At 61.8% G+C, this 55729-nt stretch carries 55 protein-coding genes, 1 tRNA gene and 1 riboswitch (1 of these 57 cut by a window edge); of the genes, 27 read left to right on the forward strand and 29 right to left on the reverse strand.

Annotation, left to right across the window (positions count from 1 at the left end):
* The coding region (locus ACODTY_RS15305) for a hypothetical protein (RefSeq protein WP_488995074.1) at window positions 1–428 on the forward strand (428 nt) is incomplete at its 5' end.
* Window positions 429–843: 415 nt separating this feature from the next.
* Here the strand turns inward: ACODTY_RS15305 and ACODTY_RS15310 are convergent.
* A complete protein-coding gene (locus ACODTY_RS15310) occupies window positions 844–1056 on the reverse strand; it encodes a cold-shock protein (protein ID WP_056105757.1) in 213 nt (70 codons plus the stop codon).
* A gap of 295 nt (window positions 1057–1351) precedes the next feature.
* Between ACODTY_RS15310 and ACODTY_RS15315 the strand changes: the two genes are divergently transcribed.
* Window positions 1352–1675 (forward strand): hypothetical protein, encoded by a 324-nt coding sequence (locus ACODTY_RS15315; protein WP_488995075.1) that lies wholly within the window; start codon window positions 1352–1354, stop codon window positions 1673–1675.
* Between the two features lie 10 nt (window positions 1676–1685).
* On the opposite strand, the gene ACODTY_RS15320 is transcribed toward ACODTY_RS15315, so the two are convergent.
* The gene (locus ACODTY_RS15320; protein ID WP_488995076.1) at window positions 1686–2264 is read right to left on the reverse strand and encodes a methylated-DNA--[protein]-cysteine S-methyltransferase; all 579 of its coding nucleotides are present in this window, start codon (window positions 2262–2264) and stop codon (window positions 1686–1688) included.
* A gap of 198 nt (window positions 2265–2462) precedes the next feature.
* Between ACODTY_RS15320 and ACODTY_RS15325 the strand changes: the two genes are divergently transcribed.
* The gene (locus ACODTY_RS15325) at window positions 2463–3302 is read left to right on the forward strand and encodes a transglycosylase SLT domain-containing protein (RefSeq protein ID WP_488995077.1); all 840 of its coding nucleotides are present in this window, start codon (window positions 2463–2465) and stop codon (window positions 3300–3302) included.
* 6 nt (window positions 3303–3308) lie between these two features.
* On the opposite strand, the gene ACODTY_RS15330 is transcribed toward ACODTY_RS15325, so the two are convergent.
* Entirely contained in the window at window positions 3309–3647 is a 339-nt protein-coding gene (locus ACODTY_RS15330) for a hypothetical protein (RefSeq protein WP_488995078.1), read from the reverse strand.
* A gap of 145 nt (window positions 3648–3792) precedes the next feature.
* Here ACODTY_RS15330 and ACODTY_RS15335 point away from each other — a divergent pair, with 145 nt between their 5' ends.
* A complete protein-coding gene (locus ACODTY_RS15335) occupies window positions 3793–4248 on the forward strand; it encodes a GFA family protein (RefSeq protein WP_488995079.1) in 456 nt (151 codons plus the stop codon).
* Window positions 4249–5240: 992 nt separating this feature from the next.
* Here ACODTY_RS15335 and ACODTY_RS15340 read toward each other — a convergent pair.
* Entirely contained in the window at window positions 5241–6629 is a 1389-nt protein-coding gene (locus tag ACODTY_RS15340; protein WP_488995080.1) for a P-loop ATPase, Sll1717 family, read from the reverse strand.
* Window positions 6630–7083: 454 nt separating this feature from the next.
* Between ACODTY_RS15340 and ACODTY_RS15345 the strand changes: the two genes are divergently transcribed.
* Window positions 7084–7425: an endonuclease domain-containing protein gene (locus ACODTY_RS15345; protein WP_488995164.1), complete on the forward strand. Its 342-nt coding sequence runs from the start codon at window positions 7084–7086 to the stop codon at window positions 7423–7425.
* Window positions 7426–7584: 159 nt separating this feature from the next.
* On the opposite strand, the gene carB is transcribed toward ACODTY_RS15345, so the two are convergent.
* Window positions 7585–11067 (reverse strand): carbamoyl-phosphate synthase large subunit, encoded by a 3483-nt coding sequence (gene carB, locus ACODTY_RS15350; RefSeq protein WP_488995081.1) that lies wholly within the window; start codon window positions 11065–11067, stop codon window positions 7585–7587.
* 231 nt (window positions 11068–11298) lie between these two features.
* Complete coding sequence (locus ACODTY_RS15355) at window positions 11299–11631, reverse strand: ArsR/SmtB family transcription factor (RefSeq protein ID WP_488995082.1); 333 nt, start codon at window positions 11629–11631, stop codon at window positions 11299–11301.
* 191 nt (window positions 11632–11822) lie between these two features.
* Between ACODTY_RS15355 and ACODTY_RS15360 the strand changes: the two genes are divergently transcribed.
* On the forward strand, window positions 11823–13001 hold the full coding sequence (locus ACODTY_RS15360) for an MFS transporter (protein WP_488995083.1): 1179 nt from the start codon (window positions 11823–11825) through the stop codon (window positions 12999–13001).
* 6 nt (window positions 13002–13007) lie between these two features.
* Here the strand turns inward: ACODTY_RS15360 and ACODTY_RS15365 are convergent, their stop codons facing one another.
* Window positions 13008–13673, reverse strand: a complete 666-nt coding sequence (locus ACODTY_RS15365) for a dihydrofolate reductase family protein (RefSeq protein ID WP_488995084.1) — start codon at window positions 13671–13673, stop codon at window positions 13008–13010.
* Between the two features lie 128 nt (window positions 13674–13801).
* Window positions 13802–15169, reverse strand: coding sequence for an Nramp family divalent metal transporter (locus ACODTY_RS15370; RefSeq protein ID WP_488995085.1), 1368 nt, complete (start codon window positions 15167–15169; stop codon window positions 13802–13804).
* Window positions 15170–15441: 272 nt separating this feature from the next.
* On the opposite strand from ACODTY_RS15370, the gene mntR reads away from it, so the two are divergent.
* The 4 genes from mntR to ACODTY_RS15390 all read left to right on the forward strand — a co-directional run bounded on the left by mntR (window position 15442) and on the right by ACODTY_RS15390 (window position 18811).
* Window positions 15442–15894: a manganese-binding transcriptional regulator MntR gene (gene mntR, locus ACODTY_RS15375; protein WP_488995086.1), complete on the forward strand. Its 453-nt coding sequence runs from the start codon at window positions 15442–15444 to the stop codon at window positions 15892–15894.
* Window positions 15895–16006: 112 nt separating this feature from the next.
* Window positions 16007–16195: a hypothetical protein gene (locus ACODTY_RS15380; protein ID WP_488995087.1), complete on the forward strand. Its 189-nt coding sequence runs from the start codon at window positions 16007–16009 to the stop codon at window positions 16193–16195.
* A gap of 147 nt (window positions 16196–16342) precedes the next feature.
* Window positions 16343–17275 carry a KPN_02809 family neutral zinc metallopeptidase gene (gene ypfJ, locus ACODTY_RS15385; RefSeq protein ID WP_488995088.1) on the forward strand — a complete coding sequence of 311 codons (933 nt, stop codon included), beginning with the start codon at window positions 16343–16345 and terminating at the stop codon, window positions 17273–17275.
* 264 nt (window positions 17276–17539) lie between these two features.
* Window positions 17540–18811, forward strand: coding sequence for a TCR/Tet family MFS transporter (locus tag ACODTY_RS15390; RefSeq protein WP_488995089.1), 1272 nt, complete (start codon window positions 17540–17542; stop codon window positions 18809–18811).
* 100 nt (window positions 18812–18911) lie between these two features.
* On the opposite strand, the gene carA is transcribed toward ACODTY_RS15390, so the two are convergent.
* Window positions 18912–20114 (reverse strand): glutamine-hydrolyzing carbamoyl-phosphate synthase small subunit, encoded by a 1203-nt coding sequence (gene carA / locus ACODTY_RS15395; RefSeq protein ID WP_488995090.1) that lies wholly within the window; start codon window positions 20112–20114, stop codon window positions 18912–18914.
* A gap of 207 nt (window positions 20115–20321) precedes the next feature.
* On the reverse strand, window positions 20322–20765 hold the full coding sequence (locus ACODTY_RS15400) for an SRPBCC family protein (protein WP_488995091.1): 444 nt from the start codon (window positions 20763–20765) through the stop codon (window positions 20322–20324).
* A gap of 254 nt (window positions 20766–21019) precedes the next feature.
* Here ACODTY_RS15400 and ACODTY_RS15405 point away from each other — a divergent pair, with 254 nt between their 5' ends.
* Together ACODTY_RS15405 and ACODTY_RS15410 are read left to right on the forward strand one after the other, a co-directional pair.
* Window positions 21020–21475, forward strand: a complete 456-nt coding sequence (locus ACODTY_RS15405) for a GatB/YqeY domain-containing protein (protein ID WP_488995092.1) — start codon at window positions 21020–21022, stop codon at window positions 21473–21475.
* A gap of 45 nt (window positions 21476–21520) precedes the next feature.
* Window positions 21521–21985: a pyridoxamine 5'-phosphate oxidase family protein gene (locus ACODTY_RS15410; RefSeq protein ID WP_488995093.1), complete on the forward strand. Its 465-nt coding sequence runs from the start codon at window positions 21521–21523 to the stop codon at window positions 21983–21985.
* A gap of 68 nt (window positions 21986–22053) precedes the next feature.
* Here the strand turns inward: ACODTY_RS15410 and ACODTY_RS15415 are convergent, their stop codons facing one another.
* From ACODTY_RS15415 to ACODTY_RS15430, 4 genes are all read right to left on the reverse strand, one after another.
* Window positions 22054–22587: an SRPBCC family protein gene (locus ACODTY_RS15415; RefSeq protein WP_488995094.1), complete on the reverse strand. Its 534-nt coding sequence runs from the start codon at window positions 22585–22587 to the stop codon at window positions 22054–22056.
* A complete protein-coding gene (locus tag ACODTY_RS15420) occupies window positions 22584–22979 on the reverse strand; it encodes an ArsR/SmtB family transcription factor (RefSeq protein ID WP_488995095.1) in 396 nt (131 codons plus the stop codon). The genes ACODTY_RS15415 and ACODTY_RS15420 overlap by 4 nt, the downstream gene beginning before the upstream one ends.
* 120 nt (window positions 22980–23099) lie before the next feature.
* Window positions 23100–23993, reverse strand: a complete 894-nt coding sequence (locus tag ACODTY_RS15425) for an NAD(P)/FAD-dependent oxidoreductase (protein ID WP_488995096.1) — start codon at window positions 23991–23993, stop codon at window positions 23100–23102.
* Complete coding sequence (locus ACODTY_RS15430) at window positions 23983–24450, reverse strand: Rrf2 family transcriptional regulator (protein WP_488995097.1); 468 nt, start codon at window positions 24448–24450, stop codon at window positions 23983–23985. The genes ACODTY_RS15425 and ACODTY_RS15430 overlap by 11 nt, the downstream gene beginning before the upstream one ends.
* A 189-nt stretch (window positions 24451–24639) precedes the next feature.
* A riboswitch (cobalamin riboswitch) is annotated at window positions 24640–24847 on the forward strand.
* A gap of 112 nt (window positions 24848–24959) precedes the next feature.
* Between ACODTY_RS15430 and ACODTY_RS15435 the strand changes: the two genes are divergently transcribed.
* From ACODTY_RS15435 to ACODTY_RS15450, 4 genes are all read left to right on the forward strand, one after another.
* Window positions 24960–26222, forward strand: coding sequence for an aromatic ring-hydroxylating oxygenase subunit alpha (locus ACODTY_RS15435; protein WP_488995098.1), 1263 nt, complete (start codon window positions 24960–24962; stop codon window positions 26220–26222).
* Window positions 26223–26241: 19 nt separating this feature from the next.
* On the forward strand, window positions 26242–27345 hold the full coding sequence (locus ACODTY_RS15440; RefSeq protein ID WP_488995165.1) for an FAD-binding oxidoreductase: 1104 nt from the start codon (window positions 26242–26244) through the stop codon (window positions 27343–27345).
* 2 nt (window positions 27346–27347) lie between these two features.
* Window positions 27348–27581, forward strand: a complete 234-nt coding sequence (locus ACODTY_RS15445; RefSeq protein WP_488995099.1) for a hypothetical protein — start codon at window positions 27348–27350, stop codon at window positions 27579–27581.
* Window positions 27582–27716: 135 nt separating this feature from the next.
* Window positions 27717–29264, forward strand: a complete 1548-nt coding sequence (locus ACODTY_RS15450; protein ID WP_488995100.1) for a WD40 repeat domain-containing protein — start codon at window positions 27717–27719, stop codon at window positions 29262–29264.
* Between the two features lie 6 nt (window positions 29265–29270).
* On the opposite strand, the gene ACODTY_RS15455 is transcribed toward ACODTY_RS15450, so the two are convergent.
* Entirely contained in the window at window positions 29271–30455 is a 1185-nt protein-coding gene (locus ACODTY_RS15455; protein WP_488995101.1) for an MFS transporter, read from the reverse strand.
* Between the two features lie 92 nt (window positions 30456–30547).
* Window positions 30548–32212, reverse strand: coding sequence for a Na/Pi cotransporter family protein (locus ACODTY_RS15460; RefSeq protein WP_488995102.1), 1665 nt, complete (start codon window positions 32210–32212; stop codon window positions 30548–30550).
* Window positions 32213–32606: 394 nt separating this feature from the next.
* On the opposite strand from ACODTY_RS15460, the gene ACODTY_RS15465 reads away from it, so the two are divergent.
* The 6 genes from ACODTY_RS15465 (at window position 32607) to ACODTY_RS15490 (ending at window position 39006) form a co-directional block, all read left to right on the forward strand.
* Window positions 32607–32987, forward strand: a complete 381-nt coding sequence (locus ACODTY_RS15465; protein ID WP_488995103.1) for an RcnB family protein — start codon at window positions 32607–32609, stop codon at window positions 32985–32987.
* A gap of 141 nt (window positions 32988–33128) precedes the next feature.
* Window positions 33129–35066, forward strand: a complete 1938-nt coding sequence (gene dnaG / locus ACODTY_RS15470; protein WP_488995104.1) for a DNA primase — start codon at window positions 33129–33131, stop codon at window positions 35064–35066.
* Between the two features lie 325 nt (window positions 35067–35391).
* On the forward strand, window positions 35392–37416 hold the full coding sequence (rpoD, locus tag ACODTY_RS15475) for an RNA polymerase sigma factor RpoD (protein WP_488995105.1): 2025 nt from the start codon (window positions 35392–35394) through the stop codon (window positions 37414–37416).
* Window positions 37417–37600: 184 nt separating this feature from the next.
* Complete coding sequence (locus ACODTY_RS15480) at window positions 37601–37894, forward strand: GYD domain-containing protein (protein ID WP_488995106.1); 294 nt, start codon at window positions 37601–37603, stop codon at window positions 37892–37894.
* 126 nt (window positions 37895–38020) lie between these two features.
* Window positions 38021–38644, forward strand: coding sequence for a glutathione S-transferase family protein (locus ACODTY_RS15485; protein WP_488995107.1), 624 nt, complete (start codon window positions 38021–38023; stop codon window positions 38642–38644).
* 68 nt (window positions 38645–38712) lie between these two features.
* Window positions 38713–39006: an HlyU family transcriptional regulator gene (locus ACODTY_RS15490; RefSeq protein WP_488995108.1), complete on the forward strand. Its 294-nt coding sequence runs from the start codon at window positions 38713–38715 to the stop codon at window positions 39004–39006.
* A gap of 9 nt (window positions 39007–39015) precedes the next feature.
* Here the strand turns inward: ACODTY_RS15490 and ACODTY_RS15495 are convergent, their stop codons facing one another.
* A complete protein-coding gene (locus ACODTY_RS15495; protein WP_488995109.1) occupies window positions 39016–39609 on the reverse strand; it encodes a TetR/AcrR family transcriptional regulator in 594 nt (197 codons plus the stop codon).
* Between the two features lie 69 nt (window positions 39610–39678).
* Here ACODTY_RS15495 and ACODTY_RS15500 point away from each other — a divergent pair, with 69 nt between their 5' ends.
* On the forward strand, window positions 39679–40107 hold the full coding sequence (locus tag ACODTY_RS15500) for a VOC family protein (RefSeq protein WP_488995110.1): 429 nt from the start codon (window positions 39679–39681) through the stop codon (window positions 40105–40107).
* A gap of 2 nt (window positions 40108–40109) precedes the next feature.
* Here ACODTY_RS15500 and ACODTY_RS15505 read toward each other — a convergent pair whose 3' ends face one another.
* Window positions 40110–41066: an endonuclease/exonuclease/phosphatase family protein gene (locus ACODTY_RS15505; protein ID WP_488995111.1), complete on the reverse strand. Its 957-nt coding sequence runs from the start codon at window positions 41064–41066 to the stop codon at window positions 40110–40112.
* A 175-nt stretch (window positions 41067–41241) separates the two neighbouring features.
* Here ACODTY_RS15505 and ACODTY_RS15510 point away from each other — a divergent pair, with 175 nt between their 5' ends.
* Window positions 41242–42108: an SDR family oxidoreductase gene (locus ACODTY_RS15510; RefSeq protein ID WP_488995112.1), complete on the forward strand. Its 867-nt coding sequence runs from the start codon at window positions 41242–41244 to the stop codon at window positions 42106–42108.
* Here ACODTY_RS15510 and ACODTY_RS15515 read toward each other — a convergent pair.
* Both ACODTY_RS15515 and ACODTY_RS15520 read right to left on the reverse strand, forming a co-directional pair.
* Complete coding sequence (locus tag ACODTY_RS15515; RefSeq protein WP_488995113.1) at window positions 42105–42638, reverse strand: TIGR00645 family protein; 534 nt, start codon at window positions 42636–42638, stop codon at window positions 42105–42107. The genes ACODTY_RS15510 and ACODTY_RS15515 overlap by 4 nt on opposite strands.
* A 254-nt stretch (window positions 42639–42892) precedes the next feature.
* Window positions 42893–44902: an OmpA family protein gene (locus ACODTY_RS15520; RefSeq protein ID WP_488995114.1), complete on the reverse strand. Its 2010-nt coding sequence runs from the start codon at window positions 44900–44902 to the stop codon at window positions 42893–42895.
* Between the two features lie 175 nt (window positions 44903–45077).
* On the opposite strand from ACODTY_RS15520, the gene ACODTY_RS15525 reads away from it, so the two are divergent.
* The gene (locus tag ACODTY_RS15525; protein WP_488995115.1) at window positions 45078–45524 is read left to right on the forward strand and encodes a YcgN family cysteine cluster protein; all 447 of its coding nucleotides are present in this window, start codon (window positions 45078–45080) and stop codon (window positions 45522–45524) included.
* A gap of 204 nt (window positions 45525–45728) precedes the next feature.
* A complete protein-coding gene (locus ACODTY_RS15530) occupies window positions 45729–46085 on the forward strand; it encodes a hypothetical protein (protein WP_488995116.1) in 357 nt (118 codons plus the stop codon).
* 76 nt (window positions 46086–46161) lie between these two features.
* On the opposite strand, the gene ACODTY_RS15535 is transcribed toward ACODTY_RS15530, so the two are convergent.
* Window positions 46162–46872, reverse strand: coding sequence for an SIMPL domain-containing protein (locus ACODTY_RS15535; RefSeq protein ID WP_488995117.1), 711 nt, complete (start codon window positions 46870–46872; stop codon window positions 46162–46164).
* A 129-nt stretch (window positions 46873–47001) separates the two neighbouring features.
* Between ACODTY_RS15535 and ACODTY_RS15540 the strand changes: the two genes are divergently transcribed.
* Window positions 47002–47077 (forward strand) — tRNA-Ile (locus ACODTY_RS15540).
* A 204-nt stretch (window positions 47078–47281) separates the two neighbouring features.
* Here the strand turns inward: ACODTY_RS15540 and ACODTY_RS15545 are convergent.
* The 8 genes from ACODTY_RS15545 to ACODTY_RS15580 all read right to left on the reverse strand — a co-directional run.
* Window positions 47282–47950: an energy transducer TonB family protein gene (locus tag ACODTY_RS15545; protein WP_488995118.1), complete on the reverse strand. Its 669-nt coding sequence runs from the start codon at window positions 47948–47950 to the stop codon at window positions 47282–47284.
* A 176-nt stretch (window positions 47951–48126) separates the two neighbouring features.
* Window positions 48127–48555, reverse strand: a complete 429-nt coding sequence (gene exbD, locus ACODTY_RS15550; RefSeq protein ID WP_488995119.1) for a TonB system transport protein ExbD — start codon at window positions 48553–48555, stop codon at window positions 48127–48129.
* An 11-nt stretch (window positions 48556–48566) separates the two neighbouring features.
* Window positions 48567–49481: a tonB-system energizer ExbB gene (gene exbB, locus ACODTY_RS15555; RefSeq protein WP_488995120.1), complete on the reverse strand. Its 915-nt coding sequence runs from the start codon at window positions 49479–49481 to the stop codon at window positions 48567–48569.
* Between the two features lie 29 nt (window positions 49482–49510).
* Window positions 49511–51265 (reverse strand): ABC transporter ATP-binding protein, encoded by a 1755-nt coding sequence (locus ACODTY_RS15560; protein WP_488995121.1) that lies wholly within the window; start codon window positions 51263–51265, stop codon window positions 49511–49513.
* A gap of 43 nt (window positions 51266–51308) precedes the next feature.
* The gene (locus ACODTY_RS15565; protein ID WP_488995122.1) at window positions 51309–52409 is read right to left on the reverse strand and encodes a DUF2218 domain-containing protein; all 1101 of its coding nucleotides are present in this window, start codon (window positions 52407–52409) and stop codon (window positions 51309–51311) included.
* The gene (gene fhuB / locus ACODTY_RS15570; RefSeq protein ID WP_488995123.1) at window positions 52402–54360 is read right to left on the reverse strand and encodes a Fe(3+)-hydroxamate ABC transporter permease FhuB; all 1959 of its coding nucleotides are present in this window, start codon (window positions 54358–54360) and stop codon (window positions 52402–52404) included. The genes ACODTY_RS15565 and fhuB overlap by 8 nt, the downstream gene beginning before the upstream one ends.
* Before the next feature lie 10 nt (window positions 54361–54370).
* Window positions 54371–55252, reverse strand: a complete 882-nt coding sequence (locus tag ACODTY_RS15575; protein WP_488995166.1) for an iron-siderophore ABC transporter substrate-binding protein — start codon at window positions 55250–55252, stop codon at window positions 54371–54373.
* A gap of 5 nt (window positions 55253–55257) precedes the next feature.
* Window positions 55258–55729 carry the 3' portion of an ATP-binding cassette domain-containing protein gene (locus ACODTY_RS15580; RefSeq protein WP_488995124.1) on the reverse strand. The gene runs 308 nt beyond the window's last position, so 472 of the gene's 780 nt are visible here — the last part of the coding sequence; the start codon falls outside the window, past its right edge; the stop codon is at window positions 55258–55260.

The raw sequence follows: 55729 nt of genomic DNA on the forward strand, positions 1-55729 counted from the left end.
GGGTGCCCGCTGCTTGCGCAGCGACCCGGCGTTCGCTGGCCTTTCATCATGCCACTGGCATGATGAATTCGCTTCGCGAACCGGCTGCTCACCCCCGCAGGCGGGGAGAGGAGCGCTGCTTCTGCACGGCTTTAGCGATGCCGCGATGTCACGGAATGGATCCCGGATATTCCTTTCTCGCTTCGCTCAAAAGAGAATTCCGGGATGACGAAGCGGAGAGGTTGCGCTCTATTGGTTGGGATTGCGAAGCGAAGATGCATGGCTTTAACCAATTTCGGGAACATGAGCTGGCTAAGGCGACTCTGCATCCATCGAGGCAAACCCCATCCACTGCGTCATCCCGGAAGCGAGATGAACAAAGTGAGGCGACGCTGTCCGGGATCCATTCCGTGACAGTGCGGCAACGCGCAGGCGATGCAGAAGATTGAAGAAGCGAAATCAGGCATTGCAATGAGTGGATCCGCCAATTTCCAACTGCCGCGAAAGGATCCTGGATGTTTCCTTCTCGCTCCGCTCGAGAGCGAATTCCGGGATGACGACGGGGAGAGGTGTCGGCCGGTTGGAAATGCGAAGTGAAACGATGCGCCGCGGGTTCGACACCGGGCGGCTGTGTTTCAAGAGCTGCCGAAAACAACGGCAAGCAGAAAAACAAAAAGGCGGGATAAATCCCGCCTTTCGATTGCTTGGGAGCCTGATCGGGAGCCTGGTGTCCGGGCCGGCAGCAATCTGCTGCATCGGCTGGTCGGGGTCATCATGCTCCGGCGCGCTTCTCGCGCAGCCGCCAGTACATCCGTGACTTGCTGCGCGCCCCGAACTATCGCCCGGCGCGCGCCTTGTGCAAAATCAGGCTGCCTTGCTCAGAGATCCAGCGGACGACTTGCCGGTGCGGCGGTCCTGCTCGATCTCGAAATTGACCTTCTGGCCTTCGTTGAGGGTCGACATGCCAGCGCGTTCGACAGCGGAGATGTGGACGAATACGTCCGCGCCGCCATTGTCAGGCTGGATGAAGCCGTAGCCCTTGGTGGCGTTGAACCACTTAACGGTCCCTGTTGCCATAGTAGTATTCCTTCGAGTTTGCTCATGTTTTCGGTGACCGGACCAAAGCCCGGCCGGTGGCATCGAGATTTTGGAGAAAGACGTTAGCAAACGCGAGGATCGCGAGGCCCGGATCGATCGGCCGAAATATCAACGGGGTGCATATAACCCTTGTTTGAGGCAAAAACAAGAGGTTACAGGAAGCAGCTTGCGGCAGGATGCCAAACGGACGCCGCATTTGCGGCGGAACTTCAAGGTTCTGCTGGCGTTACGGCGAAAGCAATTATTGCCGTGCGAGCTAGATCCGGAGGCACCCATGAAAGCAATCCTTGTTGCGGCGAGCCTTTGCCTGATCGCGGCGGAGGCGCATGCAATCTCACGCTATGATCCGACCCGGATGAGCTGCGGCGAGGTGCAGGCGCGCGTTGCCCGCGACGGGGCGGCTCTGTTGCGCTACCGCTCGCCGCGCAATCCGAACATCACGCTCTATGACCGCTATGTGCGCGACGACCGATTCTGCGAAATGGGCGAAGTTCGCAGCCGCGCCTTCGTGCCGAGCGCGGACCGGAATTCCTGCCAGGTCTACAAATGCAAGCGGCCGGAATACGAGGAAAGATGGCGGCGGATATGGCCTGACTAGAATCACGCCATCAGAAGGTGAATGCGGATTGCGCCGATGGCGGCGGGCCGAGGTGGACGCCTTCCAGCGCCAGCATTTTTTCCTTGGACGCTGAACCGCCGGGAGCGGAGAAGCCGCCGATCTTGCCGCCAGCGGCAAGGATGCGATGGCAAGGGATGACCAGCGGCACCGGATTGGCGCCGAGGGCTGCCCCGGTTTCGCGCGGCAGGCCGGCCTTGCCGGCGCGCTTGGCAAGCTCACCATAGGTGGTGGTTTCGCCAAAGCGGAGCTTGCGCGCGGCGTCGTAGATGGCCAGCTGGAACTCGTCGACGCCGGTGAGATCGACCGGGACGTTCGCGAAATCGACTTCCTCGCCCGCCGCATAAGCCTTGATGCGTTCGACCAGATCGGTCACCCATGAAGGCATGTCGCGGCTTGTGGGCGCGCCAGTACCGATCTTGCGCAGCAGGTTGCGCTCGACGCTTTCGCGGCTTTTCTGCGCGAGATGGACGCGGGTGAGGCCGCGCTCGCTCCAGGCAATGCCCATGAAGCCGAGCGCCGTTTCGAAGACGGAATGGCCGATGGTTTCAGGAACTGTGGTGTCGTTCATCGAATTGTCCTTTCGCACATGGCCCCAATATCGAGGCGAATTGGTACGAAGCGGGAACACTATCGCACCGGCCGGACGGGATCGCCACCCGAAATACGCGCAAACAACAAGTTACCGGGGGACAGGTTGCGGGCCAGACTCGGCTGATGTAAGGACGGAAATCACGTTTTTCCGACCAACGGACTTCGAACCCCCGGTTTGCCAGCGAAGCTGCCCATTGCTACCCTTGGTGTGATGCTGGCCGCGTTCGGCCTTGCCGGCTGCACCACGACCTCGCAATCGCCGCAATTGGCGCAGTCCACAAGTGTCGACGAGACCGACGCCGGCTTCACCATTGCGCTGCCCGAAACGGTCGCAGTTCTGCCTCAAAGCGCCTATGCGCAGGCCATGATAAACCCCGACATGGCCGGAATGCCTGCTCCGGCGCAACCGGGCGACGCGACGGTGGCAGACGCCACGCAGGTGCAGCCCACGGCGATGCCCGGCGTGCAGCCGCAACCGGCGCTTCTTGCCTCGGCAGCACCTGAAATCCAGCCGGCGTCTTTCGTTGCGCCTGCTCAGCCGGTAATGCCGCAACCGGCAGCGCCGCGCGGCCAGGTCGATATGTTGATCGCCAAATATGCCGCGCTCTACGAAGTGCCGGAAAATTTCGTGCGGCGGGTGGTCAATCGCGAAAGCACCTTCAATCCGATGGCCTACAACAAGGGTCACTGGGGGCTGATGCAGATCAAGCACGCGACGGCGCGCGGCATGGGCTATGAGGGACCGGCCAACGGGCTGCTCGATGCCGAGACGAACCTGAAATACGCGGTGAAGTACCTGCGCGGCGCGTGGCTGGTGGCCGATGGCGACGAGAACCGCGCCGACCGGCTCTACCAGACCGGCTATTATTACGACGCCAAGCGCCGCGGCATGCTGGGCATCACCGGCCTCGGCAAGGACCGCAAGCGCCGCCGCGAGCCAATGCTTATCGCGCCCGCGCTGCCGGTGGAGACGCCGCCCGTGGTCGACCTGCCGGTTGCGCTGACCGATTCCTGATCCTTTTCATATGTCGGGCGCGTTGCCGATGCGCTGTTTTAGCTCCAGCGCCCAGGCGCGGCCTTCGTCGCCGCCCCACAGATGCCAGGCGATGTAGCCGGCGGACGGATTTGCCTCGTTGCCGTAGTTTTTGCCGCGTTTGTCCACCTCGTGGCGGGCAAAGTAGCTGACCATGCGGCGGATGGTGGAGGGGGCGAGCGGCTTGCGGACCTTGAGCTCAGTAGCGCGCGCCACGCCGATCTCGGTGCCGCCGCGCTTGAATTTGGCGCGCATCGCCAGCCCTTTTGCGGCGTTGTCGGCCACGACCAGCGGCGGAACAAGCGAAATCTCGTCGGGATCTTCCATTGCACCTCCACAGGAACGGCCAAGCGTTTCATGCATCACGGCGCTTGTGCGCCAGTGCCTGTCATTACTATAGGGCAAGCTGGCGGAAAGGGGACAAATCGGACCGATTTTTGCTATAGCGGGGAAAACAGCAAACGAGGCCGTCATGCCACCCATTGCACCTCCTCTTGTCGGTTCGTGCCGCTGCGGGCGGGTCGAAATCAGCATCACCAAGGCGCCGATCTGTACCGCCGCCTGCCACTGCCACGGCTGCCAGAAGATGGCGTCTTCGGCCTTTTCGCTGACCGCGATGGTGCCGGCGGACGGGTTCGAGGTGGTGAAGGGCGAACCGGTGATCGGCGGCCTGCACGGCGCCGACCACAACCATTATTTCTGCCCGCACTGCATGACGTGGATGTTCACGCGGCCGGTGGGTCTCGACTTCGTCAATGTGCGGCCGACCATGTTCGACGATACGAGCTGGTTCCGGCCCTACATGGAAACCTATGCCAGCACCAAGCTGCCCTTTGCCGAGACAGGCGCGGTGAAGAGTTTCGCGACGTTCCCCACCATGGAGGACATCGGTGGGCTGATGAAGGGCTATGCCGACTGGGCCGGGTGAGGGGATTCTTCCCCTTCTCCCCTTGTGGGATGACACACGCCCTTTCCACGTCGTCATCCTCGGGCAAGCCCGATCGTAGCGAAGGCGCGACCAGAGGATCCATGCCGTGAGGATCGAGGGTGTAGGGCGGCTCAGAATGAGGAGCTTTCTTCTGCACCCTTTGCGCGCTGCCGCTTGGCCACGGCATGGATCCTAGGGTCTGCGCAACGGCCTTCGGCCTGCTCCGCCCTAGGATGACGAAGAGATGGATGTGCTTCTTCGTTGCCACGCTGCCTTTCGGCCTTGGGGATTCCTTGCCCCGCCTTTAAGCTCCTCGTTGCACTCGTCGCTGGCGGGGGCGCTTTCTTGCCCCGCCCTTAAGCTCCCTCGCTTCGCTCGTCGCTGGCGGGGACCCCGAGGAATGGCCAGACGGCTGGCCAAGGTTCGTGCTTTACCGTTGCCACGCCCGGCTTTTGCCGTCTGGCCATTGTCAAAGAACTGACCTCATCTGAGAGGTCGGGAGGACGGGCGGCCGTTCGGTCGCTCGTTTAGGTAAAGTATGCGGCCTTGCGGCCGCCCGTCCGGTGGCTTCCCTCAACCGATGCACCGGCCATGCCGCAGCTCCAGCCTCGATGGCCGACAACTGCGGGCAACACTGCGCCCGGTTCGAGGGCCGAACTTAGGGGTTCATCACCCAGCCGCCTACCGAAGACGACCAGCCCGGCACCGTCGCCCCTCCCTGATACCCGGTGCGCACCAGGTCTCCCGCAAGGGCGATGGGCAGGATTATGGGTGAGGTGCGGAGGGAGTGGATAAGTGGGTGGTGGAATTTTGCGAAGGCGAGCAGGATCAAGGGTGTAGCGAGACGATCGTGAACGCCTCTATTCACGACAGCCTCGAAAGAAAGATAGTATGTGAATCTAGACGTTAAGATAATGGAAATTATTCCAATACTCAAATTAATTCCAAAGATTTCAATAATCCTCTATGAATACAAATATTACTATTTATATTTAGTTTTTTGCATGACTATTATAAGAGAATACCTGTCTATTTCCCGTAGAAATATTTCCAATAACGCTAAAATGATACAGAATTTTCAAAAGAGTTTCTGAATCTATATTATTTTTCCTCCCTGTTTTTAAAATATACTTGTTGTATTCCCACGTAAATTCCCTAATTGAAAATATAGGTTTCCCAATTTCGACAAAAATATCCAATACTTCTGATATATCATCTATTACAGAGTAAACTTCGTCGATTATTTCTCTCCTCATATAATTTGATTGTTGGCTGTCTGCCTTTGATATAGTATCATTGCTAATTATACTTTCTCCTAAATTCAAAGCGACGTCAGCACATTCTCGGACGTAATTAATAATGTCGCGCGGACTATCAAATGTCGATCGCAGCATAAATTTAAACAATTCTTCTCCGCGGCGCCTGTTTCCACGGTATTGGGTAGACCGGAAAAACTGAGGCCAGATAGAACTAAATGCCTGAGGGTCTGAGTGCCGATCAAGAGCCCTCGATAGGCGAAAGGAGATTAGGCTCTGTAATCTCGTCGGGTTCCAATCAAGAGAGATGGCTCGATCCAGCCACTTGTTTTTATCCGGATCTCGGCACAAATCAAATATCTCGTCTCTTAGAAAAATAACAGGCACTATGTTCGCAGACACCTCGTTCTGGAGTGAGTATCTAACATTTTGAGCCGCTTTAAATAATCCTACCAATAAATCAAAATAATCATCTTTTCTATCTGGCTGAAGGATATCTTTATAATCCTCATCTAGTGCGTCAAACATTATGTAATAATTAGAATCATCTATGTTATTCTTTATATATTTTTCTATTATTTCTTTTTTTACCGGAATTGAGATTTCATCTGATCTTTTTTTGACGTCAGATGGTTCCAGGGTTCCGCCGAGACCAAATATATTTATCCCAAATCCCCTTTCGGTTAGTTTTGTAATGGCGCTTGGTAGTGCTTTTTCTATATCGAAATCAAATATCTTTCGTAACTTGGTAAGAGCATCAAAATTTACTTTTTTATTTGATGACATCATGTTGCATATACATGTGTAAATGACATACTCCCAAATTGTTATATATTGATTCGGTTTTGTATAATTTGCATCCCGGAAGTTATATAGAATATTGAATGGGAAATTTTTAAATGATAGTAATTTGGAAAAATTGTTATCATTTGATCCTAACCTGATATATTCAGCGATTGCCGTTTTTCCTGTTCCTTTTCTTCCAATGACATAATTTTTCATCCCTTTTTCTATAAAAGACACATCAGAAAAATGATAAAAATACCGTTTGCTATCTTCATCTCTAGCGTCTTTTGCCCAACTGGCAATCTCGCTAAGAGGTGAAATGGAATGACTTTCTATCATTTGGCTGCCCCAAAAATCATTCTAAAACCTCCATATGGCAGAATTCTCAATAAGTTCAAAAAACTATTGCTAACAATGTTCGTCACGCAAGCTAAAGCCTCCGATTTCGACTAAAGTAGTGCGATCAATATGGGGGCAAGTCTAACTCATGCTGTCCTAGATTGCCCACCGCATGTACACACACACGAGATGGACTAAGTTGGCGTTCACTCTCAAAAAAAGTACTCCTGCAATGGCCGCAGTGGCGGCGAGTCGGCACGTAGCGCGGCAATGCCATTGTGGCGGCGCCGGAAAGCGTGGTGCAGCCGGGCACCTTCTGTATTGCGTCGAGCAGCGACCTATCTCCCCACTTGCGGGGGAGAAAGCGATTTCAGCATCTTAGCGAGCAGGCCGAAGGCCGACATGCGAGCTAAGTGCTAGAAATCGCAAGAGAGGGGCAATCTTGCCGCATCGTTTGACGCCGCCATCACATCGCAGCTTTGCCCGTTCGATGCGAGGCGACGCAACGAAAGCCGAGAACCTGTTGTGGCAGGCGTTGCGCCGCAGCCAGTTGGAAGGCCTGAAATTCAAGCGGCAGGTGCCGCTGGACGGCTATATCCTCGACTTCGTGTGTTTTGAGGCGCGGCTGATCGTGGAAGTCGATGGCGGGCAACACGCGGAATCCCGGCGCGATGCCGAGCGCGACAGCCACTTTGAAAGCCAAGGCTTCAGGACGATCAGGTTTTGGAATGACGAAGTGGAGCAGCGGCTCGACGATGTATGTCGGGCCATTTTACGCGCCACCGGCAAGGGGTAGCCGCTCGTGGTGTGCGCTGTATGGCCGAAAGGGGGTAGCCCCTCTCTTGCAATTTCTAGCACTTAGCATCGCGGACGGCGCTGAAGCGCCTGCTCCGCTAAGATGCTGAAATTGCTTTCTCCCCCTCAGGTGGGGAGATAAGCGGTGTATGTGTCTCGTTTACAAAAAGTATTCCTGCAGGGGCCTGACTTCCAGCGACCCAGCCCGCAGGGCGGCGATGGCTTCGGCGACGGCGGCGGCGCCGGACAGCGTGGTGTAGTAAGGCACCTTCTGCATCAGGGTGGCGCGGCGCAGCGACTTTGAGTCCGAGACCGCCTTCTGGCCATCCGTGGTGTTGAAGACGATCTGCACCTGGCGGTTGCGGATGGCGTCCTCTATATGCGGGCGGCCTTCCAGAACCTTGTTGATCTTTTCCGCCGCGACGCCGTTTTCGCCGAGGAAACGGGCGGTGCCGGAGGTGGCGAGCACCCTGAAGCCCTGGTCGGCCAGACGCTTGACGGCGGGCAGGATGCCCTTCTTGTCTTCATCGCGCACCGAGACGAAGAGCGTGCCCGAACGCGGCAGGTCGACGCCCGCGCCAAGCTGGCTCTTGGCGAAGGCCAGCGCGTAATCGGTGTCGAGGCCCATGACCTCGCCGGTGGAGCGCATTTCCGGGCCAAGCAGCGTATCGACGCCGGGGAAGCGGGCGAAGGGGAACACCGCTTCCTTGACCGCGATGTGGCCGGGATTGCGGGCATCCGGCTTGGCGCCGTAGTGGGCGAAGGCTTCGTCCAGCGTTTCGCCGGCCATGATGCGCGCGGCGATCTTGGCGATGGGGCGGCCGATGGTCTTGGCGACGAAGGGCACGGTGCGCGAGGCGCGCGGGTTCACTTCCAGAACGTAGATGGTGCCGTCCTTGATGGCGTATTGCACGTTCATCAGGCCGCCGACATTGAGCGCCTTGGCAAGGGCTGCCGTCTGGCGCTCGATCTCGTCGACGATCTCGCTCGAGAGCGAATGCACGGGCAGCGAGCAGGCCGAGTCGCCGGAATGGATGCCGGCTTCCTCGATGTGCTCCAGAATGCCGGAGATGTATGTTGCCTTACCGTCGCACAGGCAATCCACGTCCACCTCGACGGCTTCGGTGAGATAGGTGTCGAACAGAAGCGGGTTCTTGCCGAGCAGCGTGTTGATCTGGCCGGTCTTGTCGTTGGGGTATTTCTGCTTGATGTCTTCAGGGACGAGGCCGGGCACGGTATCGAGCAGGTAGGTCTGCAGCATGCCCTCGTCGTAGATGATCTGCATGGCGCGGCCGCCCAGCACGTAGGACGGGCGCACGACCAGCGGGAAGCCGAGCTCGCCGGCGACGGTGCGCGCCTGCTCGACGGAGTGGGCGATGCCGTTCTTGGGCTGGGTGAGGTCGAGCTTCTGCAACAGCTTCTGGAAGCGGTCGCGGTCTTCGGCGAGGTCGATCATGTCGGGCGAGGTGCCGAGGATCGGGATGCCGTTCTTTTCCAGCGCCTCGGCAAGCTTCAGCGGGGTCTGGCCGCCGAACTGGACGATGACGCCGACGAGTTCGCCGCGCGTCTGCTCCATCTTGAGGATCTCGATGACGTCCTCGGCGGTGAGCGGCTCGAAATAGAGGCGGTCGGAGGTGTCGTAGTCGGTCGAGACCGTCTCGGGGTTGCAGTTGATCATGATCGATTCGTAGCCGGCCTCGCCCAGCGCGAAGCAGGCGTGGCAGCAGCAATAGTCGAACTCGATGCCCTGGCCGATGCGGTTGGGGCCGCCGCCGAGGATGACCACCTTCTTGCGGTCGGAAATGCCGGCCTCGTTGGCGAGGCTGCCGGCGAACGGCACCTCGTAGGTGGAGTACATGTAGGCGGTGGGCGAGGCGAATTCGGCGGCGCAGGTGTCGATGCGCTTGTAGACGGGATGGACGGCGAGCGCGTTGCGCAGATGCGCGACTTCCTTGGCGGTCTTGCCGGTGAGCGAGGCGAGGCGGGCGTCGGAGAAGCCGGAAGCCTTCAGCATGCGCAGGTTCTCGGCATCCTGCGGCAAGCCGTGCTCGCGGATGCGGGCTTCAAGGGCGATGATGCCGGCGATCTGCTCGAGGAACCACGGGTCGATCTTGCACATGGCGTGCACGTCTTCGAGCGAGGTGCCCATGCGGATCGCCTGCGCCACCATGCGCAGCCGGTCGGGTGTTGGGGTGCCAAGCGCTGCGCGGATGGCGTTGCGGTCGTCGCCGGTTCCAATGCCGGGGATCTCGATCTCGTCGAGGCCGGTGAGGCCGGTTTCGAGACCGCGCAGCGCCTTTTGCAGCGATTCCTGGAAGGTGCGGCCGATGGCCATGACTTCGCCGACCGACTTCATGGCGGTGGTGAGCGTGGGCTCCGCGCCGGGGAATTTCTCGAAGGCGAAGCGCGGGATTTTTGTCACCACGTAGTCGATGGACGGCTCGAAGGAGGCGGGCGTCGCGCCGCCGGTGATGTCATTTTCGAGCTCGTCCAGCGTGTAGCCGACGGCAAGCTTGGCGGCGATCTTGGCGATGGGAAAGCCGGTGGCCTTGGAGGCGAGAGCGGAGGAGCGCGAGACGCGCGGGTTCATCTCGATGACGACGAGGCGGCCGTCGGCCGGATTGACGGCGAACTGGACGTTGGAGCCGCCGGTCTCGACGCCGATCTCGCGCAGCACCGCGATCGAGGCGTTGCGCATCATCTGGTATTCCTTGTCGGTCAAGGTGAGCGCGGGCGCAACCGTGATGCTGTCGCCGGTGTGGACGCCCATCGGGTCGACGTTTTCGATGGAGCAGATGATGATGCAGTTGTCGGCTTTGTCGCGCACGACCTCCATCTCGTATTCCTTCCAGCCGAGCACCGATTCCTCGATCAGCACTTCGGTGGTGGGTGAGGCGTCGAGGCCGGACTGGACGATGTCGAAGAACTCGGCGCGGTTGTAGGCGATGCCGCCGCCGGTGCCGCCGAGCGTGAAGGACGGGCGGATGATGGCGGGCAGGCCGACGGCGTCGAGCGCCTGGGCAGCGACGCCCATGGCATGCGCGACGTAGCGCTGCTTGCGGTCGCCTTCGCCGAGGTTCCAGCGGGTTTCGAGCGCGTCGAGCGCGGCGTCGAGATTGGCGGGGTTCTCGGCCTTGAGCGCCGCGCGGTCGGCCTCGTGCTTCTTGCGGTCAGCATCCTTAACGTCGGTGGCGTTGGCCAGCATCGACTTCGGCGTTTCGAGGCCGATCTTCTTCATCGCCTCGCGGAAGAGGGCGCGGTCCTCGGCCTTGTCGATGGCGTGGGCGTCGGCGCCGATCATCTCGACATTGTAGCGCTCGAGCACGCCCATGCGGCGAAGCGACAGCGCGGTGTTGAGCGCGGTCTGGCCGCCCATGGTGGGGAGAAGCGCGTCGGGGCGCTCCTTGGCGATGATCTTGGCGACGACTTCGGGCGTGATCGGCTCGATGTAGGTTGCGTCGGCCAGCTCCGGGTCGGTCATGATGGTGGCCGGGTTGGAGTTGACGAGGATGACGCGGAAGCCCTCCTGCCTGAGCGCCTTGCAGGCCTGGGTGCCGGAATAGTCGAACTCGCAGGCCTGGCCGATGACGATGGGGCCGGCGCCGATGATCAGGATGGATTTGATATCGGTGCGTTTTGGCATGGCGGGTCCGTCAGGTCTGGGCTGCACGAAAGGCCGGCGCGAGGTGTCTCCGTTTCGCGCGAACGCGACGTGGAGGACCGGGCCAGTGTGCGGGCAAGGTTCTTGTTGGCTAAGGGGGCCTTATAGGGGAGAGTTCCGCGCGATGTAACCCCGAAAAGTACGCTTTTAGGCCAATGAACTGTGCGTAATCGGCGCAGGCGGAAATGTGGCGGGTGTTGGCTTGGGTCGCCGCTATTTTTCGCCGTTGGCGGGCGCGGCGGAATCGGGTGCCGCGGCAAGCACGGAATCAAGCAGGCCGGGAAAGAGCGTGTCGAGATCGGCCCGGCGCAAGGTGATCAGCCGGCTGGTGCCGGCGACCTCGGTATTGGTGATGCCGGCCTCGCGCAGCTTGGCCAGATGGTAGCTGACATTGGTCTTGGAGCCGAACTCGTTGAAGCGGCCGCAATTCAGCGGCGTGCCGGTGCGGTTCAACGTAGCGATGATGGCGAGGCGGGTGGGGTCGCCCAGCGCTGACAGCACGTTGGCGAGCGTGATCTGTTCGGGAAGAGGATGGGGTAGGCTCATGGGCGCAGGCTACAACTTTGGCGGCCGGATTCAATTCGATTTGGCCGGATAGGCGGTCGGTTTCAACTCGGTTTGGCCGCGCTGGCGGCCGGGTTCATGACACAGGGCTGTCAGCAGCCTTGCGATAGGTAATTGACATATCGCGCCAGAAAGTTCAATAGTTCAATAAATCTTGAACTAAGGACAGTTCCATGGACAGACGCCTTATATGGCTCGCGGTCGGCTCGTTCGCAATGAGCACCGTCGGCTTCGTCTTCTCGAGCCTGTTGCCATCGATTGCGGCTGACGCGCATGTTTCCATTCCGAGCGCCGGCTATCTGATCACCGCCTTTTCGCTGGCCTATGCCATTGGAGCGCCGACGCTATCGGCGCTGTTCGGCGCAGCCGACCGCCGCAAGCTTCTGGTCGTGGCGATGCTGATATTCGTGGCAGGCAACGGCGTCGCGGCGACGAGTTCGTCGTTCACGGCGCTGGCGGCGGCGCAGATCATCATGGGCATGGCGGCGGGCCTGTTTGCTGCGACCGCGCAGGCGACCGCCGTGGCTTTGGCCGGACCGGAGCACAGGGCGCTGGCCATTTCGGTCGTGGTCGGCGGGACGACGTTTGCGGTGGCGCTCGGCGCGCCGCTCGGCGCACTGATCGCCAATTTCTGGGGTTGGCGGGGCACGTTCGGCGCGATTGCGCTGCTTGGCCTTGCCTGTTCGCTGGTGCTGTGGCTGCGGCTGCCGCGCGGGATGCAGGGAACGCGCCTGACCATGCGCGAGCGGCTGCACAGCCTTGGCCAGCCGGGCATCATGCCGTCACTTATGGTGACGCTGCTCTACCTGACCGGCGGGTTCATGCTGATTTCCTATTTCGCGCCGCTGGCCATGGAAGGCGCCGGCCTGCCTGCGCTCGCCTTGCCCGGCATGCTGCTGGCCTTCGGCGTTGGCGCGGTGATCGGCAACCTGTCCAGCGGATTCCTTGCCGACCGCTTCGGAGCGACGCGCGTGGTGGTGCTTTCGCTGATACTATCCTCGCTGGTCTGCCTGACGATCTCGTTCGACCTGACATTCGTTCCGCATGAACTGGCCGGCCCGATCCTGATCGGGCTGATGGTGCCGTGGGGGATCATCGGCTGGGGGTTCCCGCCGGCGCAAGCAAGCCGGCTCGTGGCCTATGCGCCGGACATTGCGCACCTGACACTGTCGCTCAATGCCTCGGCAATCTATCTCGGCATCGCCATCGGCACGGTGCTCGGGGGCAGGGTGCTGGAATATTCGACGCCGGCCAATCTCGGCGTCATCGCGGCGGCATTCCCGCTTGCGGCGCTTGCACTGCTGGCCGCAAGCTTGAAAACGGCGCGAGTTGCGCCGATGCCGGCGGAGTAGGCACCCTCACTTGCCGGCTTCGACCTTGGCGCGGCGTTCGACTTCCGCTTCACTCGGTTCCTCAAGGGCGAAGGAGCCGGTCTTGATCTCGCCGCTGCGCACGTAAGTCGCCATGATGACGCCGGTGCTCGAAGCCTGCGAGGAAACGAGCTTGAGGGCGGCAGGCATCGCTCCGCTGCCGAACAGGCGCTTGCCGGAGCCGAGGGTCAAGGGGAACACCAGCAATGTGATCTCGTCGATGAGGTCGGCGGTAAGCAATGTCTGGATAAGTTCGCTGGAGCCCTGGATGAGCAGGTCGGGGCCGTCTTCCCGCTTCAGCTTGCGCAGAGTGGCGACGACGTCGGGGCCGAGCGATACGCTGTTTTGCCAGGCGAGCGTATCGGGCGAATGGGTGGCGACGTATTTGGTGACCACGTTGAAGGTTTTCGCGATCGGGTCTTCTTCTGGCGCATGCGGCCAGTGGGCGGCGAAGATGTCATAGGTGCGCCGGCCAAGCAGAAGATCGAAAGGCTTGGAAAAGGCTTCGTCCATGACTTTGCCCATGACGTCGTCCCAATAATGGAACGTCCAGCCGCCATATTTGAAACCGCCTGCGGTGTCTTCCTGCGGCCCGCCCGGAGCCTGCATGACGCCGTCGAGGCTGACGAAAGTCGCGGCTTTGATCTTGCGCATGAGAGCCTTCCCTTTATTCCGTAGCTGCTGGTCCGTTGCGGCCCGCTTCGTCAGGAATGACGATTGAGCAGGACGCTATCCGACAGGCTTCGGCGAAAATTTGCAAGGAAGGGCGGGGTCCCTCCGGGTCAGCCGAAGCCGACGACGGTGTCGTAGAGCAGCTTGAAGTTCAGCATCAAAATGAGCGCGGCGACAAACCACGCAAGCCACGACACGGCGCGCGGGATGGCGAGGTTGCCCATCTTGTTGCGATCCGAGACGAAGGAGACGAGCGGGACGACCGCGAAGGGAAGCTGCATGGACAGGACGACCTGGCTGAGCACGAGAAGCTCGGCGGTGCCCTTTTCGCCGTAGAGGATAGTGACGAACACGACCGGGATGATGGCGAGGCCGCGGGTGAGCAGGCGGCGCGCCCAATGCGGCAGGCGCAGGCGCAGGAAGCCTTCCATGACGATCTGGCCGGCCAGCGTGGCGGTGACGGTGGAATTCAGGCCGGACGCGAGCAGCGCCACGGCAAACAGCGTCGAGGCAATGCCGAGGCCGAGCAGAGGCGAGAGCAACTGGTAGGCGTCGCCTATCTCGGCCACGTCCTGATGCGGGGTGCCGTGGAAGGCGACGGCCGCGACGATCAGGATCGAGGCGTTGACGAATAGTGCCAGCATCAACGCGATGGTGGAATCGATGGTGGCCCACTTGATGGCGTCGCGCTTGCCCTCATCGGTGCGCTTATAGGCGCGGGTCTGCACGATGGAGGAATGCAGGTAGAGATTGTGCGGCATGACGGTGGCGCCGATGATGCCGATGGCGATGTAGAGCATGGCCGGGTTGGTGACGATTTCCGACGAGGGCACGAACATCGAGTGCAGAATGGTGCCGGGAGCCGGCGCTGCGACGAAGATCTGCACCGCGAAGCAGCCGAATATGATGATGAGAAGCGCGATGACGAAGGCTTCGAGATAACGGAAGCCCTTGTTCATCAAAAGAAGGACGAGGAAGGCATCAAGCGCGGTGAGCAAAACGCCGCCGACCAGCGGAATGCCGAACAGGAGCTGGAGCGCGATTGCCGTGCCGATGACTTCGGCCAGGTCGCAGGCGATGATGGCGAGCTCGCAGGCGACCCATAGCATGTAGGCGACTGGCTTCGGGTAATAGGCGCGGCAGGCCTGGGCAAGGTCGTGGCCGGTGGCGATGCCGAGACGGGCGGAAAGCGCCTGCAGGAGGATCGCCATCAGGTTGGACAGCATGATGACGAACAAAAGCGTGTAGCCGAACTGCGCGCCGCCGGCGAGGTCGGTGGCCCAGTTGCCCGGGTCCATATAGCCGACCGAGACCATGTAGCCCGGCCCCATGAAGGCGAACAGCCGACGGAACCAGACACCTGTCGTGGGAACCGCGATGGAGGCGTGAACCTCCGGCAGGCTGGGCATGGCCTCCGGCGAGCGCTGGAAGAAGCGCTTGCTCTCGTGGGACGATGCGGCGAGTTCGGTTTCGGACATTGTGGGCTTTCGAGGCGGGGACGTTCCGATCGCCAATAATTATGCCAAGGCTCAACATTATACAATAGGCTATATTTCATTGTGATGGCTCGCTCGCCTGTTGGACGAAAGCCTATCGGGGTGAGGGTTGCGGAGCCTGCCGAAAGGGTTAAACAGGCAAAAGGGCGGGTGAGGTCGGTTGCGCGATATAACCAAGCCTGTGCTATGAATGTGAAAGATGGTTTCGACCCTTTCGATGGGGCCGGGCCTTAGCTGTGAGGAAGGAGGAAGTGGTGGCGCCCAGAAAACGTCCTGTTGCGCGCGAAGAACCGCTTCCCGATGCCGAGGTGCACTCGGAAGGGTTCCGCGCAACGCGTGAGGCGCGGCGCGGGGCGCTGGTGGAAGACTATGTCGAACTGATTGCCGACCTGATCGAGGACGGCAACGAGGCGCGGCAAGTGGATATTGCGGCAAGGCTTGGCGTAGCCCAGCCGACGGTGGCCAAGATGCTGAGTCGCCTGTGCACGGACGGTCTGGTGTCGCGCAAGCCCTATCGCGGCGTGTTCCTGACCGAAGCTGGCCGGCGGATGGCTGAAGAAAGCCGCATACGACACCAGACGGTGGAAGCCTTTTTGCGCTCTCTGGGCGTGAGCGCCGAGACCGCGCGCATCGATGCCGAGGGCATCGAGCATCACGTAAGCGCCGAGACGCTTGCCGCGTTCCGCCGCGCCATGGCCGCCGACTGACGCTGCCGCGATTTTCCCCTACCCATCGATACGACTATTTCGGAACCGGCAGGCCAGCGCCGCGTTGACTGCAACGCCCGCAAATCGATGGGCGCCAAGCGGAGGACGAGACATGGGTGCGGAAAAGGCCGTGACGGCAAAGGGTAAGGCTGCAGCTAAGGGATTGAAGCAGGCCGCAGCGAAGGAAGAGCGCAAGGTGGAGGCCGCAACCGGCAAGGATCTGAAGAAGGGTGCCGCGCGCTTCGAGGAGCGTTCGAAGAGTTCGGATGGCAAGAGCGCGGGAGCCAAGCAGCGGGGCTAGCGTGCTCGTATGGCGCGCAGGCGGCATGACGGCGAAGAATGGTCATGACTCGCCGCAACCATTGAGATATTTGTTGCAAAGTTCAACCGCAGCGACGACGCCCCCGCGGCCTGCGACCACCGATGCACTATCAGATGAGGGTTTGAGATGCTTTGGAGAGGCCGTCGTCAAAGTGACAATGTCGAGGATTCCCGCGGACAAGGCGGCGGCTTCGGACGACCCGGCGGCGGCCTGGGCGGCGGACCCGGCCAGTTTCGCATTCCGATAGGCGGGCGGGCCGGCGGCGGCGGGCTTTCCACCATCGTTATCCTCGTCGTTCTGTTCTTCGCGCTGAAGGCCTGCGGCATCGACCCGATGCAGATCCTGGCCGGCGGCGGCCTTGGGCCTGAGGATGGCAGCGGCCGCATCACGCAATCCGATTCGGGTACCGGCACTCCGGCTAATGACGAGATGAAGCAGTTCGTTTCGACCGTGCTGGCAGAGACGGAAGACGTGTGGAACGGCATCTTCAAGGCAAACGGCCTGACCTATGAAGAGCCGACGCTTCACCTGTTCGACGGTCAGATTCGCTCTGCCTGCGGTTTCGCTTCGTCGGCATCCGGGCCGTTCTATTGCCCGAGCGACCGCAAGGTCTATCTCGACACCTCGTTCTTCCGGCAGTTGTCGGAGCAGTTCGGCGCGTCGGGCGATTTCGCCGAAGCCTATGTTGTGGCGCACGAAGTTGGCCACCATGTGCAGAACCTGATCGGCGTGCTGCCGAAGTTCAACCAGATGCGCCAGCAGATGAGCGAGGCGGACGCCAACCACATGTCGATGCAGGTCGAGCTACAGGCAGACTGCTTCGCCGGCGTGTGGGGTCACTTCACTGCGCAGAAGGGCATCCTGGAGCAGGGCGATCTCGAGGAGGCGCTTAACGCGGCCCAGCAGATTGGCGACGATACACTGCAGAAGAAGATGCAGGGCTATGTGGTGCCGGAAAGCTTCAACCACGGCACCTCGCAGCAGCGCCAGACATGGTTTGCGCGCGGCTTCAAGAGCGGCAAGTTGTCGGACTGCGATACGTTCAACAACCCGATCTAGGATTCAGGTGAGGGTGGTCTGCAAAAGGCGGCTTTCTGCGCTTCCGGTGCTCATGTACCTTTGAGTACACTCCGCTCCGGTTCTCGAAATCCACCATTTTCGCCGCACCCTGACCTGAATCGCGACCCGAAGCGAAATCGGAGCCTTCATGCTGGCAAGGAATGTCAGCATGAAAACTTTTGATATGTTCTCTTATTGTTCTGGTGTGGCAACTGCCCTATAAGGGCCGTTCGCCTGCGATGCGGCTTGATACAGGAACACGGCATGATTGACGCGGTTCAGAAAAAGCGCGCGCTGGCGCTCGTTTTCACGACGCTTCTGCTCGACATCATCGGCTTCGGCATCATCATGCCGGTGTTGCCGGCCTATCTGCAGGAGCTGTCGGGCGTCAGCATCAGCGACGCGGCGATCGAGGGCGGATGGCTGTTCTTCGTCTATGCGGCGATGCAGTTCTTCTTCGCGCCGCTGATCGGCAACCTGAGCGACCGCTTCGGGCGGCGGCCGATCCTGCTCGCATCGGTGTTCACCTTCTCCATCGACAACCTGATCTGCGCGATCGCCTGGTCCTATCCGATGCTGTTCATCGGGCGCGTGCTGGCCGGCATCAGCGGGGCGAGCTACTCGACCGCTTCGGCGCTGATTGCCGACGTCAGCGACGATTCGAACCGGGCGAAGAATTTTGGCTTGCTGGGCATCGCCTTCGGCGTCGGCTTCGTCATCGGCCCGGTTCTGGGCGGGCTGCTTGGCCAGTTCGGGCCGCGCGTGCCGTTCTATTTTGCGGCAGGACTTGCGTTCATCAATTTCGTGGTCGGCTACTTTTTGCTGCCGGAAACACTGGACGAAAAGCACCGGCGCAAGTTCGAATGGAAGCGGGCCAATCCGCTCGGCGCGCTGCAGCAGATGCGCAACTATCCGGGCATCGGCTGGATCGGGCTGGTATTCTTCCTGATGACGCTTGGCCACATGATGTATCCGGCGGTGTGGGCGTTCGTCGGCACCTATCGCTACGGCTGGAGCGAACAGCAGATCGGCTTTTCGCTGGGCGCTTTCGGGCTGTGCGGTGCGATTGTCATGGCAACGGTGCTGCCGCGCGCGATCCCGAAGCTCGGCGAATGGCGCACGGCGGCGATAGGCCTGGCCTTCACCGCCGCGAGCGCATTCGGCTACGCGTTCGCTTGGCAAAGCTGGATGGTCTATGCGGTGATTGTGGCCGGGTGCCTGGAGGCGCTGGCCGACCCGCCGCTGCGCAGCCTTGCCGCCGCCAAGGTGCCGCCGTCGGCGCAGGGCGAATTGCAGGGCGCGATGACGTCGATCTTTTCGATCACGTCGATCATCACACCGATCCTCTACACGGCGATCTTTTCGTGGTTCACCGGACCGAGCGCACCGGTTGAGTTCGCCGGTGCGCCTTACGTTGTGGGCGGCGTCTTCCTTGCGCTATCGCTTCTGGTGTTCGTGACCAAGGTGAAGAAGCCGACGCCCAAGGAAGTAGCGCAGATGCACGCCGAGGAACCCGCCGGAGCCGGTGGGCACTGACGCCTATTGGTGTGAGTTAAGGAAACGGCATTTCGGCGACCGTTGTGCCGCCCCTCATCCGGCTGCCGCCACCTTCTCCCCGTGAAAGGGGAGAAGGAAGCTACGCGCGCTCTGCCAATGCGGGTTGCCCCTGCCGCTCGCGAACAAGATTGGCGAAGCGGCGGAAGAGGTAGTGCGAATCCTGCGGGCCGGGCGAGGCTTCCGGGTGATGCTGGACGGAGAACACCGGGCGGCCGGTGAGCGCGATGCCGCAGTTCGAGCCGTCGAACAGCGAGACGTGGGTTTCCTCGACGCCAGCGGGCAGCGAATCCGCATCGACCGCAAAACCGTGGTTCATCGACACGATCTCGACCTTGCCGGTGGTGTGGTCCTTGACTGGATGGTTTGCGCCGTGGTGGCCCTGGTGCATCTTCTCGGTTTTGCCGCCGAGCGCCAGCGCCAGCATCTGGTGGCCGAGGCAGATGCCGAAGATCGGGATTTCGGTGTCGAGCAGGTCCTGGATGATCGGCACGGCATATTCGCCGGTGGCGGCCGGGTCGCCGGGACCATTGGACAGGAAGATGCCGTCCGGCTGCATGGCGAGGATTTCCTTTGCCTCGGTCTTGGCCGGCACAACGGTGACCTTGGCGCCGAGACCGGCCAGAAGGCGCAGGATGTTGCGCTTCACGCCGTAATCGACGGCGACGACGTGCATGGTGGGCTCGGCCTGTTCGCCATAGCCTTCGTTCCACACCCACGGCGTCTCGTTCCATACGGACGATTGGCCCGAGGTGACTTCCTTGGCGAGGTCGAGGCCGACGAGGCCCGACCATGCGGCGGCGCGGCGCTTCAGATCCTCGACGTCGAACCTGCCGTCTGGATGATGGGCGATGACGGCGTTGGCGAGGCCCTTTTCGCGGATAAGGGAGGTCAGCGCGCGCGTGTCGATGCCCGAAAGTGCGACGATGCCGCGCCGCTTCAGCCACTGGTCGAGATGGCTGACGGCGCGATAGTTGGACGGGTTGGTGGCATCGGCCTTGAATACGGCACCGACCGCGCCGGCGCGTGCGGCCGGATGCAGGTCCTCGATGTCTTCGTCATTGGTGCCGATATTGCCGATGTGGGGGAAGGTGAAGGTGACGATCTGGCCGGCATAGGAGGGATCGGTGAGGATTTCCTGGTAGCCGGTGAGTGCGGTGTTGAAGCAGACTTCCGCGACAGCTTCGCCGGTTGCGCCAAGGCCGCGCCCTTCGATCACCGTTCCGTCGGCGAGAACGAGCAGGGCGGTCGGTTTTTCCGAGACCCAAGGGGTGGTCGATGCCATGGCGGCGCTCCATCAAATGGCTGCGGGCGAAAGCAATCATTCGCGCAGCAAAAAACGCGCAGCGGCGATGCCGGCAGCTTCCACGCGTATTCAAAAGTGCGGTTGCAAGGCCTTCACATAGGGGAAGGCGGGCGCAGGGTCAATCGCTGCATCCCGCCTTTACCTTGCCTAATCCATGGCTGGGACTTCTGATCGCCGGCCGGAGCTTTATTGGGTGATCTCGGGCTCGACCAGCCTTGCCAGATTGCGCAGCGATTCCTGCCAGCCGAGATAGCAGGCTTCGGCTGGGATCAGATCGGGTATGCCGGCCTGCTCGATGTTCAGCTCGGTGCCGCAGGAGACTTTCTTCAGCTTGACCGTAACCTGCATTTCGCCCGGCAGGTTTGGATCATCGAACTTGTCGGTGTAGCGCAGGCGCTCACCCGGAACGAGCTCCTTATACTCGCCGCCGAAGGAATGGCTGTCGCCGGTAGTGAAGTTGCGGAACGACATCCTGAACGTGCCGCCGACTTTTGGTTCCAGACTATGGACGGTACAGGCAAAGCCGTTCGGCGGCAGCCACTTGGCAAGGGCGTCGGCCTCGATGAAGGCGCGGTAGTGCTTTTCCGGCGAGGTTGTCAGGACGCGGTGCAGGTGGATGGTGCTGGGCATGTCGTTCATCCTTTTTGTCAGCTTCTATAACTGTTTTCGCATGGGCTGGTTTCATTTGCGGATGGTGACGTCCCGCAAAATGCCGTTCCAGCCCCAAGGACGAAAGAGGATCGCCCGACCCGACAAGTTGTCGTGATTTTCCACCCTGGCCGTCCTTCATGCCAACACCGCATGATGCTTCGCCTACTTGAGATTCCAGCCAGAATGCCATTTATCGGTGCCAGTTTTAAATCATGTACGCACAGTGAAGGACAATGGCCATGCGCGAACGGCTGAGCGACGAAGTGAAGACCGCGATGAAGGGCGGCGACAAGGCGCGCCTTTCGACGCTGAGGCTGATGCAGGCTGCGATCAAGGATCGCGACATCGCCAATCGCGGCGCGGGCAAGGACGCCGCCAGCGACGACGAGATCGCGCAACTGCTGGCCAAGATGGTCAAGCAGCGCGAAGATTCGGCCAAGGCGTTCGACGATGGCAACCGGCCCGAACTCGCCGCCAAGGAGCGCGAGGAGATCGTGGTCATCCGCGACTTCATGCCGAAGCAGCTCGACCAGGCGGAAACGGAAGCCGCCATCCGTGCCGCGATTGCCGAGACCGGCGCGGCAGGCGTCAAGGACATGGGCAAGGTGATGGCCGCGCTGCGCGAGAAATATGCCGGGCAGATGGATTTCGGCAAGGCAAGCGGGCTGATCAAGGGCTTGCTGGGGTAGGGCGGAGTGCTTCTACTCGGCCTTGAAACGCTCTAACATCTTGCGATGACGGAATTCGACCCGGAAGATGTGCTGTCTCGACCGCTGATGGCGAATTTGGCGACGGTAAGCGCCGATGGTGCGCCGCGAAATGCGCCGGTGTGGTTCATCTGGGAAGAGGGCGCCATCTGGCTCCTCGGCTCTTCGGACGGGAGCGCGGTGAAATGCCTTGAACGCGAGCCGCGTTGCGCGGTGGAAATCGTCCACTTCGACGCCGAAGCCGGCATATTGCTGCATCTGGGCTTGCGCGGTCGCGCCACCATAGAGCCGATGGCGCCGGACCGTTTCAGGCGGCTGCTCAACAAATATCTCGGTCCGGAGGCGGACTGGAACGCGTGGTTCATCGACAATGTGGCCGAGATCGATCATCCGGATGGCCGCATGATCAGGCTTGTCCCGGCGAGTATCTTCACCAACAACGTATCGTTTTTCAGGACAGGCCCTGAACTTGCGTGGCCGCCGAAGCGGTGAGCTTTCGAGCGATTTTCAGATGAAGCACGACCGGGCGTCGAAACGCCCGGCCGGTTGGCCTGCCGGTTTCAGGCCGGAAGGCGCTTGTCGTAATCCTTCTTGAGACGGGCCCAGCCATCCCAGAACGGCTGCGGTTCCTCGCCTCTTGCCCGGGCGACAAGAATATCCAGATGCATGTGCCAGCCGGCGCTAACGTTGAGCAGGATGGAGCGCTCGGGAATCCGGTGGTGGGTGAGCGTCAGCAGGACCTCCTTGCCTTGCTCCTTCAATTCGAAGGTGACGCCGCCGGTGCTGCCCCAGGTGATCGCCAGTTTATGCGGGGGATCGAGTTCGGTGATCTGGCACTGCATGCGGTGATCTTCGGGGAAATTCGGCGGACGCTGGCCGGGTGGATTGGTCAGTTCGTCGTTGCGCCAGACGAAATCGACCGTGGAGCCGACCTTCATCTGCATGTCGCCCGACGCCAGCCATTTGCGGCGCAGGTCGCTCTCGGTGAGGTAGGCCCAGACGCGTTCGATCGGGCCGGGCAAAAGGCGTTCGATCTTCAATGTGGCGGGCTCGGTGAGCACGCCATAGGAACCCACAGTGGCAAGTTCGGTCATCGGTCGTCTCCTTTCGTGTCATCTCTGTTTGGTGAGGGGTTTTGAGTGGTAGGGGATTTGAGCGCGTCTTCCTTGCGCAGCAGTTCCTCAAGCGCATCAAGGCGGCCGGTCCAGAAGCGCTGGTAATGGCTCAGCCACTCATGCGCGCTGGCGAGAGGGCCGGGTTCGAGGCGGCAGAAATGCGTGCGCCCGCGAACCTCGCGGCGAATGAGGCCGGCATTTTCCAGCGCCTTGATGTGCTTGGACGCGGCGGCGAGGGAAATGGAAAAAGGCTCGGCCAACTGGCTGACCGTGCGTTCGCCCGAGGCGAGGTCGCTCAGCATATGACGACGCGTGGCATCGCCAAGGGCGTGGAAGATGGTGTCGAGCTGGGGTGCGAATAATTCAACCATGCGGTTGAATATCTGCCTGTCGAAAATGAAAGTCAACCGATTGGTTGAATATTTTTCGAAATGAATGAAGGGCAGGGGTTCGGGCCGAGTTCGGCTCGGCTCGAAATGGCCTTGTGTGAGTTAGAAAACCAAAGAGCGATGGGCGGAAACGCCCGCAGTGACGCCATCGGAACTGGCCCATGTGACGCTGTGTGCGCCGCGCGTGATGTCGCCGGCGGCGAAGATGCCGGGAACGCTGGTTTCCTGCATTGAACTGGTGCGGATGACGGTGCCGACAGGGTTCGTGTCCATGACGCAACCGAGTTGTGTGGCGATGTCGCTGTTCAAGTGGTTCTGCGGAGCGACGTAGAGCGCGTCGAGGGTGGCAAGCCTGCCGTCGGCAAGCTCGATGGCGGAGAGGCTTGTTCCGTCGCCGTGCAGGGCTGTAACTCTGGTGGGCTCAATGACGACGCCGCGTTTTTCCAGTTCGGCAAGCGTGGCGCTGTCGGGCAGGGAGGCGCCGTTGAGGTAAAGGGTCGTCGGTCCCCATTCGGCAATCAGCATCGCCTGATGCAGCGACTTCTCCGAGGAGTACAGCACGCCGAGGCGCTGGTTGCTGAATTCATAGCCGTGGCAATAGGGGCAATGGATGACGCTGTTGCCCCAACGCTCAGCGATGCCGGGAACATCGGGCAGCTCGTCCGAGATGCCGAAGGCAAGTACCAGCCTGCGGCCTGAAAGGGTTTCGCCGGTCGCCAATTCAACCGAGAAGCCGTCAGTCTGCCCGCTGGCGCGGGTGGCCTTGGCATTGACGAAGGTGGTTGTTGGATAGGCTGCGACCTGTGAGCGGGCGGTGGCGAGCACTGCGCCCGGATTGCTGCCGTCTTGCGCGAGGAAGCCGTGCGAGTGGGCGGCGAAGCGGTTGCGCGGCGCACCGGTGTCGACAATGGCGACCGAGCGGCGCGCGCGGGCGAGATAGGTTGCAGCGGACAGGCCGGCAAAGCTGCCGCCGATGACGATGGCATCATGAAGCATGAATGGTCTCCAGATCGTGGGATGCGCCGCCTCTGGCGAGCATGCGGCGGTGGAAGTCCGCGCTGAGGGCGGCGAGGGTGACTTCGCCGAAGCGGGCAAGCAGGAACGCTTCGGCGTCGTCGAAAGCCTTGCTGAGCGCGGCGTTGACGGATTGTTCGACGAGACAGCCGGGCGCTTCGGTGCGGTTGCCCATGGCAAGCAGGGAGGGATCGCCGAGCGCATGATAGATGTCGCGCAGGGTTACCTTTGACAGGTCGCAGGCAATGGACCAGCCGCCGCCGTGGCCCTTTTCGGACTGGACGTAACCTTGATCGCGCAGGCCGGCCATGATGCGGCGAATGACGACCGGGTTGGTGGTCATCGCCTTGGCGAGTGTCTCGGAAGTGACGGGGTGGCGGTGTTCGGCCATGTGCAGGAGGACATGGAGCACGCCGGAAAGTCTGCTGTCTCGTTTCATGTAACTTCATATGTTTCATGATTTGGATTATTTCAAGACCGAGGCTGAGTCTTTTTTCCAACTGCGATTCGGATGGGGCGAAGGCACCTGAGGATCATCTGCGCGCAGATGCGCCTCGATGGTTCGTTGATATCGCCTTTGCGCCAGAGCGATGTCGCATTCGTGGACTCGGTGGACCGGCGTTCATGGTCTGATGAAACCGTTCAAGGTGCCGCTTCGGTTTTGGCTGAAGCGGATAATTGGGAAGCCGGTTTGATGCCGGCGCTGCCCCCGCAACGGTAGCGGAGTTGAAAGTCCCGACGGATGCCACTGGATCTGATGATCCGGGAAGGTGTCGGGATGGTCCTGCAAGGGACGGCTCCGAAGCCCGGAAACCAGCCTTGGACTGTTTAACCTGACTGATCGCGGTGGGCGGTCGAGAGGCAGAGCGGTTCGGGCAAGATGCGCCTGCGCCCATCTACCCCTGAAATCACCACCAGTTCAGTCCTTGTGCCTTTGCGAGGACGGACATGGACATACGCACCGGTGACGCACGTAACGAAATGCTGAGGCTGATCTGCAGCAGGCGGAAGGGTTTCAGCCTGGAGCAGCCTTTTTATAACGATCCTGAATTCTTCCGGCTGGACATGGAAATGATCTGGTACCGGGACTGGCTGTTCGTTGGCCATGACTGCGAGATCGCCAAGCCCGGCAGCTTCTTCACGGTGCAGGTGGGCGATTACCCGGTGGTGGTGGTGCGCGGCCGCGACGGCGTGATCCGCGCCCTGCACAATTCATGCCGGCATCGCGGCAGCCGGGTGTGCAACACGCACAAAGGCACGGCGGCTCGTCTTGTGTGCCCCTATCACCAGTGGACCTACGATCTCGACGGCTCGCTGGTATTCGCGCGGCAGATGGCCGATGGATTTTGTAAGGAAGACTTTGGGCTGAAGCCGGTCGCCTGCGAAAGCGTCGCCGGCTACATCTTCATTTGCCTGGCGGAGAAGCCGGCGGATTTCCGGCCCTTCCGGGCGATGATGGAGCCCTATTTCGCGCCGCATAATCTCGTCGATGCCAAGGTCGCGCACGAGACGACCATTGTGGAGAAGGGCAACTGGAAGCTGGTGTGGGAGAACAACCGCGAGTGCTATCACTGCGCGGGCAACCATCCGGAGCTTTGCAAGACTTTCCCCGAAGCGCCGACTGTGACCGGCGTCAACGGCGCGGAAAGCGACCCGGAAATGCTGGAACATTGGGCCAAATGCGAGGCGGCTGGTCTGCCGGCGCGTTTCCGGATTGACCCGGACGACCAGTATCGCGCCACGCGCGCGCCGCTGCTTCGGGATGCGGTGAGCTATACGACAAGCGGCAGGCCGGCGGTGCGCCGGCATCTTTCAGATGCTGTGAGAGCGGACCGCATCGGGACGCTGATGCTTTACCACTACCCGACCACCTGGAACCACGTGCTGATCGACCACGCCATTACCTTCCGCGTCATTCCGCTCAGCGCCACCGAGACGGCGGTGACGACGAAGTGGCTGGTGCACAAGGACGCGGTCGAGGGTGCCGACTACGATCTGGCCGAGCTCATCCATGTGTGGACCGAGACCAATGACGAGGATCGCCGCATCGTCGAGGAGAATGCGTTCGGCATCAAGTCGCCGGCCTATGAGCCGGGGCCGTATTCGGAACTGCATGAAGGCGGCGTGATCCAGTTCCTCGACTGGTATGCGGGCTTCATCGAGCCGCGGCTGGCGGGCGGCGTCGAGCCTACGCTGCGCAACGTGGCGTGACGAGGCAGCCATGAACGCCATGACCGATCTCAATCTCTATCGCCATCTCGACGAGATGACGCCGTGGAACGACCGGCTGCAGGTGCTGGAAGTGATCGGCATCGTCGACGAAGCGCCGGACGTGAAGACCTTCGTCTTCCGCTCCGACGCGCAGACATGGTTCCGCTACAAGCCCGGCCAGTTCGTCACGCTGGAACTGCCGGTGGGCGACGAGCCGGTGATGCGCACCTATACACTGTCGTCGTCGCCGTCGCGGCCGTTTTCGATTGCCGTGACGGTGAAGGCGCAGGCGGGCAGCATCGGCACGCGCTGGATGTTCGATCACCTCAAGGTTGGCGCGCGGGTGAAGGCCTTCGGGCCGGCGGGTGACTTCTCGCACCACGTCTATCCGGCGGCGAAGTATATGTTCGTCTCGGCAGGCTCCGGCATCACGCCGATGATGTCGATGCTGCGCTGGCTGAACGACTGCGCGCCATGGACGGACGTTTCCTTCGTCAACTGCGCGCGGCGGCCGGAAGAGATCATTTTCCGCAAGGAACTGGAACTTTTAGGCAGCCGCATGCCGGGGCTGAACCTCGGCTTCCTGATCGAGGAACGGTCGAGCCGCGAAAGCTGGTTTGGCCATATGGGACGCATCGACGCCGTGCGCCTGCCGCTCCTCGCGCCCGACTTCCGCGAACGCGAGGTGTTCTGCTGCGGGCCGGAACCGTTCATGCGCGCCGTGCGCGAGATGCTGGAAACGTCCGGCTTCGACATGCAGCACTACCACGAGGAAAGCTTCGGCAAGCCGGTCGTTGCGCCGGTGCCGGCGCCGTTTGCCGATGATGCGTCACCAAGCGCTGGGATAGCGCCGTCGCAGGAGGCTGTGGCGATCCGTTTCGGCGCTTCCGATGTTGAGGCCGAGTGTCTGCCGGGCCAGACGGTGTTGCAGGCGGCGCGGGCCGCTGGTGTCAGGATTTCAGCCGCCTGCGAGTTCGGACTCTGCGGCACATGCAAGGTCAAGAAGACGTCGGGCGAGGTTGAGATGAGCCACAATGGCGGCATCCTCGATGACGAGATCGCGGAAGGCTACATCCTGGCCTGCTGCTCCAAACCACTCAGTTCAATCGAAATCGAGGCTTAGGCATGGGAACCTACATGCGACCGGACATGTTCAAGGGCAGGGCGGAGCGAGCGCCCGCCTGGCCTTCGCCGAAGACCCAGCCTGAGGACGTGTTCCTTGCCTGGCTGCTTGAACTTCCGCACGGTGCCGATGTGAAGGCGGCGGCTGAGCGTGAAGTGGCTAGGCTCGACCGGGCTTCCGCGTCGCCTGCCATAAGGCGGCTGCTCGAACTGATGCGTGAAGCGGCCAAGGGCTGAAGCGCGGGCAAAAAATTCACGAGGTTCGCAATGGTTTGTTCCTCCCCGGCTGACTGACCCGGCCAGACTATCGGCAAAGCTGCGGTTTTGTGCGAAACTGGCCGGGTCGTGACGAGCCTGGGGGAGGCCAAGAGCGTGATCAGGCTTGTTGACCGGCTCTTTGCGATCCTGCTCCTGATCGCCGCGCTGCTTTGCTTCCATCGTCTTTATCTGGCGTTGACCGGCGAAGGCGTCGGCGGAACCGCCATGGCCGGTGACGGCAGTCTGCCGATGGTGCGGATTGCCCTGTTTCTGGTGGGCGGACTTGCGTCAATCATCGGCGCATGGCGGCTTTGGAATTTCGATGAAGATCGCGCAGCGCGGTCGTCGCCTGCGCCGCTGTTCGGCAGGGATGCCGTGGCTCGTCCTGAACAATCGTCATGGGCGCGCCGGCTTCTCTACGCCTTGCCGCTGATCGCCTTCGTAGTGATCCTCGCGGACCAACCGGCCCAAGGACCCATCCCAGAAGCCAACACGGAAGCGGCGAATGACGGCACCGTTGCCGCGCCCGATGCGGCTCTTCCCGCACCTGTGCAAACTGAACAGCCAGCGCCGCAGCCTGCGGCACCTGTAGAAAAGCAGGCGGAAGAAGCATGGCCGCAGTTTTCGCCTGCGCCGGATCTCGCCCAGCCGCCGCGCATTGCCGCGGAACCGGCACCCGCGCCGGTCGAGACGGCTCAACAGCCTGAGCCGCCGCAGACGACAGCGCCATTGCCAAAGGCAGAGGCACCTCAGCCAGCACAGGCTGATGGACACCATGATGCGGTTGTGTGGCTGGCCGTTTCGCCGGACCGCCATTTCCTGATGAGCGCCAGCACCGACCGCACGATCAAGCTTTGGGATCTTGAAGGTAAACGGCTGGCCAAGACGCTTGGCGTTCACAAGGACATGGCGCGCGCGGCGCTGTTCATGCCCGATGGCAAGCGCGGGCTGACAGCCGGCGACGACGGCGAGATCGTGCTGCGGTCCATCGAGGATGGTGCGGTGCTGCACGTGTTTTCGGCCGGCGAGAATGGCGGCGCGAACAAGCTGGCGCTTTCGCCGGACGGAAAACGCGCTGTCAGCGGGCACGATACGGGAACGGTGATCGTCTGGGACATCGACGCCGGCAGGGTGTTGCACGTGCTTTCAGGGCATTCGTGGTCGATTTCTTCGGTTGCGATTTCACCGGATGGGACAAAGGCCGTCAGTGGCAGCATCGACGGCCTGCTCAACCTTTGGGACATTGACGAGGGCCGCCTGATACGGACGTGGCAAGGGCATGAGCGCGGCACTTACGGCGCGGCGTTCACCGCTGACGGCAGCAAGCTGGTGACGGGCAGCGGCGACTACACGATCAAGCTTTGGGACGTGGCCTCCGGCGATCAACTGCGCCAGTTCAACGGGCATTCGGGAACGGTTTATGCGCTGGTGCTGTCCGAGGACGGCAAGCGCATATTGAGCTGTTCACTCGATGGCACGGCGCGCATCTGGGACATGGAAACCGGTCGCGAGGTGATGCAGTTTGTCGGCAGGGCATCGCTCTATTCGGTGGCCTTCGCGCCGGACGGCTCGGTGCTGACCGGCGGCAAGGATCGCGCGATCCGGACGTGGCCGGCTGGCGGCGGCAGTTCGACGGTGTTGTTCGCCGGCGCGCGCGACTGAAACGCCTTATTCGGCAGGCGCAGGCAACGGCGGCGTCTGGTTGCGTTGGCGCTCAACCACGTAGGAAAGCGCTGCAACCGCGACGGCGACCAGCATGGCGACGGTGCCGAGCAGGGGCAGGGCGCGGTAGCCATAGCCTGCGTTGAGAACGGCAGCGCCCAACGACGCCGCGATGGCAATGCCGATGTTGAAGCCGGACGGGATAAGCGAGGAGGCAAGGCCCGATGCATCCGCCGTCCACGACAGGATGCGGGTCTGGATCGGCGTGCCGATGGCGAAGTTGAGGCCGCCCCAAACGGTGATCGCCGCGATCATCGGCAGCGGATAGGGGCTGGCTGCGTAGATGGCCCCGAGCATGAGCGCCTGCATGGCGAGCAGCGTGATCAGGGATGGCATCAGCTTCCAGTCTGCGAGCCGCCCGCCGATGAAGACGCCGATGGTTGCGCCGACGCCGTTGAGGAGAAGCACCCACGGCACCCACGCCTCGCTCAATCCGGTGACTTCCTGCAACATGGGCGCGATGTAGGTGAACGGCCCGAACTGGCCGATCATGAGCATCAGCATGATGATGAGCGAGGTCCAGACCTGCTGACGCCCGAGCGCGCGCACTTCATGGAGCAGGCCGGGTTTTTGAGCGGCAGCGCCAGTCGTTGCAGGAACCAGCGCGGCAATGGCGGTAATGGCAAAGACGCCGAGGCCGCCCATGACCCAGAAGGTGGCGCGCCAACCCCAGATGTTGCCGATGGCGGTGCCCGCCGGAACGCCGATGACGTTTGAAACGGTAAGGCCGGCAAGGATAAGCGCTACGGCCATGCCGCGCTGGTCTTCCCGCACCAACCCGACGGCCACGACCATGGCGACGCCGAAATACGCGCCGTGCCCAACGGCAATCGCGACACGCAACGCCAGCATGGAGGCAAAGTCGGGGGCAAGTGCGCAGGCAACCTGACCGAGTGTGAACAGGATCGTCAGTCCGAGAAGCAGCGTCTTGCGCGAAAGGCCATGCGTGGCGAGCGTGAGCAGCGGCCCGCCAATGGCGATGCCCAGCGCATAGCCGGAGACCAGATAGCCGGCGGACGGAACCGATACGCCGAGGCCGTGCGCGACCTGCGGCAGCACGCCGGCAATGACGAATTCGGTGGTTCCGAACGCGAAGGCCGCGATGAACAGGGCAATCAGCGGTAGCGGCATGGGCACCTCTTGGGAGGGCGTGTCAAACCACGGATGCCCGAGGCGGGCAATCCGAAAATTCTTCACGCAGAATCAGATTTCTTGGGCTGAGGTCAGCTTGCCTTGAGGCGCGAGCCGGATAGCAGACCGTGTTCTTCCAGCACCGGATAGGCCATCGAGGCGAGCAGCGAATTGATCTGCTTGAGGTCGCGGATGGTGTCGAGGTGGATCGAACTGGTTTCGATCGACTTCGGCGTGCCGTCGCGCAGGCGCAGGAAATGCTTCTGGCTGGTTTCCTTCTCGAAGTCGCGCAGGCGGTCCTTTTCCAGCACGAGCTGACGCGCCGTTTCGGAATCCCGCGAAACCAGCACGTTGAAGGACAGGCGGGCGTTGGCGAGCACCGAGGCGTGGAAGGCGCAGAGTTCCTGCCAGCCTTCCGGCGTGAATTCGAGGCCCTTTGCCAGCTTCTTCTGAACGTGGACCAGCATGTTGCGCACGATGATGTCGCCGACCTGCTCCAGCTTGACGCAGGCGCCGATGAGTTCCTGACAGCGCAGGGCCTGATCTTCGGTCAGAGGATTTCTGGTGAGCTTGGCAAGATAGATCTTGATGGCCGCGTGGCGGGCGTCGACGCGATCGTCAAGGGCGGCGAGCGCCTTGATCTTGTCTTCGTCGGCGTCCTCGTAAAGTTCGATGATGCGCTTCAGCATGATCTCGACCGTCTCGCACACGCGCACCACTTCGCGCGTGGCGTTGCCGAGCGCCTGCGTGGGGTTGGACAGCGCCGCCTCGTTCAAGGCCGACAGTTCCGCCACCTGCAGGGCATCCGCCGATTCGGGCTTGGCGCCGAGCGCGACGATCTTTTCCGACGCCTTGTAGACCAGACCTGCCAGCGGCAGGCCGGCGAGCAGGATGATGACGTTGAACAGGATGTGCGCGTTGACGATCTGGTCGGAGGCGGTTGCGCCGAGGAAGGCAACGTCCGGCCGGAAGCTCATGAAAAGTATGAGCATGACGACGGATCCGACGCCGCGCATCAACAGGTTGCCGACGGGCACCACGCGCACGCCGGGCTCGGCGTTGCGGGTGAGCATCGGAGCGATGACCGATGAGCCGAGGTTGACGCCCAGGACCAGCACGACGCCGAGTTCAGGCGTAATGAGGCCGCGCCCGGCGAGCGTGGCCATCAAGAGGACGGACGCGATGCTCGACTGGAAAAGCCATGTGATCAGCGCGGCAAGCAGATAGGCCGTGACCGAATCGCCGGAGAAATAGTTGATGATGATCGGCATCAGCGCGCTTTCGCGCAGCGGCTCGGAGGCCTGGCCGATCATTTCCAGCGACAGGATGAGCAGGCCGATGCCGACGAGGATGCGGCCGATCTGGCGCCAGTCGCGCCGTTCCGTGGCCATGAACATGAAGGTGCCGGCGATCAGGCAAAGCGGTACGAGCAAAGTGAGATCATAGGTGAGCAGCTTGGCGACAAGCGCCGAGCCGATTTCGGCACCGCGCACGGCAAGCTGGCCGGCAAGGCCGGAGACGATGCCGGCACCGGCAAACGAGCCGACCAGAAGGGTGACGGCGGTGGAGCTTTGCAAGGCGATGGCGAGCGCCGTGCCGGCGAGCACGGCCATGATCGGGTTGCGCATGGTGGCGCGCAGCTTGTGGCGCAGAACGTCGCCATAGGCGCGCTCGACGCCTGTCTTGACCAGACGGGTGGCGAACAGCATGAGCGCGACAGCACCGGCCAGATGGATGAGAACGACCGAGCCGCTCATGCCTGCATGTTCCCCGACGAGGATGCCAGGGCGGGGACCGCGCGCGCCAACGCCGGATGCCGCGAACAAGCGGCCACGGAGGTCGTGCAGGCTAGGGTGCGAATCAGGTTCATGGGCCGGCTCATAGCATAGCTCTCGACATTAGCCGGATAATAAAATTTGTCCATCGCCCCCGCGTTTCTGCGCGACCGATGTGGTCGCGATGAGGCAAGGACGCTTTTTGCGATGCTCTCGGCCGGTTGAACTTGCGGCCTTGCTTGGAAGGTTTCCGAAGTGAATCCGCATTTCGATATAAGCAACGGATATCATTACATATTTGTAATGCGCCTGTTCAGTTTCGGTTCATGCGGCGGCTTCTACTCCTCATGGCGTTGTCAATCGAGGAGTGCCTCCCATGAAACGTATCATCCTCTCCGTTCTCGCTTTTTCCATGCTGGCCGCGACGTCGCTGCAAGGCCAGGCAGCGCCCATGAACATGCCCGCCCAGCCGCAGGGCAACTACGCCCAGGTGGACTGGAAAAAGCCCGTTCACCGCTATGACGAGCGTCGCGTCGAAAAGCGGGTCATCATCAAGAAGCAGAAGGTGGTGAAGCGTCACGACTGGAAGCGCGGCCAGCGTTATGGCGAGTGGCGCCGTCACCAGCCGGTGCGCGACTATCACCGCTATGGCTTGAAGCGGCCGGGCCACGGCCAGGAATGGATCCGGGTCGGCAATGACTACCTGCTGGTCGGCATTGCTTCGGGCATCATCGCCGGCATGATCGTGGCCCGTTAAGACGCGTCTTTATCGATGCGGCAAGGGGCGGCCAGCGGGCCGCCCTTTTCGTTTTGGCCTGTGAAAATCGGGCATGGGCCGGATCGGGAGTCGTCTTGGCGGATGCAGATGGCTATATGAAGTGAAAAGAGCCATTTTCTGATGCGTTTTTCGCCCTCATTTCTCGACGAGATCCGTGACCGCGTGCCGATTTCATCGGTTATCGGCGCGCGTGTTTCGTGGGATCGCAAGAAGACCAACGCGCCGCGGGGCGATTATTGGGCTTGCTGTCCGTTCCATGGCGAGAAATCGCCGTCGTTCCACTGCGAGGACAAGAAGGGGCGCTACCATTGCTTCGGCTGCGGGGTAACGGGAGATCATTTCCGTTTCCTGACAGAACTCGATGGTTTGAGCTTTCCGGAAGCCGTCGAGCGCGTTGCCGACATGGCCGGGGTGCCGATGCCTGTTCGTGACGAGCAGGAGGAGCGGCGCGAGCAGCAGCGCGCCAGCCTGACCGACGTGATGGAAATGGCCACGGCCTTTTTCCAGGATCGGCTGCATGGCAGCGACGGGGCGAAGGCGCGCGCCTATCTGCGCGACCGCGGCCTGACGCCGGCGACGCAGCAGTCGTTCCGCCTGGGTTATGCGCCGGACAGCCGCAATGCGCTGAAGGAACATCTTGCCGCCAAGGGTGTCACCAAGGAGCAGATGGAGGCCTGCGGGCTTACCGTTTTCGAGGGCGTGGCGCTTTCCTACGACCGCTTCCGCGACCGCATCATGTTTCCTATCCCCGATTCACGCGGCAGAATCATTGCGTTCGGCGGGCGGGCGATGTCATCGGACGTCCCGGCCAAATACCTGAATTCGCCGGAAACGGAACTCTTCCACAAGGGCAACGTGCTCTACAATTTCGCCCGCGCCCGCAAGGCAATGGGCAAAGACGGAACGGTGATCGCGGTAGAAGGCTACATGGACGTGATTGCGCTGGCGCAGGCCGGTTTCGAGAACGTCGTCGCGCCGCTGGGGACCGCGCTGACCGAGAACCAGATGGAACTTCTGTGGCGCATGAACGGCGAGCCCGTGCTGTGCTTCGACGGCGACGGCGCCGGCCTGAAGGCGGCGTGGCGGGCTGCCGATCTGGTGCTGCCGTCGATCCAAGCTGGCAAGACCGCGCGCTTTGCGCTTTTGCCTGAGGGCAAGGACCCGGATGACCTCGTCAAGGCGGACGGGCCGGATGCGTTCCGCGCGGTGCTTGGGGAAGCGCGCCCGCTGGCCGACCTTCTGTGGATGCGCGAGACGGCAGGCGGCGTGTTCGACACGCCGGAGCGGCGGGCAGAACTGGAAAAGACGCTTCGGGAACTGACCAACCGCATCCGCGACGAGAGTGTGCGGTTCCACTACAATCAGGAGATGCGCGACCGCGTGCAGAGTTTCTTCGGCTCGCAGCGCAGCAGGCCGCAGCGAGCCGGGGAGCGGCGCGGGCAGGGCGGAAATTTCGGCGCGCCAGGGGGCGGCCAATGGTCGCGCGGTGGCGCGGGAGGACGCAGTCCGATAAGCGAAAGCCTCGGGCGCTCGGCCCTGTTGAAGCGCGGTGGCGAGGTGATGTCGGTGCGCGAGGCGACGATCATGGTCGCGCTGATCAACCATCCGGCGCTGATCGACGAGAATTTCGAGTATGTCGAGTTCCTGGATCTTGCAAACAGCGACTTGCGCAAGCTTCACGCGGCCTTGCTGGATGCGCTTGCGCACGATCTTGCCAACGAGCGCAATGCGGTGGTGGAGGCGATCGGCCGGGCGGGTTGCACCGACATCTGGGACCGTGCGGTGGGGCTCATCAAGCGCACGCGGCAATGGCCGGCGCTGGAAAGTGCTGCGCTTGAGGACGCGCGCGATGCCTTCAGCCAGGCGCTGCACTTGCACCGCAGCGCGCGAACTCTACATAAGGAGCTGAAGCAGGCCGAAGTTGCGCTGGCTACAGATCCCACGGATGAAAATTACCGGCGACTGGTCGAAATCCAGGCGCAATTCAGGGACGTGCAGGCAACGGAGGCGCTGATCGAGGGATTTGGTGTTTCGTCGGGACGAGTCGGCCGTGTTTAGCCTCTGCGAGGCATATACAGGCATTTGATTCGCTTTTTTGACGCGAATCATGCGACAGGCGCTTGACCTCAAGGCAGAATGACGGAATCAGGTCGATTCGAAAACTTTAGCCCACTGGCGTCGACGACAAAAGCGCAGATGCGAGGGTACCGGTCACTGGACGGATGGAAAACCGACCACAGATATCAGGGTTAATCCAGACTTAACGAGACATGCGGCAACTGTGATGGTGGGGCGCATCGTTCCAGACGAACGCGCCCATGACATTACCCGGTTCGATAGCTTGCCCGGCTTACCAGTAGAGCCGCTTGGAGACATAAAAAGAATGGCGACAAAGGAAAAGGAAGAGGTCGAGACCGAGCGCGAAGGCACAACCGATGGCCCCTTGCTCGACCTTTCCGACGATGCTGTCAAGAAGATGATCAAGGTCGCGAAGAAGCGCGGCTATGTGACCATGGACGAACTGAACGCGGTGCTGCCGTCCGAGGAAGTGACTTCCGAGCAGATCGAAGACACCATGGCCATGCTTTCCGACATGGGCATCAATGTCGTGGAAGACGACGAGCATGGCGAGGAAGCCGAGGGCGAAGGCCAGGCCGACGCCGAAGAAGACGCCAATGAACTGGCCGAGCAGACCGGTACTGCGGTAGCGGCCGTCGCCAAGAAGGAACCGACCGACCGGACCGACGATCCTGTGCGCATGTATCTGCGCGAGATGGGTTCGGTGGAGCTTCTGTCGCGTGAAGGCGAAATCGCGATCGCCAAGCGCATAGAGGCTGGCCGCGAGACGATGATCGCGGGCCTGTGCGAAAGCCCGCTGACCTTCCAGGCCATTATCATCTGGCGCGACGAACTCAACGAAGCCAAGATCCTGCTGCGCGAGATCATCGATCTCGAAGCGACCTATGCCGGCCCCGAGGCCAAGCAGGCGCCGATCGTCGAGCGGGTGGAAGAAGACGCCAAGCCGAAGACCGACGAGAAGCCGCGCCGCGCTTCGCGCGAGGACGAAGACGACATCACCAATGTCGGCGGCGACACGCGCGGGCTGGAAGAAGACGAGGAAGACGAGGACGAGGCGAACCTTTCGCTGGCGGCCATGGAAGCCGAGCTTCGGCCGCAGGTGATGGAGACGCTCGACGTCATCGCCGACACCTACAAGAAGCTGCGCAAGCTGCAGGACCAGCAGGTGGAAAACCGCCTGGCCGCGGCCGGCACGCTGTCGCCCAGCCAGGATCGCCGCCTGAAGGAACTGAAGGACCAGCTCATCAAGGCAGTGAAGTCGCTGTCGCTCAACCAGGCTCGTATCGAATCGCTGGTCGAGCAGCTTTACGACATCAACAAGCGGCTGGTGCAGAACGAGGGCAAGCTGTTGCGCCTGGCTGAAAGCTATGGCGTGCGCCGCGAGGAATTCCTCAAGGAATACCAGGGCTCGGAACTCGACCCCAACTGGATGCGCTCGATCGCCAACCTGACGTCGCGCGGGTGGAAGGAATTCACCAAGAACGAGAAGGACACCATCCGGGACCTTCGCGCCGAAATCCAGAATCTGGCAACGGAAACTGCGATCTCGATCCTCGAGTTCCGCAAGATCGTCAATCAGGTGCAGAAGGGCGAGCGCGAGGCAGCGATTGCCAAGAAGGAAATGGTGGAGGCGAACCTGCGCCTCGTCATCTCCATCGCCAAGAAGTACACCAACCGTGGTTTGCAGTTCCTCGACCTGATCCAGGAAGGCAATATCGGCCTGATGAAGGCCGTGGATAAGTTCGAATACCGGCGCGGCTACAAGTTCTCGACCTATGCGACGTGGTGGATCCGGCAGGCGATTACCCGCTCGATCGCCGACCAGGCGCGCACCATCCGCATTCCGGTGCACATGATCGAGACGATCAACAAGATCGTGCGCACCTCGCGCCAGATGCTGCACGAGATCGGCCGGGAGCCGACGCCGGAGGAACTGGCGGAAAAGCTCGCCATGCCGCTGGAAAAGGTGCGCAAGGTGCTGAAGATCGCCAAGGAGCCGATCTCGCTCGAAACGCCGGTGGGCGACGAAGAGGATTCGCACCTCGGCGATTTCATCGAGGACAAGATGGCGATCCTGCCGATCGATGCGGCGATCCAGGCCAATTTGCGCGAGACGACGACGCGGGTGCTGGCTTCGCTGACGCCGCGCGAAGAGCGCGTGCTGCGCATGCGCTTCGGCATCGGCATGAACACCGACCACACGCTGGAAGAAGTCGGCCAGCAGTTTTCGGTGACGCGCGAACGTATCCGCCAGATCGAAGCCAAGGCGCTGCGCAAGCTCAAGCATCCGAGCCGTTCGCGCAAGCTGAGGAGCTTCCTCGACAGCTAGTCTGCTGTTGACCGCTTGAAGCGAAAAGCCCGGCAAATGCCGGGCTTTTTGCATTTTGAGCCGCCGCATCCGGCGGTTGTGGCGCGGCGGCTTGTCCAGGTTCATAATTGTGGCTGGGGGGCGGTTATTTCCGGCACCGGAAACGTGCTGCCTGCACGGCAAGGTGGCGGTAGGGAGGTGAACCGTGACCACTTACATCATGCTTCTGAACTGGACTGATCAAGGTGTGAAGACAGTGCGTGACTCACCCAAGCGGCTGGATGCGGCCAGGAAGGCCCTTGCCGACATGGGCGGTTCTTTCAAGGAATTCTACATGACCATGGGCGAGTACGACATGGTGGCGGTGTGCGAGGCGCCCGACGATGCCGTGGCTGCGCGGTTTGCGCTGCAGATCGGCGCCGCCGGCAACATCCGCTCGCGCACGCTTAAGGCATTCCCCGAAAATGCCTATCGCGCGGTGGTCGCCTCGCTCGGATAGAGACGCGGCGACGCGCCGCGAACCGGCGCGTCGCCTTTCTGTCCATATGGGGCGGTGCCTGAGGCACATTGCAATTCAGGACCCCAAAGGCCAGCATGGCTTGAAGCCTAAATTTGCAGGATTGCCATGCTCACTTTGTTTTACGCTCCCCGGACCTGTGCCCTCGCGTCCCATATCGCGCTGGAGGAGGCCGGTGCCGACTACCGGCTGAACCGCCTCGATTTTTCCAAAACGCAACAGCAATCGGCCGAATATCTTGCGCTGAACCCGAAAGGCCGTGTGCCGGCACTTGCAACCGAGCGGGGTGTCTTGACGGAAACGCCGGCGATCCTTGCCTTCGTCGCGCAGACGCATCCCAAGGCAAAGCTCGCACCGCTGGACGATGCCTTCGCCTTTGCCGAACTGCAGGCATTCACCAGCTATCTTTGCTCGACGGTACATGTGGCACATGCCCACAAGATGCGCGGCAGCCGATGGGCCGACGACGAGGCGGCGTTTGAATCGATGCGGCGTAAAGTGCCGCAATCTGTTGGCGCCTGTTTTGATCTCATCGAGAATGGGATGCTGAAAGGGCCGTGGGTTATGGGAGAGGCATACACCGTTGCCGATCCCTATCTGTTCACAATCGCGCAGTGGCTCGAGGGTGACGGCGTCGATACCGGACGGCTGCCGCGCGTGATGGATCATCGCAAGCGCATGATGGACAGGCCGGCAGTGGCGAAGGCGGTCGCACAGGAGACCGCCGCCTGATATTGGCTCGGCGGTTTGCCTGCGGGCAGGTCGGGGTTATAGAGGGTGCGTAGACGGGAGGCCAAGCAATGTCATTTTTCAAGAAACTGTTCGGTGGCGGCGGTGAATCCTCCGAGGCTCCGGCGGATGCCAAGCCCGTCAAACAGGTCGAGCACAACGGTTTTACGATCAGCGCCACGCCCTACAAGTCGGAAGGCCAGTACCAGACATGCGGCGTCATCACCAAGGTGATCGACGGTGAGACCAAGGAACACCGGTTCATTCGTGCCGACCGCTTTCCGGGGCTGGACGATGCGGCGGACATCTCCATCCGCAAGGGCGTGCAACTGGTCAACGAGCAGGGCGACCGTATTTTCGGTTGAGGCTGCCGCCTATTTTGCAAACAGGCCATCGATGATCGCGGCAAGCGCCGCGTTCAGGTCAGCCGGCTTGGCGCCGGCCTCAACTGCGAGTGCTGCCCGGTCGAACGCGGCTGAGAGCAGTGCGGTCAGGGCATCGAGCGGCAGCTCGATCATGCCGCCTTCGCTCATTGCAATCGCCAGCCCTTCGTGCAGCGTGCGGGCGCTGTGCTTTCCATCGATCTCGTCCATGACGGCGCGGCCAAGCACGGCCGGACCATCGAGCAGCAGAAGCCGGGTGCGGCCGGGTGCCGCCATGGCCGCGACGAAGGCCCGGCCGCCTTCCAGCAAAGCGTCGCGGGCGTTCACGGATGCAGGGGCGGCGCGTTCTATCTCGTCGGCTACCTTGGCTGCCTCCTGCTCCACCACCGCGCTAAACAAGGCCTGCTTGTCGGCGAAGTGGTGGTAGAGCGCGCCGCGGGTCACGCCCGCCGCCGCAACGATGTCCGGCGTGGCGGTTTCGGCATAGGATTTTTCGATGAACAGCCTGCGCGCTGCCGAGAGCAGGGCGGTGCGGGTGGTCTCGGTGCGCTCGCGGTTGGAGCGGCGCGGCATTTCCTGTTGCATACATACAGCCTGTATGTTAATTGCTAGAAACATGCAGACTGTATGTTAAATCTGGCAAGGAGGAAAGCGATGAAAACGACCAGCTATTATCCGGTGATCATGACGCATGACGTGGCCGGCACGGCGGCTTTCTACACCAGCCATCTTCGCTTCAAGCCGCTGTTTGAAAGCGACTGGTATGTACACCTGCAATCGACCGAGGATGAGGGCGTCAATCTCGGAATCGTCGATGCCGACCATGAGACAATTCCCGAAAAGGCGCGCGGCACGGCATCGCAAGGCTTGCTGATCAATTTCGAGGTCGAGGACCCGGATGCCGTGCATGAGCGCATTGTCGCGGCAGGCCTGCCGATCCTGCGCAGCCTGAGGGACGAGGCGTTCGGCCAGCGCCACTTCATCTTCGCGGACCCCAACGGCGTGCTGATCGACGTGATCAAGCCGATCCAGCCATCAGCCGAGTTTCTGGAACAGTATGCGGAGGGCGCTGCCGGTGCCTGAACTTAGAATTCCACCTTGGTAACGACAGCGCGATGATCAGACGGCCATGGGCTGACGACGATATCGGCTTCGGGTGCTTTTTCGCCGACGACGTCAGAGCTGAGGACCTTTAGCCCGGCAGCCCGGGCGAAAACGAAATCGATGCGGTCGTGATGGTCTTCGGGATCGGACGGTTCGCTGGTCGGCGTCCAGGTAATGCCGGGCTTGGCGACCGGATCGGCATGTATGGCGCGGAAGGTATCGACAAAGCCCGCTTTTTCCAGCTTGGTCGTGCCCGGCCATGCGACGGAGAGGGGCTGCAGGCCAGCTTTTACCGTCCCGTCGGTCCAGTCGCGATGTGAAGGCTCGTTGAAATCGCCGGCGATAAAGACTGCTGCGGCATCCTTGGCGGCATCCGCGCCGGCGATCAGCGCATCGAACGACTTGCCGCGCGTTTCTTCGGCGGACTTGATCGCTTCGTCGGCCGTTTTCAGGAACGGAGCATCGCCATATTCGATGTTGAGGAGCTGGTAGGGCTGATAGGGCGCGTCATCGAGATTGACGCAGAAGACGTAGACCGCGCGGCCATTCACATCGATCGACACGCCAAGATCGTCCGCCGCTGGCTTGGTGATCGGATATTTCGAGATGATGGCGTTGGCCCAGATGGCCGGGTTCTTGGCGGTCTGGTCATAGTAGTGATAGCCGAGCGCTTCGGCGATTTTGGGCGCGACGGAGTCTCCGCGCGGCTCGCACACGTCGGCTGTGCAGGGATCGCCTTCGAGGCGGGTTTCGGAAACGGCGATGATGTGGGCACCGGCGGCCTTGATGGCGGCGACCGTTTCGTCGACGGACTTGCCCTCGTTACCGCCGCCGCCCCAGATGTTGTAAGCCATGACGGTTAGCGCATCTGCTGCGAGGGCCGGATGGGCCATGGCTGCGATCAGGCTTACGGTTGCGGCGAACAATCCTACCTTCATTTCACACCCCCAAGAGCGACATGTCCGGTGAGATAGTGTCAATAAGTGCGGCGCGTGGCAATGCGATGACATTGCGTGCGTGGGCGTGCAGCCTCCCTTGCGTCATCCGTGGCGGCCTTGCGCTAGGGTGCTTGTGCGGGCAAGGATCGGGCATCTTTGAATTGGAGGCCGTGACATGTCGCTCAAGGGAAAGACGCTTTTCATCTCCGGAGGGTCGCGCGGCATCGGGCTGGCGATTGCGCTGCGTGCCGCACGCGACGGTGCCAACGTGACCATCGCCGCCAAGACCGCGGAGCCGCATCCGAAGCTGCCGGGGACGATCTACTCGGCGGTCGAGGAGATCGAGCAGGCGGGCGGCAAGGGGTTGCCGGTGCTGTGCGATATCCGCGAGGAGGGGCAAGTGGCGGACGCCGTTGCCAAGACCGTGGAGCGGTTCGGCGGCATCGATATCTGCGTCAACAACGCCAGTGCGATCCAGCTTACCGGTACGCTGGAAACCGATATGAAGCGCTATGACCTGATGCACCAGATCAATACGCGCGGCACGTTCCTCGTTTCGAAAATGTGCATTCCGCACCTGAAATTGGCGGCAAATCCTCACATTTTGAATCTGGCGCCGCCGCTCGACATGAAGGCCAAGTGGTTCAAGAACCACGTCGCCTACACCATGGCCAAGTTCGGCATGTCGATGTGCACGCTGGGCATGAGCGCGGAGTTCGCCAAGGACGGCATTGCCGTGAACTCGCTGTGGCCGATCACGACGATCGACACCTCTGCGGTGCGCAACTTGCTGGGCGGGGCGACGGTCGCGGCGATGAGCCGTTCCCCCGACATCATGGCCGATGCAGCCCATGCCATTTTCAACCGGCCGTCGCGCGAGGCGACGGGCAATTTCTACATCGACGAAGAAGTGATGCGCGCCGAAGGCGTCACGGACTTCTCGCACTATGCGCCGGGAGCAACGGGACCGCTGGCCAGCGACTTCTTTGTGCCGGACGAGGTGTTCGAGCGCACCGACACCGAGATCAAGCGGCTGTTCTAGGGGCCGCTGCTCGCGGCATCTTCGGGTTTTGCTGCCTTGGAGTGGCCCATGACGCGGTCGATGTAGGCCAGCATCAGCGCAGATACGACGAAGGCAAGATGCATGATGGTGAGCCACATCAACTGGGCATTCGTGTAGGTCGAGCTGTTGAGGAACACCTGCAGCAGATGGATCGATGAGATGGCGACGATGGTGGAGGCGACCTTCACCTTCAGCGAACCGACGTCAATGGTTCCCAGCCAATGGACTTCGCCGTCATGCGCATCGAAGCGGCTGACGAAATTCTCGTAGCCCGAGATGATGACCATCACCACAAGCGAGGCGACAAGTGCCGCGTCGATCAGGCCTAGCATCTTGAGGATGGTATCGGTTTCGTCGAGCAGGAGCACCGTGGCGAGAAACTCGTAGAGCTTCTTGGCGAAGGAAATCGCGTAGACGGCGAGCGCAAGGCCGAGACCGACATAGAAGACGACGAGCAGCCAGCGCGAGGCCAGGATGATGGATTCAATGGCAAGTTCGAGGCGCTTCATGCGGCGGGCCCTGTGGATCTCGCGCGCATTTGGGGAAAAGGTTTTCTCATTGCAAGGGGTTTGATTGGGTTCGCCCGCCGATGACGCGGGAAAATGCGTTGCTTTGCCTGATAATTGTGAGGCCCTGCCGGGAGGGGGCTCGGCAGGGCCTCGTGTCCCGCGGGGAGCGGGACGGGGCAGGGAACTCCATAATAAATCTGGGATAGCAGCGCCGCGATTCAATGGCTTGCCGTTGAATCGCGGCGCCATTTTTATCAGTTCGCGCTGGCGACCGGCGCGACAAGCGGGGTGATGCGCCGGATGGTGACGCGGCGGTTCTCCCGCTCCGGCTTTTGCGACTTGATCTTCAGATACTGCTCGCCATAGCCCTGCGTGGTCAGGTTTTCCGGCGGGATGCCGAAGGCGCCTGTCAGGGCTTCCGCCACCGATTCGGCGCGACGGTCGGACAGGGCCAGATTGGCTTCGTTCGAACCAACGGCGTCGGTGTGGCCTTCGATGAGGAAGGTCTCCGCCGGGTTCTTCTTCAGAAGCTTCTCCATCGCGTCGGCCACGCCTTGCAGTTTCTCGACTTCTGCGTCGCCGATGGAGGCGGAACCGAACTCGAAGTTCAACGTGTCGAGGTCGATGCGCCGGGCGATGTCGCGGACACGGGCGGAACGCTTCACCTCATCCACCGAATAGAGACGCTGGACGCGCTCGACCGGCGGCTGCTCGAGGAACTCGTAGTAGAGATCCGGGTCCTCGACGGCACGCGATTCCAGAATGTAGTCGCGACGCGGGATGGTGAGCCGCATGGGCGGCAGGTCATAACCCGGATCGCGCCATTCACGTACGTTGTCGTAGTAACGCTCATCGACATAGTTCAGCACGTATTCGCGGCCATCCGGCATGATGCGCGAGCGGCGGATGATGTCGCCGTTGCGGCTGCGGATGGTGACGAGCTGGCTGCCATCCCTGCGCTCCACGACCTCACGCGTGCGGCCGCGTGGCAGGTCTTCGTAGTAGACATCGCGCGCGTCGCGGGTGATGCGCGGCCGGTCATCGCTTTCCACGAACGTCTGGTTGTTGAACTGGATGATGATGCGGTTGCCGATTTCGCGCACGACATCTGCACCTTGCGGGCGCTCGCGACGTTCAACCTCCGGCGCGCGTTCGCGGCGCGTGCCCTTTTCTTCCGTCACCGGCACGATCTTCTCAGGCGTGATCGCCTGCTGGGCAGCCTTGTCGTCGACAGGAGGCGGGCCGGGATCGACCGGAGCAGGCTGCGGAGCTGCGGCCTGTCCGCCGTCGGCCGGCGCTGCCTGGCCTCCATCGGCAGGTGCGGCTTGTCCGCCGGTGGCGGCACCGCCGCCCTGCGCGGGAGCGGGTGCTTCCTTCTGGCTGTCGAGGATAGGCGCTTCGTTGGGATTGGCCGGTGCTTCGCCCTGTGCGGGCTGTTCAGCCGGCTGTTCGCCGGTGGCAGGTTGCTCGCCTGTCGCCGGTTGCTGGTCTGCGGGAGCCTGTTCACCCTGCTGCGCAGGTTGCTCGGTCTGCTGAGCGGGCTGTTCCTGCGCGGGAGCCTGCTCAGGCGTGGGTGCTGCACCGGAATCGGGCGTTGGTGCAGGCTGCTCTGGCTCTGCCGCAGGCTGCTCCGGCTGAGGCGCTGCCTCAGGCTGCGGCGCAGCTTCGGGTTCTGCCGCGGGCGCCTGTTGCTGCTCGGGGGTAGCCTCGGGAGCCTTCTGCTCTGGGGCAGGGGCCGCTTCTGCCGGCTGTTCTGCCTGTGGCTCGGGCTGCGGGGCGGCTTCCGGCTCTGCAGCCGGCTGCTCCGGTTCTGGCTGAGGTGCTGCCTCCGGCTCCGGAGCTGGCTGTTCAGCTTCCGGCTGGGGTGCTGCCTCAGGCTGCGGGGCGGGTTCGGGCTCGGCGGCAGGGGCCTGTTGCTGTTCGGGCTCAGGCTCAGGTGCCGGCTGCGGCTCGGGCGCAGGCTGTTCTGCCTGAGGTTCCGGCGCAGGCGCGGCCTCAGGTTCCGGCTGCGGTTCAGGGGCCGGGGCTGCCTCGGGTTCGGGGGCCTGTTGTTCCGGCTCGGCAGGCGCCGATTGCTGCTGGCGTGCGGCGCAGGCTTCGGCGGATTCGCCTTCGGCGCACTCGGCTTGCGCAAGCACGAAGGCTCCGTCTGAGGTCCGTGGTGAAAGGTTTACGCTGTCCAACAGCGGGAAGGCCGCCAATGGCGTCGATGCCATGAGCAGGCCGAGTGCGGTCCCTGCCAAGATCCGGGGTTGGCGTTTCATTCGTTCGCTCTCCTTGTAAAGTCCCATCGCTGTCGAAACTTGCCGTCCCGCATTTGGTTCCGACATCAGCGCGATAGACTAGATGCAAGGCGAATGCCCGTCAGAACAATGGCAAGATCGTGTCTTTTGCCACTCTTGCTTGACCTTGGGCCCTGCGCAAGCCACATGCAGGCCGATGGACGCGCCATTCTGGAAGACCAAAACGCTGGAGGAGATGAGCCCGCACGAATGGGAATCGTTGTGCGACGGCTGCGGCAAGTGCTGTCTCTCGAAGCTGGAAGATGAAGATACCTGCGAAATCTACTGGACCAGCGTTGCCTGCCGGCTTTTCGACGCCGGCACGTGCCGCTGTTCCGACTACGCCAACCGGCTGGCCAAGGTGCCGGACTGCGTCGGCCTCACGCCTGAAAATGTGCGCACCATAAGCTGGCTGCCGGGCACCTGCGCCTACCGGCTGGTTGCCGAAGGACATGATCTTTACTGGTGGCACAGGCTGGTTTCAGGTAGCGCGCAGACGGTGCACGAAGCCGGCATCTCCATTCGCGGGCGCGTGCGTGCAAGCGAGACAGACCTGGCCGAGCCGGAAGACTATTTCGACTATGTGCTCGACGAAGAGCCATAGGCGCACCACGCATTTTCTTAAAATATATTTATAAATCAATTGTTTAGGTCGCAGGATGGGTAGAGCTGTGGCTGCGATTCACAAATGAACCGCACATGAATGCGCGGTTCCCGTTCGGTTCAGCATCGAAATTCTAGTGTTGCGGCATGGATTGGCGAGCGACTGGAAAAGCCAAGCCAAACGAACCGCAGCAGGAGAACGACAATGCTCAAGATGATCAAGACCGCAGTGCTTTCCGCTCTCATCGGCCTCGGCGGCATAGCCGCCATTCCCGCCGCCGCACAGGCGGACGGCCTTTACCTCAATTTCGGCGGCGGCTCCGGTGTCGGCCTCCATGTCGGCGACCGCTACGGTCGTCACGATTGGCGCCATGATCGCCGCGACTGGCGTCGTGGTTGCTCGCCGGAGCGCGCGCTGAACAAGGCCGAGCGCATGGGCCTTCGCCGTGCCCGCATCATCGATGCCGGTCCCCGCACCGTGAAGGTGGCGGGCCGCAGGTTCCACGATCGCCAGATTGTGGTGTTTGCCAACGAGCGCGGCTGCCCCGTCATCTACCGCTAATCGCAGGCTCGTCTGCGAGACTTAAAGAAAATGCCCCGGAAGCACGCGCTTCCGGGGCATTTCGTTCAGTAGGCGATCACTTGATTTCGAAAGTGACGTTGACCTGGACCCGGTATGAGTTTTCGCCGGCCTGGATGGGAACCGCCGCCCTTGCTGAATCGAATGACTTCGCGCTCATCGGCATGGGTTGAGGCGCATAGCTTTGTTCGCTGATCTCGACCACCTTGCCGACCGATACGCCGGCTGCCTCGGCCAGCGTCTTTGCCTTGGCGATCGCATCGGACACCGCCTTCTTGCGAGCCTGGGTGATGACGCTCGATGGATCGGCATTGGTGAAGGAAATGCCGCCGCCTTCGTTGACGCCAAGCGTTACAGCCTTGTCCAGGATCTCTCCTGTCTTGTCGATGTCGCGCACCCGCACGGACAGCGTGTTGGTGACCTGGTAGGCGACAAGCTCGGCCTTCTGCGTACCATCGGGATCGTTGGTGTAGTTGTAGCGCGGGTTGATCTGGATACCTGCCGTCTGCAGGTCGCGATCCGCGATGCCGGCCGATTTCATCGCAGCGATGACGGCTGCCATCGCGTCGTTGTTGGCATCAAGGGCCGCGCGCGCCGTCTTGGCTTCACGCATGACGGAAAGTGTGAGCATGGCAAGGTCGGGCGCTGCGGTGGCCTCGCCTTCGCCGCTGACGATGATGCGCGGCGGTGGCGGAACGTCGGCTGCGCGGGCTACAGCCGGCAATGTCATCGCCGCTGCCAGCGCCAATGGGAAAAACGATCTGGTCATAAAATGCTCCATGAGGTGCGTCCCTTTCGGCGGGCATATTGTGCGAATATGGACTGATTTGGGCGGCACACACCAGAGTGCCGGCAGAGCCTTGTGCCGGGCCGAGAAAAACACTAAGCAGCCTGCGTGGGGCCTGTAGCTCAATGGTTAGAGCCGGCGGCTCATAACCGCTTGGTTGGGGGTTCGAGTCCCTCCGGGCCCACCATTGTCGTCCCGTTGAACTCTTACGGGCGCGACGTTCGGGTTTTTCTTTCCGGCACCGCGCTTTTCCACAGTGAGACGCCGCATGGGTGGCTGAGCTGGCAAAATTGCCGGTGCGGCTTTTGTCGATCGTTTGGATCAAGCCAGTTCAACCGAATGCTGACATCCAAATTTATGGCGATGGCGGCGGGTGGATATCAGACGGCCGCTACTGAAATGCCAGGGTGATGCCGAAGGATTGAGGCGTGCCGGACAACCCCGGAGGCTGAGGTGGAATGCGTGCCGTACGCACCATTCGAAGCGCTGCGTTGTCTAGTTTCGCGATGCCTGATGATGATGAGACGCCAGCCGACAGGATTTGGCCTGACGCCCCAACCACAAACTGCACGCCAACGGTGCCACTCATGCCGCTCACACTTGCAGCCCGCCGAGCGACGGCAGCTCGAACAGCCTTGTTCCACGCGTTGGGGCTTATTTTCGGCGCGGTCGATGCCTTGGGCGCTTGCGCGGCTTGTGGGGCGGGTTTTGCAACCTTCTTATTTTCGGCCTGAAGCTTTTTCGGCTGCCGTTCAGGCTTTTTCACCGGCTTGGGCTTCTTCACTTCCTTCTTAGGCTCGGGTTTGGCGGGCAGGACCACCTCCGGCTCAACAGTTTCTGGTACAACCTCTTCCGGTTCGGCCTCGACGACTTCTTCCGGCGTAACCTCCTCGGGGGTGACTTCGTCAACCGGTTCAATGGGCTCGTCTGGCGTCACAGTCTCTTCAGTTTCGACGACGTCTGGCGGGGGCTCCTCGACCTGCGAGATGGTGTCTACTGGTTCCTCCGGGACGACTTCAGGGAGAACGGCTTCTGCAGCCGCGATCGGGATCGGCGTCAAATCTATCGTCAAGGCCTGTTCTTCCGCGTCCGCAAGCGGATTTGAAGGCTCGGCCGAATGGATTGCAAAGGCAAAGACCGCATGCGTCAGCAACACCACGGCTGCGGCCGTAGTCCAAAGCCCTGCTTCCCGAAACGAAGGCGGGCCTGCCAGCGATAATTCGGCCGGTTTGCTCATTACTCCTCGGGCACGGTCTCGATGCCAACAAGAGCTACCTTGAGATAGCCGGCGGCACGCAGCAGGTTCATGACGTCCATCAACGCGCCATAGTCAACGGACTTGTCGGCACGCAGGAATATTCTCGTGTCCTTGTTGTTCTCGGTCAGCCTGCCGAGAGCCTGCGCGAAACCCTCACGCGGCAGTGTCTCGTTGCCTAGCGAGAGCGACAGGTCCTGTTTCAGCGTCAAGAACGCCGGCTTGTCGGGCCGCGGGGTTGCAACGGCGGTGGAGCCGGGCAGGTCGACATTGACATCCACGGTTGCCAGAGGTGCTGCCACCATGAAGATGATGAGCAAGACAAGCATGACGTCGATAAACGGCGTGACGTTGATCTCATGCGTCTCTTCGAGTTCATCGCCAATGTTTTCTCGAATCTTTCCGGCCATGCCAGATCTCCCTACGCCACAGTCTGCGGAGACACGGTGCGGTAGTCGAGATCGCGGCTGACAAGCCGCTCCACGCCTGCGGATGCATCGGCCAGAACTTGCCTGTAGCCCGCAATGGCGCGGGCAAAGACGTTGTAGATGACGACCGCCGGAATGGCCGCAACCAGCCCGAGCGCGGTGGCGAGCAGCGCCTCGGCAATACCAGGAGCGACGACGGCAAGGTTGGTGGTCTGGGCTTCAGATATGCCGATAAACGCGTTCATGATGCCCCACACCGTGCCGAATAGCCCGACGAACGGCGCGGTTGAGCCGATGGTGGCAAGCAGGCCAGTGCCGCGTGTCATTCGCCGGCTGGCCTGCGCCTCGATGCGGCTTAGCCGCGACGTAACGCGTTCCTTCAGTCCGTTGCCGCCCGAATGATCCAGCGCGTTACGGGATAAATCCACCTCCTGCTGCGCGGCCTCGACCAAAAGGTTGGCTGCGCCGCGCTTGCTGCCAAGCGCCGCGTGGGCATCGTCAAGCGTGCGTGCCTGGACGATGGTGCTCATGGCGCGCTGCGCGGCAATTCGTGCAAGGAAGAGCTCAAGAGTCTTTGCCAGCCACACCGTCCACGTGACCAGCGATGCAAAGGCGAGCCCGATCATCACGGCTTTGACCACAATGTCGGCGTTGAGGAACATGCCCCACGGAGAGAGATTGTGAGGGAGGGCGAAATTCTCATTGACGTTTTCGCCTACGATTTCATTCGCCGCCGGTTGTTGCGGCTCGGCCTGGTTTGCAGATGGAGCCGCTTGCTGCGGTTGGTCCGCCTGCATCGTGGTTGCCGGAGCGCTTGTTTGCGGCACAGCCTCCTGCGCATTCGCGCCAAGGCTCGAGAACACCGCCATGAATGTCAGCATGACCACGAAGGTCTTCGTCGAACGCATCTGCTTTCCTGTAAACATGGTTTGCCAACCTATTGAGAGTGTCGTCCGCTGCTTTTCTTCCGTCGCCCGGCAACGTCATTTTGGGCGGCATGCAACCGGCTGTAGAGACCGCCACCGGCGATCAAATGTTCATGGCTGCCCTGTTCCACTACGCCTGACCGGTCGACTACGACGATGCGGTCGGCGTGCTGGATGCTGGCGAGGCGGTGCGCGATGACGAGTGTCGTGCGGCCTTGCGAGAGTTCAGCCAGCGACTGCTGGATCTCGCGTTCGGTTTCGGTATCCAGAGACGAGGTCGCCTCGTCGAGGATCAGGATTGGCGGATTCTTCAGGAACATACGGGCGATCGACAGCCGCTGCTTCTGGCCGCCGGACAATTTTACGCCGCGCTCGCCGATGATGGTGTCGAGTCCATCGGGCAGGGCCGCTATCATCTGTTCCAGCCGCGCCCGCCGCGCCGCCTCGACGATCTCGTCCTCGCGGGCGTCGAGCCGGCCATAGGCGATGTTGTCGCGGATCGAACCGCCGAACAGGAACACATCCTGCTGCACGATGCCGATCTGGCCGCGCAACGACGCCAGCGTCATGTCGCGAATGTCGATGTCGTCAATGGTTATCGTGCCGGACTGGATTTCGTAAAAGCGTGGCAGCAACGAACAGAACGTGGTCTTACCCGCCCCAGAAGGGCCGACGAACGCGACCGTTTCGCCGGCGGCGATCTCAAGACTTGCATTGCGCAATACGGGGCGGTTTTTCGTGTAGCCGAAAGTCACGCCGCGATAGACGATGTGGCCCTTCAGGCTTCCCACCACTCTTGCGGTCGGGCTATCGGCAATGTCGGGCTCGGTGTCGAGAAGGTTCAGGTAGCGCCGAAAGCCGGCAATGCCTTTCGGATAGGTCTCGATGACGGAGTTGATCTTGTCGATCGGCCGGAAAAATACGGTGACGAGCAACAAAAAGCCGACAAAGCCGCCATTGGAAAGCTGGCCCGTCAAAACGAAATAGCTGCCGGCAACCATGACGATCAATTGAACCAGCCGCATGCTCAGGTAACTCAGCGAATTGCTGGCGGCCATGATGCGATATGCGGCAAGCTTGGTGTCGCGGTAGCCTGCGTTGTCCCTGGCAAACAGGCCGCGCTCATGGTCCTCGTTGCCGAAGGCCTGAACCACCCGCATGCCGCCGAGGTTTTCTTCAAGCCGCACGTTGAAGTCGCCGACCCGGCCATAAAGCGATTGCCAGTTGCGCGTCATGCGGCCGCCATAGCGGCTGGTGACCCAGGCGACGACGGGCACCACGGCAGCGGTGATGAGCGCAAGCTGCGGGTTTATCCAGAACATCAGCACGAAGGCGCCGATGAAGGTCATCACGGCGATGAAGAGGTCTTCGGGGCCGTGATGCGCAACTTCGCCGATTTCCTCGAGATCCTTCGTGATGCGTGCCACGAGGTGGCCCGTCTTGTTGTTGTCGTAGAAATTGAAGGACAGCTTTTGCAGATGGTCGAAGCTTCTGCGGCGCATCTCGGTTTCGATGTTGATGCCGAGCTTGTGACCCCAATAGACGACGACGGCCATGAGGCCGGTGTTGAGGATATAAACTGCCAGCAACACCGCTGCCGCCAGCAGGATCATTGTCCATTGCTGCGTGGGCAGAAGGTTGTCGACAAAACCTTTGACCGCCACCGGAAAGCCGAGCTCGAGCAGCCCCGAAAATACGGCGCAGCTGAAATCGAGAAGGAACAGGCCCTTCCAGGGACGGTAATATTCAAAGAAACGACGGATCATGGCAAATGGCTAGATACCCGGCACGGCGGCAATGTCGCGGGCGTCAGGCTTCATCCTTTCTGGCGTTGTCACCGTCAAACCCGCGCCGCCAATACGCGACGACGAGATGCTGGTCGCGGGTAAGCTTACGCTCTTCGCGCAGATATTTTCGGATAGCACGGAAGCTCCGGTGTTCGCAGCCGGCCCAGGCAAAAACCGACCGACCATCCCGAGGCCAATCCACAGCGCGTACCGCTTTGGCCAAAATGTCGGAGTGACCGGGCTCGACGTTATCGCGGTACAGCCAACGAATGTCCAGCGAAGCGCTGGTGGGCAGTTCCTGCTGCTCGCTCTCGTTTGCAACCTCGATGCGGACCACGGCGTGCGCATTTTCCGGAAGTGTTTCCAGGATACGGCCAATTGCGGGAAGCGCCGTTTCGTCGCCGGCCAGAAGGTACCAGTCGGCATTTCCAATCGAACCGCCGCCCGGTCCGGTCATGCCCACGACATCGCCGGGGCTTGCGGTCGACGCAAACCGCGCCCCCGGCATGCCTTCGCCATCGTGCATGACGAAATCGATATCGAGTTCGCCCTTGGCCACGTCGATGCTGCGGATGGTGTAGATGCGGACATCCGGCCTGGCAGCGTCGGTAGGCCAGCTTGGTCGGCCGTCTTCACCGGTCACCGGCCATTTGTGGGGGGTGGACTTTTCCTTGGGCAGCAGCAGCCTGACATGCAGTCCGCCGGAAGCGAACCGCTGAAGGTCCGTTCCGGAGAGCGTCACCCGGCGCATATGCGGCGTCACATCGGAGGTACGGACCACGCGCATTTCGCGGAAGTAGGGCAATGGCTGGCCGGCAGCGCCGTCACCTCGCCAGACGATTGTCGGCTTGTCGGCAGCAGCGTAATGCAGGAGGTGTTCCGCGACCGCCAGCTTGACATAGGCCAGCGCGGTAGCGTCGCGACCTTCGGCGAAGACCTTGAGGCAGCGCTCGCACGCCTCCACGCCGGCGATGCCGAACCCCGTATCGATACGGCTGCATTTGCCCTCGACGGTGACTTCGCCGTGCTCGCGAAAATGCGCGCAAAGCCGCCGCATGATCTCTTCGGGCGACGAAAGCTGGATTTCGGCGGACGCTGTCAGGAATCTCGGCATCTCAGCCATGGCGCGGAACCCCTTTTCCTAGCAGGTAGACCAGATATGGCCCGCCGAGCAACGACGCGAAAAGACCAACCGGAAGCTGGTACGGAAACGCCACCATCCTCGACAGCCAATCCGACACGATCATAAGCGTGGTGCCGACCAGCAGCGCGCCGATGAGGTGTTCGCGCGCGCGCCCAAGGCCGAGCATGCGGGCGAGATGCGGCGCGATCAGACCGATGAAGCTCAACGGCCCAACGAACATCGATGCCAGCGCGCTGAGCAATGCCGCAACCGCGATGAGAATGAACCGTCCAAGCCTTATTGGTACGCCAAGCCCTCGCGACACCGGCCCACCAAGCGGGAGAATATCAAGCCAGCGCGCCAGGACAATCAGCGGCGCTGTCAAAACAATGAGGCCCGCCAGAGCAATCCAGCCATCGAACCCCGTTGCCTGAGCGGTCGAACCGCTCAACCAGCGCAGCAGCGTGTAGGATTGCATGTTTCCGAGCGCGATGATCGCGGTGAGGATGGCGCTGCACAGTGCATTCATGGCGATGCCCGCAAAGAGCAGCCTCTCAGGGCCAAGATTGCCGCCCGATCCGATCGCCAGGATGACGATGATGGCGGTAAGCGATCCCATGGCGGAACCCGCGAACTGCCAGCCAAGGCCAGCAGTGCCGCCGATGATGAGCACAAGGGCCAGTCCGGCACCGGCGCCCGTGCCGACGCCCAGCACTTCGGGGCTTGCGAGCGGGTTGCCGGTGACCCGCTGGATCACGACGCCGGCGACGGCCAACATGCCACCAGCGGCGGCGGCAACGGCGATGCGTGGAGCACGCCAGTCGATCATGTCGGTCAACAACTCACCGGTCGCGACAGACCATCCGGCGGGGCCTTTGCCGATGATGAGCGCGACGACGGCCGCAACGAGAGTTGCGATGCAAGCGAGAAGCGCGATCCGCCACGGATGCAAGGCGCGGCGGCTGTGGCTGGTGCCGGAACTGAGCGATGGCCACTCGAACATGCGCAAGCGCGGCAACAACCACAAAAGCAGAGGTCCGCCGAGCAGCGCGGTTGCTGCACCGGTAGGGATGCGTTCGCCGCCCGGACCGGCGGCAAGCTGAACAAGTCCGTCGGTCAGCCATAGAAGGATTGCGCCGATGAGCGGTGCCGCCACAAGCTTCTGGCTGAGCGAGCGTGCGCCGGAAATCGTGGCAAGCGCAGGCGCGGCCAAGCCAACGAAACCGATGATGCCGACCTCGGCCGCTACAGTCGTGGCCATCCATACCGCCAGCGCGATGATTGCGAACCGGCTGGTGTTGAGGGCGACACCGAGATTGCGCGCCGATGCGTCGTCCAGGCCGAGTATCGCCAACGGACGCAACATGAGGGCGGCTGCGCCAAACCCCACGACGACACAGGTGGCGATCTTGATTGTTGGGTCCCAACTTTGTTGTACGAGAGAGCCGCCGCCCCAGATGAATAGCGAGAACATGTATTCGCCATTGGCCAGGATAAGTGCTGCGCTTGCCGATCCGGCGGTCAGAGCCACCATCATGCCGGCAAGCACGACGGAAACCGGCTCCAGACCGCGCCGCCATGTCAGGGCAAGTATGAGGGCGACCGCCGCAATGCCACCGGAGAACGCGACCAGCCCTTGCGAATATTCCATCAAGGTCGGCGCATAGATGCCGGCTGCGGCCATGGCCAGTTGTGCGCCGGACGAAATACCGAGCGTGGACGGTTCGGCGAGTGGATTGCGCAAGATGCGTTGCAGGAGAAGGCCCGACAGCCCGAGTGCCGCGCCCGCGAGAAGCGCCACGGCAGCGCGCGGCAGAACGCTGTAGAACAGGATGATCTGCTCGAGGTCGACACCTGCTACGGACGACAAACCTTCCTGCTGCGTGCCGAGCCTCATGGCAAACAGCAGCGCCGCCACCAGCGCCATGCCGCCCCAGAGGACGAAAGGCATTCGCACGCGCTCAACCATTGCCTTGACCGGTCAGCATGGCGTCGCCGAGCAGACGCGCGAAGCGACGTGCCGATGGCAACCCGCCGAAATGGTTGATCGGGTCGAGCACCGCGACGCGCTTTTCACGCACGGCGGGCAGCGCGTTCCAAAGGGCATTGTCGGGCAGGGCGCGCCGGACTTCCGGCGGCAAGGGTGAAATGATGACGATGGCCGCGTCTGGAACGCGTGCCATGGCTTCAAGGCCAACCGGGGCAGCCGCGCTGTAGCTGGTATCGTCGGTCCATGCGTTGGTCAGGCCGAGGCAGCCGAGCACATCTCCGAACATCGAGTCTGCGCCAAAGGCGCGAAAGTGACGAGAATCGCCGAGGCTGATTACGAAGACCGGGCGCGACGACAGCGGCTGGAAAGCTGCGCGAAGTCGAATAAGCTCGGCAAGCGTTTCCTCGGCATAGGTTTTCGCGGCATCGGCGCGGCCAAGCCGCTCGCCAAGCGCCAGCATGGATGATTGAGCCAGTGCAAAAGGCGGGATGCCGGCCTCGTAGACCGGCAGGGAAAGAACCGGCGCGATGCGTTCAAGGGCGGCGCGCTGATATTCGTAGAACCCGGAAATCAAGATCAGATCCGGCGCAACGATGCGAAGCAGCTCGAAACTGGGCGTGCCGCGAAGACCGAGATCTGCAACTTCCTTTGGCACCTGTGGCTCGACGACGATCTTGCGGAACTGGATCAGTTCTGTCGCCGCGACGGGCGGGGCACCTATGGCGAGTGCCGTCTCCAGCAAACCCCAGTCGATGGCGGCAACGCGTGGGCCGGCAGCACGCAAAGAAGCGGGAAGCAGCACGGCTGCGCCCGCTAGCGCCAGCAACCGCCGTCTGGTGAGTTGCGCGGCCATCGCGTTCAAAGCACGTAACCGATCGGAGCGCCGGTGGCCGGATGCGGGAGTATGCCCATTGGGAGGCCATAGATGCGGTCAAGCACCTCGCCGTTCAGGATTTCGCCCGGAGTGCCGTGCGCGACGATGCGCCCGCCTCTCAGCGCGATGATCTCATCACAGGTTCGCGCCGCCATGTTGATGTCGTGCAGCACGACGACGACACCGATGCCGGCTTCGCGGCTAAGAGTCTGGATGAGCGTCAGCATGTCGACCTGATGGGCGATGTCCAGCGCGGAAGTCGGCTCGTCCAGCAGCAGGCATCGCGTATCCTGCGCCAGCATCATCGCGAGCCACGCGCGCTGCCGCTCGCCCCCGGAGAGGCTGTCGACCATTCGGTCGGCAAAACGAAGCAAGTCGGTCTGGTTCAGGGCCTGTTCGACCTTTTCGCCGTCACTAGCGCTGAAGCGACCGAGCGCGCCATGCCAGGGGAAGCGC

The organism is Mesorhizobium sp. FG116 (genome assembly GCF_057809835.1).

Coding starts and splice junctions, on each gene's coding strand:
- ACODTY_RS15310 (WP_056105757.1), bottom strand. CDS start 1,056: ATGGCAACAGGGACCGTTAAGTGGTTCAACGCCACCAAGGGCTACGGC.
- ACODTY_RS15315 (WP_488995075.1), top strand. CDS start 1,352: ATGAAAGCAATCCTTGTTGCGGCGAGCCTTTGCCTGATCGCGGCGGAG.
- ACODTY_RS15320 (WP_488995076.1), bottom strand. CDS start 2,264: ATGAACGACACCACAGTTCCTGAAACCATCGGCCATTCCGTCTTCGAA.
- ACODTY_RS15330 (WP_488995078.1), bottom strand. CDS start 3,647: ATGGAAGATCCCGACGAGATTTCGCTTGTTCCGCCGCTGGTCGTGGCC.
- ACODTY_RS15335 (WP_488995079.1), top strand. CDS start 3,793: ATGCCACCCATTGCACCTCCTCTTGTCGGTTCGTGCCGCTGCGGGCGG.
- ACODTY_RS15340 (WP_488995080.1), bottom strand. CDS start 6,629: ATGATAGAAAGTCATTCCATTTCACCTCTTAGCGAGATTGCCAGTTGG.
- carB (WP_488995081.1), bottom strand. CDS start 11,067: ATGCCAAAACGCACCGATATCAAATCCATCCTGATCATCGGCGCCGGC.
- ACODTY_RS15355 (WP_488995082.1), bottom strand. CDS start 11,631: ATGAGCCTACCCCATCCTCTTCCCGAACAGATCACGCTCGCCAACGTG.
- ACODTY_RS15360 (WP_488995083.1), top strand. CDS start 11,823: ATGGACAGACGCCTTATATGGCTCGCGGTCGGCTCGTTCGCAATGAGC.
- ACODTY_RS15365 (WP_488995084.1), bottom strand. CDS start 13,673: ATGCGCAAGATCAAAGCCGCGACTTTCGTCAGCCTCGACGGCGTCATG.
- ACODTY_RS15370 (WP_488995085.1), bottom strand. CDS start 15,169: ATGTCCGAAACCGAACTCGCCGCATCGTCCCACGAGAGCAAGCGCTTC.
- ACODTY_RS15380 (WP_488995087.1), top strand. CDS start 16,007: ATGGGTGCGGAAAAGGCCGTGACGGCAAAGGGTAAGGCTGCAGCTAAG.
- ypfJ (WP_488995088.1), top strand. CDS start 16,343: ATGCTTTGGAGAGGCCGTCGTCAAAGTGACAATGTCGAGGATTCCCGC.
- ACODTY_RS15390 (WP_488995089.1), top strand. CDS start 17,540: ATGATTGACGCGGTTCAGAAAAAGCGCGCGCTGGCGCTCGTTTTCACG.
- carA (WP_488995090.1), bottom strand. CDS start 20,114: ATGGCATCGACCACCCCTTGGGTCTCGGAAAAACCGACCGCCCTGCTC.
- ACODTY_RS15400 (WP_488995091.1), bottom strand. CDS start 20,765: ATGCCCAGCACCATCCACCTGCACCGCGTCCTGACAACCTCGCCGGAA.
- ACODTY_RS15405 (WP_488995092.1), top strand. CDS start 21,020: ATGGCCATGCGCGAACGGCTGAGCGACGAAGTGAAGACCGCGATGAAG.
- ACODTY_RS15410 (WP_488995093.1), top strand. CDS start 21,521: ATGACGGAATTCGACCCGGAAGATGTGCTGTCTCGACCGCTGATGGCG.
- ACODTY_RS15415 (WP_488995094.1), bottom strand. CDS start 22,587: ATGACCGAACTTGCCACTGTGGGTTCCTATGGCGTGCTCACCGAGCCC.
- ACODTY_RS15420 (WP_488995095.1), bottom strand. CDS start 22,979: ATGGTTGAATTATTCGCACCCCAGCTCGACACCATCTTCCACGCCCTT.
- ACODTY_RS15425 (WP_488995096.1), bottom strand. CDS start 23,993: ATGCTTCATGATGCCATCGTCATCGGCGGCAGCTTTGCCGGCCTGTCC.
- ACODTY_RS15430 (WP_488995097.1), bottom strand. CDS start 24,450: ATGAAACGAGACAGCAGACTTTCCGGCGTGCTCCATGTCCTCCTGCAC.
- ACODTY_RS15435 (WP_488995098.1), top strand. CDS start 24,960: ATGGACATACGCACCGGTGACGCACGTAACGAAATGCTGAGGCTGATC.
- ACODTY_RS15440 (WP_488995165.1), top strand. CDS start 26,242: ATGACCGATCTCAATCTCTATCGCCATCTCGACGAGATGACGCCGTGG.
- ACODTY_RS15445 (WP_488995099.1), top strand. CDS start 27,348: ATGGGAACCTACATGCGACCGGACATGTTCAAGGGCAGGGCGGAGCGA.
- ACODTY_RS15455 (WP_488995101.1), bottom strand. CDS start 30,455: ATGCCGCTACCGCTGATTGCCCTGTTCATCGCGGCCTTCGCGTTCGGA.
- ACODTY_RS15460 (WP_488995102.1), bottom strand. CDS start 32,212: ATGAGCGGCTCGGTCGTTCTCATCCATCTGGCCGGTGCTGTCGCGCTC.
- ACODTY_RS15465 (WP_488995103.1), top strand. CDS start 32,607: ATGAAACGTATCATCCTCTCCGTTCTCGCTTTTTCCATGCTGGCCGCG.
- dnaG (WP_488995104.1), top strand. CDS start 33,129: ATGCGTTTTTCGCCCTCATTTCTCGACGAGATCCGTGACCGCGTGCCG.
- rpoD (WP_488995105.1), top strand. CDS start 35,392: ATGGCGACAAAGGAAAAGGAAGAGGTCGAGACCGAGCGCGAAGGCACA.
- ACODTY_RS15485 (WP_488995107.1), top strand. CDS start 38,021: ATGCTCACTTTGTTTTACGCTCCCCGGACCTGTGCCCTCGCGTCCCAT.
- ACODTY_RS15490 (WP_488995108.1), top strand. CDS start 38,713: ATGTCATTTTTCAAGAAACTGTTCGGTGGCGGCGGTGAATCCTCCGAG.
- ACODTY_RS15495 (WP_488995109.1), bottom strand. CDS start 39,609: ATGCAACAGGAAATGCCGCGCCGCTCCAACCGCGAGCGCACCGAGACC.
- ACODTY_RS15500 (WP_488995110.1), top strand. CDS start 39,679: ATGAAAACGACCAGCTATTATCCGGTGATCATGACGCATGACGTGGCC.
- ACODTY_RS15505 (WP_488995111.1), bottom strand. CDS start 41,066: ATGAAGGTAGGATTGTTCGCCGCAACCGTAAGCCTGATCGCAGCCATG.
- ACODTY_RS15510 (WP_488995112.1), top strand. CDS start 41,242: ATGTCGCTCAAGGGAAAGACGCTTTTCATCTCCGGAGGGTCGCGCGGC.
- ACODTY_RS15515 (WP_488995113.1), bottom strand. CDS start 42,638: ATGAAGCGCCTCGAACTTGCCATTGAATCCATCATCCTGGCCTCGCGC.
- ACODTY_RS15520 (WP_488995114.1), bottom strand. CDS start 44,902: ATGAAACGCCAACCCCGGATCTTGGCAGGGACCGCACTCGGCCTGCTC.
- ACODTY_RS15525 (WP_488995115.1), top strand. CDS start 45,078: ATGGACGCGCCATTCTGGAAGACCAAAACGCTGGAGGAGATGAGCCCG.
- ACODTY_RS15530 (WP_488995116.1), top strand. CDS start 45,729: ATGCTCAAGATGATCAAGACCGCAGTGCTTTCCGCTCTCATCGGCCTC.
- ACODTY_RS15535 (WP_488995117.1), bottom strand. CDS start 46,872: ATGACCAGATCGTTTTTCCCATTGGCGCTGGCAGCGGCGATGACATTG.
- exbD (WP_488995119.1), bottom strand. CDS start 48,555: ATGGCCGGAAAGATTCGAGAAAACATTGGCGATGAACTCGAAGAGACG.
- exbB (WP_488995120.1), bottom strand. CDS start 49,481: ATGCGTTCGACGAAGACCTTCGTGGTCATGCTGACATTCATGGCGGTG.
- ACODTY_RS15560 (WP_488995121.1), bottom strand. CDS start 51,265: ATGATCCGTCGTTTCTTTGAATATTACCGTCCCTGGAAGGGCCTGTTC.
- ACODTY_RS15565 (WP_488995122.1), bottom strand. CDS start 52,409: ATGGCTGAGATGCCGAGATTCCTGACAGCGTCCGCCGAAATCCAGCTT.
- fhuB (WP_488995123.1), bottom strand. CDS start 54,360: ATGCCTTTCGTCCTCTGGGGCGGCATGGCGCTGGTGGCGGCGCTGCTG.
- ACODTY_RS15575 (WP_488995166.1), bottom strand. CDS start 55,252: ATGGCCGCGCAACTCACCAGACGGCGGTTGCTGGCGCTAGCGGGCGCA.